We start from the raw sequence: 57,671 nt of genomic DNA, 5'->3' as shown, positions 1-57,671 counted from the left end.
GCCCTGACCATCGCCATCTCGACAGTGATTTCGGCGGTCAACTCCCTGACCCTGTCGCCAGCCTTGGCTGCCGTGTTGCTCAAAGGCCATGACGCGCCCAAGGACCGTTTCTCGAAGTTTTTGGACAAGCTCTTCGGTGGCTGGCTGTTCCGTCCGTTCAACCGTTTCTTCGAGCGTGCCAGTCACGGTTACGTGGGCACCGTCGCCCGAGTGATTCGTAGCAGCGGCATCGCCCTGGTGCTCTATGCGGGCCTGATGGTGTTGACCTTCTTCGGTTTCTCCACCACCCCGACCGGTTTCGTGCCCGGCCAGGACAAGCAATACCTGGTGGCCTTCGCCCAATTGCCGGACGCCGCGAGCCTGGACCGTACCGAAGACGTGATCAAACGCATGTCGGACCTGGCCCTCAAGCAACCGGGGGTTGAAAGCGCCGTGGCCTTCCCGGGCCTGTCGATCAACGGCTTCACCAACAGCCCGAACGCCGGCATCGTGTTCGTGACCCTCAAGCCCTTCGACGAGCGCAAGGACCCGAGCATGTCGGCCGGCGCCATCGCCGGAGCCTTGAACGGCCAGTACGCCGGGATCCAGGAAGCCTACATGGCGATCTTCCCACCGCCGCCAGTACAGGGCCTGGGCACGATCGGTGGTTTCCGCCTGCAAATCGAAGACCGAGGCAACCTGGGCTACGACGAGCTGTACAAAGAAACCATGAACATCATCACCAAGAGCCGCAGCGTGCCGGAACTGGCCGGGTTGTTCACCAGCTACACCGTGAACGTGCCCCAGGTCGATGCTGCCATCGACCGTGAAAAAGCCAAGACCCACGGCGTGGCCGTCAGCGACATCTTCGACACCCTGCAGATCTACCTGGGTTCGCTGTATGCCAACGACTTCAACCGTTTCGGCCGCACCTACCAGGTCAACGTCCAGGCCGAGCAGCAGTTCCGTCTCGAGTCGGACCAGATCGGCCAGCTCAAGGTGCGCAACAACCGTGGCGAGATGATCCCACTGGCGACCTTCATCAAGGTCAGCGACACCTCGGGGCCGGACCGCGTGATGCACTACAACGGCTTTATCACCGCTGAAATCAACGGTGCCGCCGCCCCGGGCTACAGCTCCGGCCAGGCAGAAAAAGCCATTGAGAAGCTGCTCAAGGACGAATTGCCCAACGGCATGACGTACGAATGGACCGACCTGACCTACCAGCAGATCCTCTCGGGCAACACCGCGCTGTTCGTGTTCCCGCTCTGCGTACTGCTGGCGTTCCTGGTGCTCGCGGCCCAGTACGAAAGCTGGAGCCTGCCATTGGCGGTGATCCTGATCGTACCGATGACCCTGCTGTCAGCGATTACCGGGGTGATCCTCTCCGGTGGCGACAACAACATCTTTACCCAGATCGGCTTGATCGTACTGGTGGGGCTTGCCTGCAAGAACGCGATCCTGATCGTCGAGTTCGCCAAGGACAAACAGCTCGAAGGCATGAACCCGCTGGCGGCGGTCCTCGAAGCGTGCCGCCTGCGTCTGCGGCCGATCCTGATGACCTCCTTCGCCTTCATCATGGGCGTGGTGCCCCTGGTGTTCTCCAGCGGCGCGGGTGCGGAAATGCGCCATGCCATGGGTGTGGCGGTGTTCTCCGGGATGCTCGGCGTGACCTTCTTCGGCCTGCTGCTCACCCCCGTGTTCTATGTACTGATCCGCAACTTCGTCGAGCGCAGCGAGGCCCGCAAGGCGGCCCGGGCTTTGAAACTGGAGGCGCAACAATGAGTTTGAAAGCGTTCATGCCGAGCTTGCTGGTATTGGCACTGAGTGCCTGTGCCGTGGGCCCGGACTACAAGGCCCCGCAAACGGAGGCGGCGAACATCACCACCGCCACCGACGGCGCCGCCGGCCAGAAGAATTTCGACCGCGCCCGTTTCGAAGGCATCTGGTGGCAGCAATTCGACGACCCGACGCTCAACGCGTTGGTGACTCGCTCCCTGGAAGGCAACCGCGAGTTGCGCGTAGCCTTCGCCCGCCTGCGGGCAGCCCGGGCGATTCGCGATGACGCCAGCAATGACGCCATGCCCACCATCACCAGCCGCGCCAGCAGCAACCTGGGCAAAGGCCAGGTCCCGGGGCAGACCACCGACCGGGTCAATACCGAGCGTTACGACCTGGGCCTGGACATGGCCTGGGAGCTGGACTTGTTCGGACGCATCCAGCGCAACCTGGAAGCCACCGATGCCGACCAGCAGGCCGCCGAAGCCGATCTCTATCAGTTGCAGGTGACGATGATCGCCGAGCTGGTGGACGCCTACGGTCAACTGCGCGGCGCCCAGCTGCGGGAAAAGATCGCCCTGGCGAACCTGAAGAACCAGCAGGACTCGCGCAAGATCACCGAAAGCCTGCGTGATGCCGGCGTCGGCGACCAGCTCGACGTGGTCCGCGCCGATGCCCGCCTGGCCTCGGTGGAAGCCAGCGTCCCGCAGTTGCAGGCCGAACAAGTGCGCCAACGCAATCGCATCGCCACTTTGCTGGGTGAGCGCCCGGACAAATTGAGCGTGGACCTGAGCCCGAAACAGTTGCCAGCCATCGCCAAGGCCCTGCCCATCGGCGACCCGGGTGAGCTGCTGCAACGGCGCCCGGACATTCTCAGCGCCGAACGCCAACTGGCCGCTGCCACGGCGCGCATCGGCGTGGCCAAGGCTGACCTGTTCCCACGGGTCAGCCTGAGCGGTTTCCTGGGCTTTACCGCCGGACGCGGCTCGCAGATCGGCTCCTCGGCCGCCAATGCCTGGGCGCTGGGCCCGAGCATTACCTGGGCCGCCTTCGACCTGGGCAGCGTGCGGGCTCGCTTGCGCGGTGCCAGCGCCGAGGCGGACGGTGCCCTGGCGACCTACGAACAGCAAGTGCTGCTGGCCCTGGAGGAATCGGAGAATGCCTTCAGTGACTACGGCAAGCGCCAGCAACGGCTGATCTCGCTGATCCGTCAGAGCGAATCGAGCCGTGCCGCCGCCGACCTGGCCGAGATTCGCTACCGCGAAGGCACCGTGGACTTCCTCGTGCTGCTCGACGCCCAACGTGAACGCCTGGCCGCCGAAGACACCCAGGCCCAGGCGGAAGTGGACCTGTACCGCGGCATCGTCGCGATCTACAAGGCCCTGGGTGGCGGCTGGAAACCGGAGACCGTTGCCAGCAACTGATCCGCCCTGCTCAACCGAGCTCCTTTGGTTGGCCGCAACCAACCAAATCCTTGCCCCGCGTTTCATTCGGACGCGGGGCTTTTTTTCGCCAGCGACTCCACAGATTCAGCATTCAGCACAACCCCTGTGGGAGCGAGCCTGCTCGCGATAGCGGTGGGTCAGCTTGCATAGATGTTGAAGATACCGACGCCGTCGCGAGCAGGCTCGCTCCTACATGGGTTTTGGGGAGGGTCACAGATCTGCATCCACAATCACCGGTGGAGCGAGATGCGTCACAAGGTTTGACTCAAGCCCCCACCTGACCGAAGCTTGCGACATTTCAAGCTTCTGGTAATGGATTTCCTGCATGCCCTCGCCTCGCCGCCGCTATCTGCTTCTCAGCCTCTGTATCCTGTTGGTGATCGGTCTTGTCGCAGTGTGGCTACGCAGCACCACCCCGCAAATCCCCGAAGCGATCAAGCGTGGCTACAGTGAAGCCTTGGAAAACGCCCGCAACGGGCAGCCAGGGGCGGCGCGGATGCTCTACCAGCAACTGGGGCGCCCGGACCTCTCGCCCAAGCGCCGCGTGTGGCTGCACGCCGAACTGCCCAACTACCCCAGCCCCCAGGCCTTGAAACTGGCGGACGCGGATCTGCACAGCGAATCACCGGACGTGCGCAAGGCAGCCATCGGCAGCATCGTCGGTCTGGTGCCGACGGGCCAGCGCAGCCTGTTGCTCGGCTCGCTGCTGGACGATGACGACCCGAACGTCCGGTTCGCTGCCGTGAATGCGCTGCTGGGCCTGTCACCGGATGATCTGGGCTTGTACTTCGGTGCAATGCAGATCGCCATCGATACCTGGGAACAGGTACTCGAGGACGGCCCGAAAACCGCCGAGACCCACTACCAACTCGCCCGGCTGCACCTGCACAACGCCGAGTTGAAGAAAGCCCAACTGGCCCTTGAGCAGGCCCTGCGCCTGCAACCGGACAACCTGCCGGCGCTGGTCATGCAGATCGAAGTGCTGGACAAACAGGGCCAGGGCGAAGCCGCGCGACAATTGCTTGCCCGACAGTTGCAAACCCAGCCAGCGTCGGCTTATCTGCAACATGCGCTGGGCATGTGGCTGCTGCAACACGGCCAGAGCGAGTATGCGGTGCTCGGCCTGGCGAAAGCCGTGGAGCTGGAGCCCGAGAACCGCCATTACCGCTATGACCTGGCAACTACCCTGCATGCCGAGCAGGAAGTGGAAGCCGCGCAGAAACAGCTACAGGAAATCGTCCAGCGCTACCCCGCCGACCGCAAGGCCCGGGTGTTGCTGATCAACTATTGGAAGGAAACAGGTCAATTGCAGAACGTTCAAATCCTGTTGGCGCAACTTGAACAGCTGAATCCCGATGACCCGGCGTTGCAACAGGGTCTGTAGGCCCTGGTTGCACGCTGAAAGTTGTGCAGTACACCGCGTTTTGTAGATGTAAGCGGAACCGCCATCACCGCCAAAGGTCAAGTGTTCAGGCAGTTAATTTCAGGCGCTACCCCGCCTGCTGCCCACTTCCCTAGTCATGAGAGGGCTATTTTTGTCTACATCTAACGAGTTGATCAGTGCAAAAGCCGCCACCGGCATCGAAGGACTGGACGATGTCCTTTCCGGTGGTTTGTCCCGCGGCCACGTGTTCCTGCTTGAGGGAGAACCGGGGACTGGTAAGACCACGGTCGCGCTGCATTTTCTGTTGGCCGGCGCCAAGGCTGGCGAGCGCTCGTTGTACATCACGCTATCGGAAACCGAGCGTGAACTGCGTCAGGGCGCAACCTCCCACGGGTGGACGCTGGACGACAATATTCATATTTTCGAGCTGACCCCGCCCGAAAGCCTGCTCAATGCCGAACACCAGCAGAGTCTGCTGTACTCCTCGGACCTGGAGCTGGGCGAAGCGACCCGGCAGATCTTCGAAGTGGTCGAACGGGTCAAGCCGACCCGGGTCGTGCTCGACAGCCTGTCGGAGATCCGCCTGCTGGCGCAAAGCTCCCTGCGTTACCGTCGCCAGATCCTGGCGATCAAGCACTACTTCGTGCGCTACGACGCCACGGTCCTGCTGCTCGACGACCTGACCACCGAGTCCCTCGACAAAACCGTGCACAGCGTCGCCCACGGCGTGATTCGCCTGGAAGAACTGACCCCCAACTATGGCGCCGAGCGGCGGCGGATCCGGGTGGTCAAGTATCGCGGGCAGAAGTACCGCGGCGGCTACCATGACTTCACCATCATGGGCGATGGCGTGCACGTCTTCCCGCGCCTGGTGGCTGCCGAACACCGCGGCCGGTACCTGCGCCAGCAACTCTCCAGCAGCATCGGCGAAATGGATGCGCTGCTCGGCGGCGGTATCGAGACCGGCTCCAGCACCTTGATCCTGGGCCCGGCAGGGACCGGCAAGTCGCTGATTGCGCTGATTTTTGCCGCAGCCGCCGTGCATCGCGGCGAGAAAGCGGCACTGTTCATCTTCGATGAAGAACTGGGCTTGCTGTTCGAGCGCATGAATAACATCGGCATCGATCTGCGGGCCTTGCAGGAGACCGGCAACCTGCTGATCGAACAAGTGGACGCCGCCGAGCTGTCCCCGGGCGAGTTCTCCCACCGCGTGCGCCGTTGCGTCGATGAGGGCGACATCAAAACCGTGGTCATCGACAGCATCAACGGCTACCAGGCGGCCATGCCGGAAGAGAACGCCCTGGTGCTGCACATGCATGAATTGTTGCTCTATCTCAACCGCAAGGGTGCGGCGACTTTCATGACGGTTGCCCAGCACGGGCTGGTAGGCGACATGCAAGCGCCCGTGGACATTACCTATCTGGCCGACACGGTGATTCTGTTGCGATATTTCGAAGCACTGGGCAAGGTTCGCCGCGCGATTTCCATCATCAAGAAACGCACCGGCAGCCACGAGTCCACCATCCGCGAATACCGCATCAGCGGCCAGGGCATGACCATCGGTGAACCGCTGGAAGCATTCCAGGGCGTATTGCGTGGCGTGCCGACCTACATGGGAGCGGATCACCCGCTGCTCAAGGATGATCTCCAGTGACCTTGAGCGAGCCCCTGTCGGAGCGGGCATTGATCCTCGCGCCACTGGGACGAGACAGCCAGATCGCCTTGATGATCCTCAACGAGGCCGGTTTTGCGGGCCTCATCTGCCGTCATCTGAGGCATTTGTGCCAGGAACTGGAAGACGGTGCCGGCCTGCTCGTGATTTCCTCGGAAGCCTTGGTCGGGCCCGACCTGGAAACGCTGTCCCTGCATATCGAGCAACAGCCGGCCTGGTCCGACCTGCCCATTGTCTTGCTGACCCATCATGGCGGCCCGGAACAGAACCCGGCGGCACGTATCGGTGCGCAATTGGGCAACGTCACCTTCCTCGAGCGCCCTTTCCACCCGGTGACCCTGATCAGCCTGGTGACCACCGCCCTGCGCGGCCGCCGAAGGCAGTACGAAGCCCGCGACCGCTTGATCGACCTGAGTAATAGTGAGCTGCGGCTGCAAAACACTCTCGAAACCCTCGAGCAGCAGGTGGAAGAGCGCACCGCCCAACTGCGCCACAACGAAGAAGCCCTGCGTCAGTCGCAGAAAATGGAGGCCGTCGGCCAATTGACCGGCGGTATCGCCCACGACTTCAACAACATGCTCACCGGGATCATCGGCAGCCTCGAACTGCTGCGTCGACGCCTGGCCCGGGGCCGCACCGAGGACCTGGACAGCCTGATCGACCTGGGCGTGACCTCGGCCAACCGCGCTGCCGGCCTGACCCATCGCCTGCTGGCGTTTTCCCGACGACAATCGCTGGACTCCAAAGCCGTCCAGATGAACACGCTGGTGCTGTCCATGGGCGAGCTGCTGCAACGCAGCCTCAACGAAAGCATCCACCTGGACATGCAGTTGGACGAACAACTCTGGATCGCCGAAGCCGACCCCAACCAACTGGAAAGTGCCCTGCTCAACCTGGTCCTCAACGCCCGGGATGCCATGCCCAACGGCGGGAACCTGGTGGTGCGGACCTCTAACCGACACCTGGACGCCGACTTCACTGACGCCTACACCAACCTGGAACCCGGCGACTATGTGGTGCTAAGCGTACAGGACAGTGGCTGCGGCATGCCCGAAGCCGTCATCGGCCGCGCTTTCGACCCCTTCTTCACCACCAAGCCAATCGGCCAGGGCACCGGGCTGGGCCTGTCGATGATCTATGGCTTCAGCAAGCAGTCGCGTGGCCATGTGACCATCGACAGCGAAGTCGACAAAGGCACCATCGTAAATCTTTACCTGCCGCGTTTTCGCGGCGAAGAAATACATGAACCCCAGGTCACCACCCAGCACGCACCGTATGCACAAGACGGTGAGACCGTGCTGATCGTCGAGGATGATCCAGCGGTGCGGGTGCTGGTCAGCGCGGTATTGAGCGAGCTGGGTTATGCCTTTGTGGAAGCGGCCGACGCCAACGGCGCGGTACCGATCCTCCAGTCAGGCCAACGTATCGACCTGCTAATCAGCGACGTGGGCCTGCCCGGCATGAATGGTCGGCAACTGGCGGAAATCGGCCGGCAGATCCGCCCGGACCTGCGGGTGCTGTTCATCACCGGCTATGCCGAACATGCAGCGGTACGCGGCGGTTTCCTTGACCCGGGAATGCAGATGATCACCAAGCCGTTCACGTTTGATTTGTTGACGGCCAAGGTGCGGGAGATGATCCAGGTTTGAGGCGATGGGAGGACATCGCCTGGGGGCATTTTGAGCACTGTGGCGAGGGAGCTTGCTCCCGCTGGGGTGCGAAGCGCCCCCAATCAAGCTGATCAAGACAATCTGACACACCCCCTTCGCCTGGCATTGGGGCTGCTGCGCAGCCCAGCGGGAGCAAGCTCCCTCGCCACAGGGGTTGCTGCCAGGATCTCCCCCTCTTCCTACCTACGACAACATCGACTGCATGATGCGCTGCAGCTCATCCAGGTCAAACGGCTTGTCCAGAATCGGCGCCTTGCGGGTGATGGGGCTATCGGTGTCGCGCACTTCCTGCGCGTAGCCACTGATGAAGATGACTTTCAGGTCGGGGCGCAACCGGACCGCCGGCTCAGCGATCTGCACACCGGTGATACCGCCCGGCAGGCGGAAGTCGGTAATCATCATGTCCAGGTGAGGCTTGCTCGCCAGGATCTCGAACGCCTGCTCGCCGTTTTCTGCCTGCAGCACCCGATACCCTTCGCCCGATAAATAGGCCGACAACACCATCAGGATCGACGGGTCATCCTCGACGATCAATACAACATCTTGCGCATCTTCACTCATGAGAAGCCTTTGTTCGATCAATAGCTGCTGATACGACCTTGGGGTCTCTCAGAGGTTGCGTCTGTTGGGCGGTTTTGTCCAAGACAGTTTTCTGCAAGGGCAGGCAAACACGAAACAACGCGCCTTCATTGAGCCGACTGTTGACCGTGATTGTCCCGCCATGGGCCGTGACGATCTGCTCGGAAATGAACAACCCCAGCCCAAGGCCTGCGGCGGCCGCCTTGGACGATACGCGCTCGAATTGCTGGAAGATACGCTTCTGGTTTTCCTCGCTGATACCGATGCCATGGTCCTGGACTTCGATGCAGGCATGCTCCGGCGTCTTGTAGACACGCACTTCGATCGGGCTCTTGCCGCCGTAGCGCAAGGCATTGGTCAACAGGTTCGAGACCACCTGCTCGATGCGAAACTCATCCCAAAGCCCCTCCACCGACGGTTCGGCCATGCAGGTCAACGAGCACTCGGCGATGGCGATCTGCGGCTGAAAATTGCGCAGCAGATTTTCCACCAGCGCCGTCAAGTTGAAGCGAGTCGGACGGATCGACAGCTTGCCGGTGCGAATCCGCGACACATCCAGCATGTCCTCGATCAGCCGGATCAGGCTCTTGATCTGCCGCTCGTCGCGTTCGACCATCGCCCGCACCTTGTCCAGGCTAAACGCCGCGGCGTTGTCCCGGGCCAAGTGCATCTTGCGCAACTGTGTCTCGAGAATGAGCCCATTGAGAGGCGTGCGCACCTCGTGGGCGACGATGGACATGAAGTCGTCACGCATGCGCACCGCCTGCTCCAGTTCACCGCGAGTAGCCTCCAGTTGCTGCAACAGGACCTCCTGCTCGCGGCGACTCTGCTCAAGGGCCACGACCTGCTCCTTCATGGCCTTTCGTTGGCGATACAGCTCGACGAACACATTGACCTTGCTCTTGACCGCCTGGGTGTCCAGTGGCTTGTGCAGGAAGTCCACCGCACCGTTTTCATAACCGGTAAAGGCATAGTTGCGCTCACGGCCGGCGGCACTGACGAAGATGATGGGAATGCTGCGGGTCTTCTCCGTACCGCGCATCAGCTCGGCCAGTTCGAAACCGTTCATCTCCGGCATCTGCACATCGATGATGGCCAGGGCAAAGTCGTGTTGCAGCAACAGGGACAGCGCTTCGTCCGCCGACAGGGCCTTGAAGACCTCGCGGTCGCCTCCCCTGATCAACGCTTCCAGGGCCAACAGATTCTCAGGCAGATCGTCGACGATCAGCAGTTTGGCTTGAATATCTCTTGGCATGTGGTTCATTCCAGCCCGGCCAGCAATTGGCCGATGCCCTGTAAAGTAAGGATATGGTCGGGCTTGTGCAGGGCCAGCGCCGCTTCGGGCATGGTCGAGACCTGGGCTTCGCCGGGGTCCTGGACCACCGTGATCCCGCCCAGCGCCTTGACCCTCGCCAAGCCCAGGGCTCCATCGTTGTTGGCACCGGTCAGCACCACGGCGAGCAGTTTCTGGCCGTAGGCATCGGCGGCCGACTCGAACAACACATCGATGGACGGCCGTGAATGGTGTACCGGTTCCTCCAGGCTCAACGACAGGCTACGGTCGGCCTCGACCGACAAGTGATAGCCGGGCGTGGCGACGTACAAGGTTCCCGGCACGATGTCCTGCTTGTCCCGGGCTTCCTCCACCGGCACCGCCAGACGATGACCGAACACATGGGCCAGTTGGCTGTTGCGCTCATCCGGCAAGTGCAATACCACCATGATGGGCACGCCAAAGCCTTTGCGCAGGTGTCCGAACACCCTGAGCAGCGCTTCGACACCGCCGGCCGACGCACCGACGACAATGGCCTCGATGGGCGAATTGGATCTGTCCTTCGTGTGGTTCATAACTTGCGATAGATCCGTTCCTGTTTGACCAACGGCTCGAATCGATGGCCGTAAGCCGAGAAATCCAGCGTTTCCTTACTGCCCAATACCAGGAAACCACGGTGACAAAGGGACTCATGAAACAATCCAAACGCACGATCTTGTAGCTTTTTATTGAAATATATCAATACGTTACGACAAGAAATTAACTGAGTCTCTGAGAAGACACTGTCGGTCGCCAGGCTGTGATCGGCAAAGGTCACGTTCTCGCACAGGGTTTTGTCGAACATCGCATAATCGTAGGCGGCGGTATAGTAATCGGCAAACGAGCGCCGCCCTCCGGCATTCTGGTAGTTCTGGGTATAGGTGCGCACGTTTTCCAGGGAAAAAATCCCCTGCTTGGCTTTTTCCAACGAACGCGGATTGATATCGGTGGCATAGATGAATGTGCGGTCCAGCAGGCCCTCTTCGCGCAGCAGGATCGCCATGGAGTAGACCTCCTCCCCCGTGCTGCAACCGGCGATCCAGATCTTGATCGAAGGATAGGTCCTGAGCAACGGCACGACTTCCTCGCGAATGGCCAGGAAATGCGAAGGGTCGCGAAACATCTCGCTGACGGGGATCGTCAACAGTTGCAGCAACTGCATGAACGCTCCCGGATCGTGCAGTACGCGCTCCTGCAATGCCGAAATGGTCTTGCACTCGAATTGGTTCAGCGCATGGTGGACCCGGCGCTTGACCGAGGCACCGGAATAATCGCGAAAATCGTAGCTGTACTTGAGGTAGATCGCTTCGATCAACAAACGCAGTTCAATGTCAGAGTCACGTTCCACTAAATTCTTTCCATATTCGGCAACCACACGCGAATCAGCGAAAACAGACGATCCAGATCGATCGGTTTGGCCAGGTAGTCATTGGAACCCGCCGCCAGGCAGCGTTCCTGGTCATCCTTCATGGCCTTGGCCGTCACGGCAATAATGGGCAGCTTGCGCCAGCGCGGGTCCTTGCGGATCAGCGCGGTGGCCTCGAAACCGTCCATCTCCGGCATCATTACATCCATCAGCACCAGGTCGATGTCGTCGAATTCGTTCAGGCGATCGATCGCCTCGAAGCCGTTACGGCCGATGACAACGATGGCCCCCTTCGCCTCCAGGGCGCTGGTCAGGGCAAAGATGTTGCGCACATCGTCATCCACCAGCAGCACTTTGCGGCCTTCAAACACCTTGTCGCGGCTGCGGGCAGTCTTGAGCATCCGCTGCCGTTCATGGGACAACCGGGATTCGACTTTGTGCAAAAAGAGTGTCACCTCGTCCAGCAGGCGCTCTGGCGAACGAGCGCCCTTGATGATGATCGAGCGTGAATACTTGCGCAGTTCGGCTTCTTCGTCGCGGGTCAGGTTGCGCCCGGTGTAGACGATCACCGGTGGGAAGGAACAGATGTCTTCGCTGGACATGCGCTTGAGCAGGTCATTGCCGAGCATGTCCGGCAACTTGAGGTCGATGATCATGCAGTCGTAGACGTTGCTCCGTAGCAGGTCCAGGGCTTGCTGGGCCAGGCCAACGGCAGTGATCTCTATGTCATCGTCGCCGATCAGGCGGGTAATGCTGTCGCGTTGCAGGTCATCGTCCTCCACCAGCAGCACGCGCTTGACCTTCTGGGTCAGCTTGGCTTCCAGGCGGGCGAATACATCCTTGAGCTCTTCGCGAGTGGTCGGCTTGACGGCATAGCCAATGGCGCCCATGTGCATGGCGGCTTCGACGCGGTCTTCGACGGAAATCACGTGCACCGGGATGTGCCGGGTTTCGGCCCGCTCCTTGAGCCGCTGCAACACCGTCAGCCCGGAATGGTCTGGCAGGCGCATGTCCAGCAGGATCGCGTCGGGGGCCAGTTGCAAAGCCAGGTCAAAACCTTCATCGGCGCCGTGAGCTACCAGGCATTGATAGCCGAGTTCGTGGGCCAGGTCGAACAGGATCCGGGCGAAACCGGGCTCATCTTCGATCACCAGGATGCAGCGGGTGTCGAACGGTGCCTTGTCGCGGTCGTCGGCAAATCGGGCAATCGGCGTGTCCACCTCTGCGATCAGCGGTGCCGGTGCGGCTTTTGGCGCAGCCGGTGCTGGCGCGGCAGCCGTCGGGGTGAACGTCATCGGCTCTATCGGTGTGTCCCCGGGCTCGACATAACGTTCAGGCATTACTAACGTAAACACGCTGCCCTGCCCCGGTTCGCTGGAAACGGAGATCGAGCCGCCCAGCAACGCGGCCAGGTCCCGGGAAATGGACAAGCCCAGGCCGGTGCCGCCGTAACGACGATTGGTCGTGCCATCGGCCTGGCGGAACGCTTCGAAGATGCTCTGCTGCTGATCGGCGGCGATGCCGATCCCCGAGTCGCGCACCATGAACGCGATGCCCGAGCCTGGTTGGCCGGCCACGGACAGGCAGACGGAACCTTGCTCGGTGAACTTCACGGCATTGGACAGCAGGTTCTTGATCACCTGCTCCAGGCGCTGGCGGTCGGTATAGAGCATCGTCGGCGCATCGGGTAGCAGTTGGACCTCGAACCTCAGGCCCTTATCCGCCGCCAGCGGCTCGAACATATCCCGCAACCCATCCACCAAACGCTGCACGCTGGTGTTTTCCGGGCGCACTTCCAGCTTTCCGGCCTCGACCTTGGAGATGTCGAGAATATCGTTGATCAGGTTCAGCAGGTCGTTGCCAGCGGAGTAGATCGACTCGGCAAACTTGACCTGCTCCTCGCTGAGGTTTTTCTGCGGGTTTTCCGCCAGCAGCTTGGACAGGATCAGCGAGCTGTTGAGCGGCGTGCGCAGCTCGTGGGACATGTTGGCCAGGAACTCTGACTTGTACTTGCTCGAACGCTGCAGCTCTTCGGCGCGCTCCTGCAACTGGATCTGGGCCAGGTTCAGTTCGCTGTTCTTCTGGTCCATGGCGTCGCGCTGCTCGGCCAATTGCTCGTTGGTCTGCTCCAGCTCCTGCTGCTGGGTTTCCAGGTGGGCCTGGGATTCCTTGAGGATGCGCGACTGTTCTTCCAGTTCCTCGTTGGCGGTCTTGAGTTCTTCCTGCTGGACCTGCAGCTCTTCGTTCAACTGCTGGGTTTCGGCCAGCACTTCCTGCAAGCGCTGGCGATAACGGGCCGCTTCGATCGAGGTGCCGATATTGCCGGAAATCAGCTCCAGCAGCTCGACGTCGCGCTCGGTCAATGGCCGCAGGAAGCCCAGCTCGATGACACCGTTGATCCGGTCATCGTCACTGGTAGGCACCACCAGTACGCTGTTGGGCAGGCCTCGCCCCAACCCGGAGCTGACTTTCAGATAGTCGTCCGGTACGTCATCCAGGCGGATGAGGCGTCCCTGTTGCACAGCCTGGCCAGCGATGCCTTCACCGTCGACGATCACTTGCTGCTGTTCGTCATCCTCCCGGGACAGGCCGTAGGTGGCGACGCGCTTGAGGACACCATTTTCTTCCCGCGCATAAAGCGCAGCGACCGCGACATCCAGGTACTTCGCGCAGAACTGCAGGATGTTGCGGCCCAACAGGTTCAGGGACAACTGCCCCAGGACCTGCTCGGCCAGCAGCGTCTGGCCATTGCGCAACCAGGCCTGTTTCTCCAGGTGCAAGGCGCTGCGCTGCTGGACTTTCAGGCTGGCGCTGTAGCTGTTGGACAGGCTCAGCAGATCCCGGCGACCGACGTAGGCCAGCAACCCGCTGACCGCGGCGACGAACAGCAGGTACAGGGCAATGCTCCAGACCGTGGTGGTGCGTACATCCTGGTTGCGCGCCGCACGCAGTTGCTGCTCGGTCTCGACGATGTCTTCGAAAGACTTGCGAATTTCATCGGTCAGGCGCTTGCCCCGCCCGGCCTTTACCGCGCCCCGGTAATCGCCGCTGCTGCGTTGCAGGTCGATCATGCTCTGGGCGTAATTGGCCCACTCCGTCTGAAGGGCTTGTATCTTGTGCAGGCGGTCGGTCTGGACGGGGTTGTCGGCTGTCAATTCCAACAGAGTGTCCAACGCGACAGCGATCCGCGGCTTGGCTACTTCGTAGGGGTCGAGGAAATGCTCGTCACCGCTCAGAAGGTAGCCACGCATGCCGGTTTCCAGGTCCACGCTCAGTTTGAGCGCTTCGTTGGCATTATTGATCACCCTGTCGGTATGCCCGACCCATTGGATCACCGACAGCAGGTACGTGATCAGGATGATGAAAAACACCGCGCTGAGGGCGCCCATGCCCAGCGGCAGGCTGATATTGCGGCTCAGGAGTTTACGAAAACTTTTCTCGTCGACCGAAGACGAAGGAGTCATGGAAAGGGCCTTGGTGGACAGTTGAAAACCGTGGAGTTTGCCCGAAAAACGGCGGTTGGATCCACACTTTCCGACGAGTCAAAGACGCAAGTCCCGCGACGATCTGCCTTGTAGCAAGGAAGCGACTATCCTAGTCAGCTCTTGTACTATAGATCCTTTCTTGTACAACCCAGGGAACTTGTGCCGCCTTGGCACTTACTCATGAATGAGGCCGTATTTTTTACCTTCCCTCCCGTCCCTATCTTCGAGAATGTCAACTATGTCCACCCCTCCTCCTGCCATCCCGCCCACCATCCTGGTAGTCGAAGACGACGACATTGTGCGGATGTTGATCGTCGACGTACTGGAGGAACTGGAATACCAGGTGCTGGAGGCGGACGGTTGTGAGCAAGCACTGGCATTTTTACGCGACGAGGAGCAGGCCATCGCCCTGATGATGACCGATGTCGGCCTGCCGGTGATGGACGGGCGGGAGTTGGCCAAGCAGGCTCGGTCCGTGCGCCCGGACCTGCCGGTGCTGTTTGCCAGCGGGTATGCCGAAAGCATCGACGTGCCTGAAGGCATGTCGGTGATCGGCAAGCCCTTCTCCATCGATCAGCTGCGTGACAAGGTCAAGCGCATTCTTTCTTGAGCCGGATCGCATTCTTGGTCACTATCGGCGCCCCGCGCGCCGATGGCGCCTGATCCGCTTCGAGGAATCCCCTGCCCATGCTGCCCCCCACCGCCACCAAGGTCCTGGTTATCGGCTATGTCTGGCCCGAGCCGCGTTCATCGGCTGCCAGTGGGCACGTCATGCAGATCCTCGACACTTTTCTCGGGCAAGGCTGGGACATCACGTTCAGCAGCCCGGCAAACCCCGGCGAAAACCGCGCGGACCTGATCACACTGGGCATCCGCGAAGTGCCCATCGAACTCAACAGCAGCAGCTTCGACGCGTTCATCCGTGAACTGGCGCCCGACATCGTGCTGTTCGACCAGTTCATGATGGAAGAGCAGTTCGGCTGGCGGGTCGAGAAGCACTGCCCCGACGCCCTGCGGCTGCTGGAGACCTCCGATCTGCAAAGCCTGCGCCACGCCCGGCATCAGCGCCTGAAGGACCGTTTGAAGCGCGACGAGGCCAACGAGGATTTCAGCGACCTCTTCGCCCCGGCCCTGGCCGAGGAATTCCAGCTTATGGCCGACACCGACCTGGCCAAGCGGGAAATCGCCGCCCTGTATCGTTGCGACCTCGCCCTGATGGTGTCCGAGGTGGAAATCGAACTGTTGGTGGAACATTTCAAGTTGCCCCGCAGCCTGCTGCACTGGTGCCCGTTGATGTTGGATCTGCCCGGTGAACAATCGGTGCCGTTCGAGGAACGAGCGCATTTCCTGAGCATCGGCAACTTCCGCCATGCGCCGAACTGGGACGCCGTGCTCTGGATGAAAAACGCCGTCTGGCCACTTATCCGCCAACAATTGCCCGGCGCGCAACTGCACCTGTACGGCGCCTACACGCCGCCCAAGGCTGCCGCGCTGCATAACCCGGCCCAGGGCTTTCATATCATGAACTGGGCCGAGGACGCCTTGCAGGTCATGTCGGCGGCGCGCATCTGCCTGGCGCCGTTGCGTTTCGGCGCCGGCATCAAGGGCAAGCTGATCGACGCCATGCTCTGTGGCACACCCAACGTCACCACGCCCGTGGGGGCCGAAGACATGCACGGCGACATGCCCTGGCCCGGCGCGATTGCCCAGAGTGCCGAAGGTATCGCCAACGCGGCAGTGCAGTTGTATCGCGACCAGGGGCGCTGGACCCAGGCCCAGGCTGCCGGCCTCGCCCTGCTCGCAAACCGCTACCGGCAACAGGTGCACGGCCCGGCGCTGATCGCAAGCATCAATGCTTGCCGGGCGAACCTGGTGCAACGCCGCCGGGACAATTTCACCGGCAGCATGCTGCGTCACCACCAGCACAAAAGCACCCAGTACATGTCCCAGTGGATCGAAGAAAAAAATCGCAACGCTTAGAAGTCAGAGTGGCACCCGCCTGGCGAAGGGGGCATTATCCAACGGCGATAACAATAAAAGCGCCAGGCCCATGACCCGACCAGCCAGAGTCACCGACCCTTCCTATGAATTGATGGACGACCATAACGGGCTGTCCATCATCTACCGCCAGCACGGTTTCCCCTGCCCGCTGGTGCGCTGGCATTTCCACAAGGAATACGAGCTGCACCTGATCGTGGCCAGTTCCGGCAAGGTGTTCATTGGCGATTACATCGGCAACTTCTATCCGCAGTCGCTGTTTCTGACCGGCCCCAACCTGCCCCACAACTGGATCAGTCAGGTGGCCGAGGACGAAGTGGTGCCCAAGCGCGACATGCTGGTGAATTTCACCGATGAGTTGTTCGAAAGCGGCCACCAGGTATTCGCCGAACTCAAGACCGTCGCACCGCTGCTTGAACGCGCCCAGTACGGTATCGAGTTCCGCTGCAAGCGCACCATCCGCCAGGCCATGATCCTGATGCAACGCATCGCCGATTCCCAGGGCATGAGCCGCCTGGGGCATTTTTTCATCCTGATGGAACTGCTGGCCGCCACGGACGACTATCAACTGCTTTCCGGCGCCACGGCCCCGCAAACGGCGGACGAACATAGCATCGACCGCACCAACCGCGCGGTGGACTACATCTTTGCCCACTACGCCCGGGAACTGTCCCTGGAAGAAGTGGCCGAGCATCTGGGCATGAAACCCACCTATTTCAGCCGGGTGTTCAAACAGGCCACCGGCCGCTGCTTCATTGAATTCGTCAATCGCCTGCGCATCAGCAAATCCTGCGAGTTACTGGCCGATGGCGACAAACCGGTGACCGACGTGTGCTTCGAATCCGGTTTCAACAACATCTCCAACTTCAACCGGCGTTTCCAGCAGCTCAAGGGCATGACCCCGTCCCACTACCGGCGACTGGCGGTGCAGCGGTTGACCGAGCAGAACCAGGGCTGAATCTCGGCTCATTTCTGTGGCGGGATTTATGTGGGAGCAAGGCTTGCCCGCGATGCAGACGCCTCGGTTCCCCGAAAGACCGTGTCAACTTCATCGCGGGCGAGCCTTGCTCCCACAGATAATTCCCATCGCCGCCCCATGCAGTGCAAAAAAGTATCAGCACAAGTGCGACGGATGATTTGTCATACCGTCCATTGAGGGCTGTAATCAGCGCACATTCTTCCCTTCATCCGGAAGACACAAAAACAATAACTGTCCTTCTGCAGCCTTTGGGCGCGGAAAAGGAGTGCGCGATGAAACCTTCGGTAAAAGCTCTGCTTGTCTCCACCTGCATGACCCTCAGCAGCGTCAGCTTTGGCGCACAGACCCTCACCATTGCCACCGTCAACAACAGCGACATGATCCGCATGCAAAAGCTCTCGAAAACCTTCGAGGCCGAGCACCCGGACATCAAGCTGAACTGGGTGGTGCTTGAAGAAAACGTCCTGCGCCAGCGCCTGACCACCGACATCGCCACCCAAGGCGGACAGTTCGACGTATTGACCATTGGCATGTACGAAGCTGCACTCTGGGGCGCCAAGGGCTGGCTGGAACCCATGAAAGACCTGCCCGCCTCCTATGACCTGGACGACGTCTTCCCTTCCGTGCGCGATGGCTTGTCGGTCAAGGGCTCGCTGTACGCCCTGCCGTTCTATGCCGAAAGCTCGATCACCTACTACCGCACCGACCTGTTCAAGGACGCCGGGCTGACCATGCCCGAACACCCTACCTGGACCCAGATCGGTGAGTTCGCCGAAAAACTCACCGACAAGACCAAGGAGCAATATGGCCTGTGTCTGCGCGGCAAGGCCGGTTGGGGCGAAAACATGGCGCTGATCACGACCCTGGCCAACGGTTTTGGCGCGCGCTGGTTCGATGAGAAGTGGCAGCCGCAGTTCAATGGCCCCGAGTGGAAGAATGCCTTGAACTTCTACGTCGACAACATGAAGAAATCCGGCCCGCCGGGCGCTTCCAGCAACGGTTTCAATGAAAACCTGGCGTTGTTCAACAGCGGCAAGTGCGCGGTCTGGGTCGATGCCAGCGTCGCCGGCTCGTTCGTCACCGACAAGACCCAGAGCAAGGTGGCCGATCACGTCGGATTCACCTTCGCCCCCCATGAAACGACCGACAAAGGCACCTCGTGGATGTACTCCTGGTCGCTGGCCATCCCCACCAGTTCCAAAGCCAAGGAAGCGGCCAAGGTCTTTACTTCCTGGGCGACGTCCAAGGAGTACAGCCAATTGGTCGCCAAGACCGATGGCATTGCCAACGTACCGCCAGGCACACGCACCTCGACCTACAGCGACGACTACATGAAGGCCGCGCCGTTTGCCAAGGTGACCCTGGAGTCGTTGAAAGTCGCCGACCCGAAAGCCCCCACGCTCAAGCCTGTGCCCTATATCGGCATCCAGTTGGTGACCATTCCCGAGTTCCAGGCCATCGGTACCCAGGTCGGCAAGTTCTTTTCGGGCGCGCTGACCGGCCAGCAGACCGTGGACCAGGCGTTGACCGCAGCGCAGTCCACCACCGAACGCGAGATGAAACGCGCCGGGTATCCCAAGTAAAGGCCTGTAAACATCCATTTGTGGCGAGGGAGCTTGCTCCCGCTGGCGGGCGAAGCCCGCCCTGGCGATCGAGAGGATTGCCTATCGGCATGGGCCCGCTGCGCGGTCCAGCGGGAGCAAGCTCCCTCGCCACAGGGAATGCGTCGCATAAGAGTAAGCACTCATGAATAGCTCAACGACAACTGCCAAAGCCCCAATCGAGATTGCCCCGCCGCCAGCGCGCAAGATCCGCCTGGCCAACCCCGGCTGGTTCCTGGTCAGCCCATCAGTCGCTTTATTGCTGCTGTGGATGATCGTGCCGCTGGGCATGACCGTCTATTTCTCGATGATTCGCTATAACCTGCTCTACCCCGGCGAAAACGAATTCGTGGGGCTGGAGAACTTCACTTATTTCCTCACCGACTCGGGCTTCATGCCCGGTGCGACCAATACCCTGCTGCTGGTGGGCAGCGTGTTGCTGATCAGTATCGTGCTAGGGGTGTTGATCAGTGCGCTGCTGGAAGCCAGTGAGTTTTTTGGGCGCGGCATCGTCCGGGTGCTGCTGATCTCGCCATTCTTCATCATGCCCACGGTGGGCGCGCTGATCTGGAAGAACCTGATTTTCCACCCGGTCTCGGGAATCCTTGCCTCGGTGTGGAAACTGTTCGGTGCCCAACCGGTGGACTGGCTGGCCCACTATCCGTTGCTGTCGATCATCATCATCGTGAGCTGGCAGTGGTTGCCCTTCGCGATCCTGATCCTGATGACCGCCATGCAGTCCCTCGACCAGGAACAGAAAGAAGCCGCACGCCTGGACGGTGCCGGCCCGATCGCGATTTTCTGGCACCTGACCCTGCCGCACCTGGCCCGCCCGATTGCCGTGGTGCTGATGATCGAGACGATTTTCCTGCTGTCGGTGTTCGCCGAGATCTTCACCACCACCAACGGCGGCCCCGGCTACGCCTCGACCAACCTGGCCTACCTGATCTACAACCAGGCGCTGGTGCAGTTCGACGTCGGCATGGCTTCGGCCGGTGGCCTGATTGCCGTGGTCATCGCCAACATCGCCGCCATCATCCTGGTCCGGATGATCGGCAAAAACCTCACCGACAAGCATTGAGGCCGTCGCCATGACTCTTCAACAAACCCGTCGCCTGCAAAGCCTGCTGCTGGGCACGTTGGCCTGGGCCATCGCGATCCTGATCTTTTTCCCGATCTTCTGGATGGTGCTGACCAGCTTCAAGACCGAAATCGACGCATTCGCCACGCCGCCGCAATTCATCTTCGCGCCGACGCTGGAGAACTACCTGCACATCAACGAGCGCAGCAACTACTTCAGTTTCGCCTGGAACTCGGTGGTGATTTCCTTCAGCGCCACCGCCCTCTGCCTGCTGATCGCGGTGCCGGCGGCCTACTCCATGGCGTTCTACGAAACCCAGCGCACCAAAGGCACCTTGCTGTGGATGCTCTCCACCAAGATGTTGCCGCCGGTGGGCGTGCTGATGCCGATCTACCTGCTGGCCAAGCAATTTGGTCTGCTGGATACGCGGATCGCGTTGATCATCATCTACACCTTGATCAACCTGCCCATCGTGGTCTGGATGATTTACACCTACTTCAAGGATATTCCTCGCGACATCCTCGAGGCCGCGCGTCTGGATGGCGCCACGCTGTGGCAGGAAATGGTCCGCGTGCTGCTGCCGATTGCCAAGGGCGGCTTGGCATCCACCGTGTTGCTGTCGTTGATCCTGTGCTGGAACGAGGCCTTCTGGTCACTGAACCTGACCTCGTCCAAAGCCGCGCCATTGACCGCGTTGATCGCCTCTTACTCCAGCCCGGAAGGTCTGTTCTGGGCCAAATTGTCGGCCGTCTCGACCCTGGCCTGTGCGCCGATCCTGATTTTTGGCTGGATCAGCCAGAAACAGCTGGTGCGCGGTTTGTCTTTCGGCGCGGTGAAGTAACGCGCCCTACACAATAATCAGAAGTGGAGGCCCATCATCATGGCCAACCTGAAAATCAAGAATCTGCAAAAAGGTTTCGAAGGCTTCTCCATCATCAAGGGCATCGACCTTGAGGTGAACGACCGCGAGTTCGTGGTCTTCGTCGGGCCATCGGGCTGCGGCAAGTCCACGCTGCTGCGGCTGATCGCCGGCCTGGAGGAAGTCAGCGACGGTACCATCGAGCTGGACGGCCGGGACATTACCGAAGTCAGCCCGGCCAAACGCGACCTGGCGATGGTGTTCCAGACCTACGCCCTCTACCCGCACATGAGCGTGCGCAAGAACATGTCTTTCGCCCTGGACCTGGCCGGTGTACCCAAGGCCGAGGTCGAGAAGAAGGTCAATGAAGCGGCGCGCATCCTCGAACTGGGGCCAATGCTCGAACGCAAGCCCAAGCAACTGTCTGGTGGCCAGCGCCAGCGTGTGGCAATCGGCCGGGCCATCGTGCGCAACCCGAAGATTTTCCTGTTCGACGAACCGCTGTCCAACCTCGACGCCGCCCTGCGGGTGCAGATGCGCCTGGAACTGGCCCGGCTGCACAAAGAGCTGCAGGCGACCATGATCTACGTGACCCACGACCAGGTCGAAGCCATGACCCTGGCCGACAAGGTGGTGGTGCTCAATGGCGGGCGCATCGAACAGGTCGGCTCGCCGCTGGAGCTGTATCACCAACCCGCCAATCTGTTTGTCGCCGGGTTCCTCGGCACACCGAAAATGGGCTTTCTCAAAGGCAAGGTCACGGGCCTGGACAGCCAGGGCTGCGAGGTCCTGCTGGACGCCGGAACCCGTATCAGCCTGCCATTGAGCGGTGCCAGCCTGAGCGTTGGCGGTGCGGTGACCCTGGGGATTCGTCCGGAGCACCTGAACCTGGCGCAACCGGGCGATTGCACGCTGCAGGTTACCGCCGATGTCAGCGAACGCCTGGGCAGCGACACGTTCTGCCATGTCGTGACCGCGTCGGGTGAAGCTTTGACCATGCGGGTTCGCGGCGATCTGGCGAGCCGTTTCGGCGAGCAACTGAACCTGCACCTGGACGCTGAACACTGCCATTTATTCGATGCCGAAGGCGTAGCGGTGACCCGTGCGCTGCGCGCCGCCGCCTGATTGTAGAGACTTGTGATGAAACTCAACCGACAGAACCTGCACAACCTCAACGCCGAGGTCGCCCTGCCCGCTTACAGCCTGGGCGACCGTCGCCAGGGTATCGCCCACATTGGCGTCGGTGGTTTCCACCGCGCGCACCAGGCGTATTACACCGATGCGTTGATGAATACCGGCGAAGGCCTCGACTGGGCCATTTGTGGCGTAGGTCTTCGACCCGAAGACCGTCGCGCCCGGGATGACCTGGCAGGCCAGGATTATCTGTTCACGCTTTATGAGTTGGGCGACACCGACGACACCGAAGTCCGCGTCATCGGCGCCATCGCCGACATGCTCTTGGCCGAAGATAGCGCCCAGGCGCTGATCGACAAACTGGCCGATCCGCTGATCCGCATCGTTTCGCTGACCATTACCGAAGGTGGCTATTGCATCGACGACAGCAATGGCGAGTTCATGGCCCACCTGCCGCAGATTCAGCATGACCTGACCCATCCCGAGGCACCGAAAACGGTTTTCGGCTTCCTCTGTGCCGCCCTGGCCAAGCGCCGTGCTGCGGGGACGCCGGCGTTCACGCTGATGTCCTGCGACAACCTTCCCCACAACGGAGCGGTCACTCGCAAGGCACTGCTGGCGTTTGCCGCACTGCGCGACCCGGAACTGGGCCAATGGATCGACGGGAACGTAAGTTTTCCCAATGCCATGGTCGATCGCATCACCCCGATGACCAGCGGCGCCCATCGCTTGCAGTTGCATGACGAACATGGCATCGACGACGCCTGGCCGGTGGTCTGCGAACCGTTCGTGCAATGGGTGCTGGAAGACAAGTTCGTCAACGGTCGCCCGGCCTGGGAAAAAGTCGGCGTGCAGTTCACCGATGACGTTTCGCCCTATGAAGAGATGAAAATCAAGCTGCTCAACGGCAGTCACCTGGCGTTGACCTACCTGGGCTTCCTCAAGGGTTATCGCTTTGTCCACGAGACCATGAACGATCCGCTGTTCGTGCGTTACATGCGGGCCTACATGGACCTGGACGTGACGCCGCAACTGGCCCCGGTACCGGGCATCGACCTGACCGACTACAAGAACACCCTGGTGGAACGTTTTTCCAACCAGGCGATTGCCGACCAGTTGGAGCGGGTCTGTTCGGACGGTTCTTCGAAGTTTCCGAAATTCACCGTGCCGACCATCAACCGCTTGATCGCCGACGGCGGCGAAACCCGCCGCGCGGCGCTGGTGGTGGCGGCCTGGGCGGTGTACCTGAAGGGTGTGGACGAGAACGGCGTGACGTATTCGATCCCGGACCCACGGGCGGCATTCTGCCAGGCCTTGGTGGCTGACGATGCGCTGGTAACCCAGCGGCTGCTGGAGGTAGAAGAAATCTTTGGCACCGCGATTCCCCGCTCGCCGGAGTTCGTGGCAGCATTCGAATGGTGCTGCAATAGCTTGCGCGAGCACGGTGTTACGCGGACGCTTGAGCGGGTGTTGGCTGACGCGAACTGAGGCTCGACCGTGAACCGCTTTTTGTGGCGAGGGAGCTTGCTCCCGCTGGGTTGCGAAGCGACCCCCTGGGTTTGTCAGGTTCACCGCGCTGCCTGGACTCAGGGGCTGCTGCGCAGCCCAGCGGGAGCGAGCTCCCTCGCCACAGATGTGTTTGCTGAACGAATTGCTATTACCTGTTGGTGATTTGATCTGACACAAAGGATTTTTATGGCAAACCAACAATTGTTCCTGGGCATCGACTGCGGCACCCAAGGCACGAAGGCGCTGATCCTGGATGCGTTCAGCGGCCAGGTACTCGGCCAGGGCGCCGCTGCCCACAGTATGATCAGCGAGGCCAACGGTCGCCGTGAACAAGATACCCAGCAATGGCTCGATGCATTTACCCAGGCGACCCATCAAGCCTTGGCCGCCGCCGGGGTCGATGGCCAGGCCATCCTCGGCATCGGCGTTTCCGGCCAGCAGCACGGCCTGGTCTTGCTCGATGAGCAAGGCCAGGTCCTGCGCCCGGCCAAGCTGTGGTGCGACACCGAAACCACTCCGGAAAACGAACGGCTACTGGCCCACCTGGGCGGTGAAAGCGGCTCCCTGGAACGCCTCGGCGTGGTCATCGCCCCGGGTTACACGGTGTCCAAGCTGCTGTGGACCCGCGAACAGCATCCCGAGGTTTTCGCCCGCATCGCCAGCATCCTGCTACCCCACGACTTTCTCAATCATTGGCTGACCGGCCGCCATTGCAGCGAATACGGCGATGCCTCGGGCACCGGCTATTTCAATGTACGTACCCGGCAATGGGACGTGCCGTTACTGCAACACATCGACCCCAGCGGCCGCTTGCAAGTGGCGTTGCCGGAACTGATCGACGCTCATCAGCCGGTCGGTCGGATCCTGCCGGCCATTGCCGCGCACCTGGGCATCAACCCGAATGCCGTGGTGTCCAGCGGTGGCGGCGACAACATGATGGGCGCCATCGGCACCGGTAACATCCAGCCCGGCGTGATCACCATGAGCCTCGGCTCCTCCGGCACGGTCTACGCCTATGCCGCAGAGCCAGTGGTCAGCCCGGAAGCGTCGGTGGCGACCTTCTGCTCTTCCAGCGGTGGTTGGCTGCCGCTGATCTGCACCATGAACCTGACCAACGCCACTGGTGCGATACGCGAATTGCTGGACTTGGACATCGCCGCCTTCAACGCCCTGGTGGCCCAAGCCCCGATTGGCGCCGAGGGCGTGTGCATGCTGCCGTTCCTCAACGGTGAGCGCGTTCCCGCCCTGCCCCATGCCAGCGGCAGCCTGCTGGGCCTGACCACCACCAACCTGACCCGGGCCAACCTGTGCCGGGCCGTGGTCGAAGGCACGACCTTCGGGTTGCGCTACGGCCTGGACCTGCTGCGGGCCAACGGGCTTGAGGCCCAGAGTATCCGCCTGATCGGCGGCGGTTCGAAGAGCCCGGTGTGGCGGCAGATCGTCGCCGATATCATGAATACCCCGGTCATCTGCACCGAACAGAGCGAAGCCGCAGCCCTTGGCGCGGCGATTCAGGCGGCATGGTGCCATTCAGGGACGCAAGAGAACCTGACCGAACTGTGCGAGCGCTGCGTCAAGCTCGACCTGGACAGTGAAACCCAGCCCATCGCCGGGCACGTCGCGGCCGCCCAACACGCTTATGAACATTATCGACAACACGTCGCAACCCTTTGAGAGCAGGCAACTATGTATTTGGTGTGTGGTGAAGCACTGTTTGATTTTTTCAGTGAAACCGAGGCTGGCGGCCCGGCCTCGCAAGTGAACTTCAAGGCCATTGCCGGCGGCTCGCCGTTCAACGTGGCGGTCGGGTTGCGGCGCCTGGGTGTCGAGTCCGCGCTGTTTGCCGGGCTGTCCACTGACTACCTGGGCCGACGCTTGCAGCAGGTGCTGCTCAACGAAGGCGTCAGCGCCCGATACCTGCTGGACTTCGACGCACCGACGACCCTGGCGATGGTGGCCGTCGGCGCCAATGGCTCGCCCCACTACAGTTTTCGCGGCGAAGGCTGCGCGGACCGACAATTGAGCCTGGCCCATCTGCCGACGTTGGGCCCGGAGGTGCGTGGCTTGCATTTCGGCTCGTTCTCGCTGGTGGTCCAGCCGATTGCCGACACCCTGCTGGCCCTGGTACAGCGCGAGAGCGGCAAGCGCCTGATCAGCCTCGACCCGAACGTGCGCCTCAACCCGCAGCCGGATATCGAACTGTGGCGTTCACGGATCGCAACGCTGGTGCAATATGCCGACCTGATCAAGGTCAGCGACGAAGACCTGCACCTGCTCTACCCCGAGCTTGAGCCACAAGCGGTCATTGATGGCTGGCTGCAGCACCGTTGCCAACTGGTATTCTTGACCCGCGGCGGCCAGGGCGCCACGGTATTCAGTCGCCAACACGGTTCGTGGTCAATGCCCGCCTGCTCGGTGAAGATCGCCGATACTGTGGGCGCCGGCGACACCTTCCAGGCTGCGTTGATTACCTGGCTCACCGAACAGCAATTGGATTCGGTCGAAGGCCTGAACACCCTGACCCGCGACCAGATCAGCGCCATGCTCGACTTCGCCATACGCGCCGCGGCCCTGACCTGCGCAAAGACCGGCCCAGACCTGCCTTACCGGCGACAGTTGAACTGACGCTCGCAACCCGCCGCTGCCGAACGCCACCGAGCCTTCGGCAGCGGTTGCCACCCCACACAAAAGCCAAGCGATTCGCTTTAACTCTCGTTTAATCCCGCGATCCGACACTGTCCCGGACCGCGTATCCCTCCTGAGGTCCCGCGCGGCAGGCCCGATGTTTGAACATCAGGTCGATTTTCTCTCTGCTGCGGAGTCTCGCTCATGAATATTCGTCGATTAGTCGCCGCGTCGTCTTTGGTACTGCTGACTGGCATCAGCGTGATGGCCCAGGCTGACAACGCCGGACAACCCACGCCCTACCGTTATGGCATGCCGCTGGAGATCAAAAAGGTGGTATCGCTGAAGGAGCCATCAACGCCTTATTGCAAGGTCGTGACGGCACAGATGGTGTACATCGACAAGACGGGGCAAACCCGTGATGTCTCTTACCGCAAACTATCGGATTCCTGCAGTTATCAAAATTGACTGGCGGGTGGCGGACAACAAAACGCCTGGCTCGGACAATGACCGGGCCAGGCGTCGATGTGCTTGTACAGGGCGCGTATTTTAACGCCCGGTCATCCGATGTAACTGATGAAAATGATTGCCGGCGGGATTGTGGTGTTGATTCTGGCCGTGGTTCTGGTCGAGTTCGGTGCGCAGTTCGGCAATCAAGTCGTTGATTGCACGGCAACCCGTGAGTTTTTGAGCATCGATGCCAGTTTTTACCAAGGCCACGCGGTCGGTTTCATGATCATCGTAGATCTTGATGGTCATCGACAAATCGGGTGACAAGGTGCATTGCGAGCGCTTGGGCAGCAAGCTGCTTTCAATGATATTTCGCATTTCGAGGGCAGATAAAAACATGGCAACTCTCTCCTGTTGAGGCGGCCAATTTATGTACACAACGGCGGTATTCTTTTCGTCCGTTTCTTCCATGCGGACTGGGACTACGAATGCCGTGCCGTTCTTCGTTTTTGGCGTTTCTAATCAATGAGCCCCATTAAGCGAACTCCTGAATCATCCCGCAAATAACATGCCTGAATTCACGACGCCCTGGCTTGATTCAAATCAATCACTTAGCTTTACCTGACGCCGGACCGGTCGTGCAGAATGCAAGGCAACGGTAAGAACCCCATGCAAACTGCAATCGCTTTTCTCCTGTCGAAAGCTAGAGTAGCCCCTATTACGGCTGGGTGAGAGGGCATCCGTCGCCTCGTGCAAAAAAACTGTGACTCGGGCTGCAAACCGGATTCATGGCCGCGCGCTCGGCCACATGCCGCAAGCTGTCGAAGTTGATATTGGCACCGGAATCGATCGCCACCAGGGTCTGGCCGTGCGCGCCGGTTCGGGCCACGTACTGCTTGATGCCCGCCACAGCCAAGGCGCCAGAGGGCTCGGTGATTGAGCGGGTGTCGTCATAGATGTCCTTGATCGCCGCGCACAGTTGATCGTTGCTGACGGTCATGACCTCATCGACACAGAAACGGCAGACCTCGAAGCCATGGGCGCCGATCTGTGCGACGGCCACACCATCGGCGAAGGTTCCCACACTCGGCAGCGTCACCCGTTCCCCCGCCACCAACGCCGCCTGCAGGCAGGCGGAGTGTTGCGACTCGACACCGATGATGCACACTTCCGGACGCAGGTACTTGACGTAGGCTGCGATTCCAGCGATCAGCCCACCGCCGCCGACCGGGACAAAAATCGCATCCAGCCTGCCGGGGTGCTGGCGCAGGATCTCCATGGCGACGGTGCCCTGCCCCGCGATCACGTCCGGGTCATCGAAAGGCGACACGAACTCCCGCCCGGTCTGCCGGGCCAAATCCAGGGCGTACTCCAGGGCAAACGGAAAACTCTCCCCGTGCAGCAACGCCTCAGCACCCCGGTTGCGTACGCCCAGCACCTTCAATTGCGGAGTGGTCAAGGGCATGACGATGGTGGCCGAGATACCCAACTCCCGCGCCGCCAGCGCCACGCCTTGGGCATGATTGCCCGCCGAAGCGGTGATGACCCCACGGGCCCGCTGCTCCGGGGTCAATTGAACCAGTCTGTTGTAGGCGCCGCGGATCTTGAAGGAAAAGGTCGGCTGCAGGTCTTCACGCTTGAGCAGGATCGTGTTGCCCAAGGCTTCGGACAATGCAGGGGCCGCTTGCAGTGGCGTGCGCACAGCCAGTTCGTACACCGGCGCGGCCAGGATTTTTTTGACGTAATGTTCCAGCAGGGCTTGCTCGGCGGGGGTAGCGGTCATGGCGGTCTCCTGGTTTGGACAGAACCCTGGAGACAGAAAGAAAAAACCCGCCTCTAGGGCGGGTTGGGTGCAGTCGTCAGCTAGCCCGCCAAATAAGGAATGGCGGTAATAATGCTTGGCTGGCTGCGCAGTACGGTGGAAGTCATGATTGAAAGTTAGCTGGGGGATGGGGGCCAAGTCAATCCAAAATACACAGATGGGCTTGGTTCACCCGCTTGCGGCGAGGGGATTTATCCCCGCTGGGCCGCGAAGTGGCCCCCATGAATCTGGATGCAATCAACCGGACATCCGGCGGTGACCGGTTTGAGGGCCGCTGCGCAGCCCAACGGAGCGGTGCGACATTGCGCTAAATCCCCTTGCCACTTACTGCAGGCCAACTTTATACAACGCCCCATCGCCTTCATCCGTCAGCACATACAAGAAACCATCCGGCCCCTGGCGAACGTCACGGATACGCTCGTCGAGTTCACCAAGCAAACGCTCCTCGTGCACGACCTTATCGCCCTTTAATTGCAGGCGGATCAGGTTCTTGGAGACCAGCGCACCGATGAACACGCTGTGCTGCCAGGCCTTGAAGCGATCACTGTCGTAGAACGCCATGCCGCTGAGCCCCGGGGACACCTGCCAGACATGGTGAGGACCCAGGGTGCCTTTGACCGTCGTGCCCTGCGCTTCGGGAATCGGGGCACCGGAGTAATTGATGCCGTGGGTCGCCAACGGCCAGCCGTAATTCTTGCCACGCTCGATAATGTTCAGCTCATCGCCCCCCTTGGGCCCATGCTCGTTTTCCCACAGCGTGCCGTTACGTGGGTTGAGGGCCGCTCCCTGAGGATTGCGAATACCGTAGGCCCAGATCTCGGGGCGGACGTTTTCCTGGCCGACAAACGGGTTATCGTCCGGCACCTTACCGTCGGGGTAGATGCGCACGACCTTGCCTTGCAGCTTGTCCAGGTCCTGGGCCGTGGGCCGGTCGTTGTTTTCCCCCAAGGTGATGAACAGGTAGCCGTCCCGGTCAAACACCAGGCGCGAGCCAAAGTGGTTGCCCTTCGACAGCTTGGGCTGCTGGCGAAAGATCACGTTGAAACTGTTCAGCCTCTTCAAGTCTTGTGACAACTGCCCACGGCCCACCGCAGTGCCGGCCTTGCCGTCTTCACCGACCTCGGAATAGGACAGGTAGACCGTGCGGTCCTGTTTGAAATCCGGTGACAGCACTACATCCAGCAAACCGCCCTGGCCCTTGGCCCAGACCTTGGGAACGCCCCTCAACGGCGCCGATAACTGGCCATCGGGGCCCACCAGGCGCAGGTTGCCGGGGCGCTCCGTGACCAGCATGCCTTGCTGGTCCGGCAGGAACGCCAGCGCCCAAGGGTGCTCCAGGCCCTTGACCACGGTGCTCACCTCCAAGGTGCCCTCCTCGCTTTTCGCTCGCTGGGTTTGTGCGGCAGCGGCCGGCGTGGCAAGGGTCAGAACAGCGTTGGCGCAGAGTGCGGCCAGGAGTGTTTTACGCAACATGCACACCTCCTTCTGTAGCGTGGAAAGAAACAGCCAGGATTCAGCGCCTAGCGATTGCCGTTGTTCGTGCTCCTGGGCGGCGGGGTGTAGTCGAGGTTGGGCCGTGGCGAAGCCGGCGGCTGGCCGGAACGAGGGTAGCCATTGCCGATACCGCCGTTTTCCAGGGTCGGTGGACGAGGAGCCGGTATCGTCGGGTTGTTTTGAATCATCGGCACGTTGGGCCGGGTACCTTGCATGCTATTGGGATTGGCCCGGCGAGTCGGGCTGTTATAGGGGTTGTTGTTGCCCGGTAGGTTCTGGGCCAGGACCATTGGGCCTGCACTGGGCGTGGCAGCCTGGGCGGCAGCGGTCAGTAGTAACGCCATGATGGCGAGCATCAGCCTGTTCATTCGAGCACCTCTTGGGTTCAGGCATATCGAAAGCAAGCTACGCCGCAGGTTCGCCGTTGTTAAGCGAAATGTCCCGGTGAAGATGTAACGAAGCGTCTCCGAACCATTGTGGAAGCGAGCTTGCTCGCGACGCCGGGGGGGCAGCTTGCACCCATGGCGTCTGTACCGCCGCTATCGCGAGCAAGCTCGCTCCCACAGTGAAGCAGGATGGTGGAAACTTTTGCCAAGGCGCGACGGTCACCAGAGAGACATCCATCGGCAAGGAAAACACCACCATGGCACGGGCAATCTGGAAAGGCGCAATCAGTTTCGGGCTGGTCCATATTCCTGTAGCGCTGGTGTCGGCCACCTCTTCCCAGGGGGTGGATTTTGACTGGCTGGACAAGCGCAGCATGGACCCGGTTGGCTACAAGCGGGTCAACAAGGTCACGGGCAAGGAGGTGACCAAGGAAAACATCGTCAAGGGCGTCCAGTACCAGAAAGGCCAATACGTGCTGCTCAGCGAAGAGGAAATTCGTTCCGCCCATCCCAAGTCGACCCAGACCATCGATATCTTTTCCTTTGTCGACAGCGAGAAGATTCCCTTGCAAAACATCGATACGCCCTACTTTCTCGCCCCCGACAAGCGCGGCGGCAAAGTCTATGCCCTGCTGCGCGAAACCCTGGTCAAGAGCAACAAGGTCGCCCTGGCCCACGTCGTGCTGCATACCCGCCAGCACCTGGCCGCCCTCATGCCCCTTGAATCGGCCCTGGTGCTGGTGATGCTGCGCTGGCCTGCGGAGGTGCGTGAGCTGGATATCCTGGAGCTGGGCGACGAGGTCACGAACCCGACCCTGGCCAAGGGCGAGCTGGAAATGGCCAAGCGCCTCGTGGAGGACATGAGCGCCGATTGGACACCGCAAGAATACCGGGACAGTTTCGAAGACAAGATCATGGAACTGGTGGAGAAAAAAGCCAACGAAGGCCGCCTCGAAGCGGTGGAGACCGACCCAGGCGAGGAGCAGCGCAAGAGCGCCGATGTCATCGACCTTACCGAACTGCTCAAGCGCAGCCTGGGCAGCAAGGGCAAGGCACCTGACAAATCCTCTGGGAAGGCCCCTGCAAAACCGGCGAAAACCGGCAAATCCGCTCCTGCTAAAAAAGCCACCAAGGCCTCCCGGGGGTAAACCCTGGCGTGCGCAATACAAAGGAATCTGTCATGGCCAACGCCGAGAGTGAATATGCTCGTTCGTCCGATACCGAATCGGATGCAACGACGCCCCGCAACCCTGGCCGACTGGGCAAGACAGCCCCTGGAAACCGCCTCCCCGAACGCCTGGCCCCGCAACTGGCCACGCCCGTGGAAGAACCACCCACCGGCGACTGGCGCTATGAGGTCCAATTCCACGGTTATCGCCTGCTGACGCGCATCGAACACGGTGAAGTCCGGTTATACAACCGCAATCATCAGGACTGGACCGAGCGGCTGAAGCTGCATGCCGACGCCCTGGCCGGGTTGAACCTGGAGGACAGTTGGCTCGACGGCGAACTGGTCCTGCTCGACGATACCGGCCACAGCGATTTCGCGGCCCTGCGCCAGGCGTTCGAAATCGGCCGCACCGTCGACATGGTGTATTTCCTGTTCGATGCGCCGTTCCTCAACGGTGTCGACCTGCGCCAGGTGCCGGTGGAAGAGCGCCGTGCAGCACTGAAAAAAGCCCTTGGCAACAACGCCAGCAAGCGCCTGCGCTTTTCCGAGTCGTTTTCCGCCAGCCAGCACGAGATGTTCGAAAGCGCCATCGCCCTGTCACTGGACAGCGTGGTCGGCAAGCGCCTGGGCAGCCCCTATATGTCCCGACGTAGCGCCGATTGGGTAAAACTCAAGTGTCGGTTGCGCCAGTCCTTTGTCATCGTCGGGTTCACCCGGCCCCAAGGCAAGCGCGCCGGTTTCGGCGCGCTGCTGTTGGCAGTCAACGGGCCGGAGGGGCTGGTGTATGCCGGTCGGGTGGGCACCGGGTTCAGCCAGGCACAAATCAAACAGTTACACGCACAACTGAGCGCACAACAGCGCGAGACTTCACCATTGGCCTTGCCACTCGCCGGTGCGCAAGGACGCGGCGTGCAATGGGTCGAACCTGGCCTGACCTGCGAGGTCGAGTTCGTTGAATGGACTGCCGACAGCCAGGTGCGGCAGGCGATTTTCCTGGATTTGTCGAACAATACGCCGGCCAACAAGATCGTTCGCGAGCAACCCCTGCCGATAAAACCTGCGACAAAACCCCAGCGTCGCAGCAAAGCCCGCGCGGCCAAAGTCGACGGCGTGATGATCACCCACCCCGACCGGGTCATCGACAGTGTCAGCGGTGTCCAAAAGGCTGAGCTGGCGCAGTATTACCTGGACATCGCCCCTTGGATCCTGCCGCACCTCAAGCAGCGGCCGGTCGCGCTACTGCGGGCACCGGATGGTATCGGCGAAGAACAGTTCTTTCAAAAACACGCCGATCGCCTGGAGATTCCCCATATCAAGCAGTTGGATCCTGGACTGGACCCAGGCCACGCACCGCTGATGGAAATCGATGATATCCACGCGCTGGTCAGCGCGGCGCAGATGGGCACGGTGGAACTGCACACCTGGGCCGCGACCCACGACCGGATCGAGACGCCCGACCTGTTTGTCCTGGACTTGGACCCGGACCCGTCACTGCCTTGGAGCGCCATGATCGAGGCGACCCTCATGACCTTGGCGGTACTCGACGAGTTGGGCTTGCAGGCCTTCCTCAAGACCAGCGGTGGCAAAGGCATGCACGTGATCGTGCCATTGGCGAGAAATGAAGGCTGGGACACCACCAAGGCATTCGCCAAGGCCATCTCACAGTTCCTGGCCCGGCAGATGCCAGAGCGCATGACCGCCACCATGGGGCCGAAGAACCGCGTCGGGAAAATATTCGTCGACTACCTGCGCAACGCCCGTGGGGCCAGTACAGTGGCCGCCTACTCGGTGCGCGCCAGGCCAGGCCTACCGGTTTCGGTGCCAATTGCCCGGGCCGAGCTGCAGACCCTGCGCAATGCCCAGCAATGGGACATTTATACCGCGCTGGAACGGGCTAAAGGCCTGCGGACCGATCCTTGGGAAGGCTACAACCACCGCCAGCGGATCACCACCAGGATGTGGGCGCAGCTGGATGCGCAAAAACCCGAGGCATGAGGACGAGCACGGCGTTCAAATCCAGACGAAGATCGCCAGCAAACCGCCAAAAAAAGCCCATTTCTGCAGGTAATAAAGCGTGCGGTTGCGTTTCTTCAGGGCCTTGCCCTGCAAGCGGATCTTGTACAGCCTGGAGAACGCCCGGTTCAGGCCGCCCGTCCTGTCGCCCGCGTCGTTGGGCGCACCGGCCGCCGCCATCACGGTGCGGCTGAACCAGCGGTTGAACGCGGTGGCCCAGCGAAACTTCATGGGCCGCTCCACATCGCAGAACAGGATGATGCGGTTATGGTTGGTGGTGTTCTCGGCGTAATGAATGAAGGTTTCGTCGAAAATCACCGCCTCGCCATCGCGCCAATGATAAGGCTCGCCATCGACATTGATGTAGCAGCCGGCATCGTTGGGCGTTTCCAGGCCCAGGTGATACCGATAGGACCCGGCATACGGGTCACGGTGCCGGACCAGCTTCGAGCCCGGAGGCAACTCGGCGAACATCGCCGCCTTGATCGAACCGATGCTCTGCACCAGCTCGGTGGTGCGTGGGCACAGCTTCATGGCCGAGGGATGGCTATCGCCGTACCACTTCAGGTAGAAACGCTTCCAACCGGTCTTGAAGAACGAGTTGAAGCCCACGTCGTCATATTGATTGGATCGCTTGATCTCTCCCGCATGCAGCAGGCTCTGGCCTTCGGCCCGGATCTCTTCCCAGTGAGCCTGCAACGGGCTCAGGTCCGGAAACTGCGCCGGGCTCAGGAACGGCTTGTTGGGCAGTTTCGAGCACAGGTAAAGCAGACAATTGATCGGGGCGAGAAAAGACGAGTGATCGCTCAACTGGCGCCCGAACTTATGCCGCACGCGCCCGCGCAGGTGGACGTAGCCAATGGAGAGGATGTAGATCGCGGCAATGATGAGCTTCACGGAATCCGTCACAATGCAGGAGTGAACAGGCTGCTTCTCCAGGCCAGCCAAGCGGCAAGGGAGATCGCATCGGGTGAGATGGCATTTTAGCCACAGTTTGTAAGCAAAAGTTATCCTGCAAATGTGAAAAACTGTCTTGTCCGGGCAATACCCTATCGTTTATGCGGCCAGATCAGTACAATCGCCGCCAACTATCACGCGCCCCCTTTTGGCCGAAACCGTTAACCCGGCTTCGGCGCACGTCTACCGGGCCAGGCGCTCCGTATGCTGCTGTCCTCTTATGCCGGATGGACCCTTGCGCTTGCGACCGCGACGCCTTTGCGCGGTCGGGACGTGCGCAAACAGGTACTGAACAGGTACTGCCGCACCCTTAGCTACTCTGAATGTTCCGCAGGATAAACCTTTGATCTCTACAGCTAACATCACGATGCAGTTCGGCGCCAAGCCACTGTTCGAAAACGTCTCAGTCAAATTCGGCGCGGGTAACCGCTACGGTCTGATCGGCGCCAACGGTTGCGGCAAGTCGACCTTCATGAAAATCCTCGGCGGCGACCTCGAGCCGTCCGGCGGCCAGGTCATGCTCGAGCCGAACGTGCGCTTGGGTAAACTGCGCCAGGACCAGTTCGCCTACGAAGAATTCACCGTGATCGATACGGTGATCATGGGTCACGAAGAGCTGTGGAAGGTCAAGGCCGAGCGCGACCGCATCTATTCGCTGCCGGAAATGACCGAAGAAGACGGCATGGCCGTGGCCGAGCTGGAAACCGAATTTGCCGAGATGGACGGCTACACCGCCGAATCCCGCGCCGGTGAACTGCTGTTGGGCCTGGGGATTGGCATCGAGCAGCATTTCGGCCCGATGAGCGAAGTGTCGCCAGGCTGGAAACTGCGTGTGCTGCTGGCCCAGGCGCTGTTCTCCGACCCGGAAGTGCTGCTGCTGGACGAGCCGACCAACCACCTGGATATCAACACCATCCGCTGGCTGGAAAACGTGCTGACCCAGCGCTCGAGCCTGATGATCATCATCTCCCACGACCGTCACTTCCTGAACAGTGTCTGCACCCACATGGCAGACCTGGACTACGGTGAGCTGCGCCTGTTCCCGGGCAACTATGACGAATACATGACCGTGGCGACCCAGTCCCGCGAGCAGTTGCTGTCGGACAACGCCAAGAAGAAAGCGCAGATTTCCGAACTGCAGTCGTTCGTCAGCCGTTTCTCGGCCAACGCCTCGAAAGCCAAGCAAGCCACCTCCCGCGCCAAGCAGATCGACAAGATCCAACTGGCCGAGGTCAAGCCATCGAGCCGCGTCAGCCCGTTCATTCGCTTCGAACAGACCAAGAAACTGCACCGCCAGGCGGTCATTGTCGAGCGCATGGCCAAAGGCTTTGATGGCAAGCCGCTGTTCAAGGACTTCAGCTTCACCGTCGAAGCCGGCGAGCGCGTGGCGATCATTGGCCCGAACGGTATCGGCAAGACCACCTTGCTGCGCACCCTGGTCAATGAACTGGAACCGGATGCCGGTACCGTGAAATGGACCGACGCCGCGGAACTGGGCTACTACGCCCAGGACCATGCCCACGACTTCGAAGACGACGTCAACCTGTTCGACTGGATGGGCCAATGGACCCAGGGCGGCGAACAACTGGTGCGTGGCACCTTGGGCCGCATGCTGTTTTCCAACGACGAGATCCTCAAGTCGGTCAAGGTCATTTCCGGTGGTGAACAGGGCCGCATGCTGTTCGGCAAACTGATCCTGCAAAAGCCGAACGTGCTGGTCATGGACGAACCGACCAACCACTTGGACATGGAATCCATCGAAGCGCTGAACCTGGCGCTGGAAAACTACCCGGGCACGCTGATCTTCGTCAGCCACGACCGTGAGTTCGTCTCGTCCCTGGCCACTCGCATCATCGAACTGAGTGCCGACGGCGTGGTGGACTTCAGCGGCACCTATGATGACTACCTGCGTAGCCAGGGTGTGGTGTTCTAAGCACAGCCCTCAGCTGTAAGCTGCAAGTGAAAGCCCTGTCCGTAGCGACAGGGCTTTTTGTATTCCAAGATCACAACTGGGCCTGTGGGATTTGTGGTGGCTTCCCAGATTGAAATCCGCTTGCGCCAACACATTTAGTTAGCCTGCTTTCTTTTATCCCCACCTCGCGCCATGATGAGGCTCTCTTACCGCCGCCCGCGAACGAGCCCCATGCCCACGCCCTCACCTGCCCCCAGTTCCCTGTCGATCACCCTGCAGATCGTCTCCATCGTTTTCTACACCTTCATCGCCTTTCTCTGCATCGGCCTGCCCATTGCCGTACTGCCGGGGTATGTCCACGAACAGTTGGGCTTCAGCGCAGTGGTCGCCGGGCTGACCATCGGCTCACAATATCTGGCTACCCTGCTCAGCCGTCCCATGGCCGGTCGGTTGTCGGACAGCGTCGGCACCAAGCGGGCAATCGTCTACGGGCTGTCGGGGATTGTGCTCAGCGGCGTGCTGACGCTGCTCTCGACCTTGCTGCAAGGGTTTCCCCTGCCCAGCCTGCTGATTCTGATTGCCGGCCGCTTGCTGCTCGGCGCGGCCCAAGGGCTGATCGGCGTGGGCACCATCAGTTGGTGCATGGGCCAGGTGGGTGTGGAACACACGGCTCGCTCGATTTCCTGGAACGGCATCGCCTCGTACGGGGCCATTGCCATTGGCGCCCCGCTGGGTGTGGTGATGGTTGGTGAACTGGGTTTCGCCAGTCTGGGCATTGCGTTGTCGTTGCTGGCGGGCGCTGCGCTGTTGATGATTCGCAACAAGCCGTCGGTGCCGGTCATTCGTGGCGAACGCTTGCCTTTCTGGGCGGTATTTGGACGCATTGCGCCGTACGGAGCAGGCCTGAGCCTGGCATCAATCGGCTACGGTACGCTCACGACGTTCATCACACTGTTTTATATCAGTCGTGGCTGGACCGGTGCGGCCTGGTGCCTGACGGTTTTCGGGGTCTGCTTCATCCTGGCGCGGTTATTGTTCATTTCCAGTATCGCTCGCTTCGGTGGCTTCAACTCGGCCATTGCCTGCATGAGCATCGAAACCCTCGGGCTGGTATTGCTGTGGCTGGCCCCATCCACTCCGTTCGCCCTGGTCGGCGCCGGGCTGGCCGGCTTCGGGCTGTCGCTGGTGTACCCGGCGCTCGGGGTGGAGGCCATCAAGCAGGTGCCGAACACCAGTCGTGGCGCGGGCTTGAGTGCCTACGCGGTGTTCTTTGACCTGGCGCTGGCGATTGCCGGTCCGCTGATGGGCGCGGTGGCATTGAACCTGGGTTATTCGTCGATCTTCTTCTGTGCCGCGTTGCTGTCCGTCAGCGGCCTGGGGCTGACCTTGCTGCTACGTCGCCGAGCGACAAACGCCCATTATTGATCGGCCGTCCTCATCCCCGCCCGGGTCGGCTTGCCCAAGGCCTCGCCGAAGAAGCGGCTGGCCTCGGAAATCATGGTGCGGTGGATGTCCTTGCGGTCGACACCGTCAGCGTCGGTGCACAACGCAGGCATCGCAGCGATCTGTTCGTCGGTACACGGGGCCAGGAAGACAAAATGCCCCGCTCCGGCCAAGGTCTTGAAATCCGGTGCGGTGGGCAGCTTGCGGGCCAAGGCGGCGGCGTTTTTATCGAAAGCCACCAGCTTGTCGCCGTCGCCGCTGTACAACAGCACCGGCACATGGACGTCGGCCAGGGTGTGACGGCCAAACTTCAGGCTCAACGGCGCCATGAGCAACAATGCCCGGACCCTGGGGTCGGCCACCGGGTACAGGTCGTCGCGATCGGCAATCAACTCGCCCTGGGTGTTACAGGCGTCACGGTCATCCGGTCGCTCCTGGCAGTAGCGACGCAGGCGGTTGAGATCCGGCGTCGCGCCGGACAGGATCAGCGCCGTCTCGCCACCGGCCGAATAGCCGATCACCCCGACCTGCCCGGCGTTGACGAACGGCGAGAGCATCGGGTCGTTCAACGTTGCGGTAATGGCTTCGGAAATCTGGATCGGCCGGCCATACAGGTTGCTCAGGGTCCCGAGCCGGCTGTGGTCCTGGGCGTTGTCGCCGGGATGAATCACCGCCACCACGACAAATCCCTTGCGCGCCAGCGAGGTGGCCAGGTCGTGCAGGGCCAGCGGTGTACCGGTATTGCCATGGGACAGCATCAGCAGCGGGAAGCGGCCGATGGCGATCTGGGCGTCTGGCGCGGCATCGATCTGGTAGCCACCCAGCAGGCTGGACTGTTCCCGGTCGGTGGACGGATAAAAGGCGAAAGCGTGCATCGGCTGCTGATCCAGCGGATCGAGAAAGCTCAGCTCATGGAAGCCGGCGCTCCAATGCGGATGCGGCCCCGGTGCGGCCTGCACTGAACCGAGACTGGCAAACAAGCAAAGCAGCAGCGCTGCACCAAAACGTGTCATCGAATCTTCCACCTTCACCAGCGCACGGGAAGGCCCCGTCGCTCGCACTCTTGGCCGTGCATAACCTGCGCCATAACGCCCAGCGCCGAATGCAGGAAAACCCTGCATCCCGACCATCCAATGACGACGAGAATACAGGGTTTTACGAAGGTTGCCCGAAGAGCTTGGTGCCTTTACGCAGGTTTTACGCAGCGGCGAATTGCTGGCCGATCTGCAACGTGGCTTCGCTCATGGCTTTGGTGCGCATATCGTCACCGTAGGACAGGCCTTCGGCGCGGACAAATTCGATATCGGTGATGCCGAGGAAACCGAACATCTGCTTGAGATATTCCTCGTGACCCACGCCGCTCGGTTGGCCCGCGTGCAAACCGCCCGCGGTGGAGACGATCACCAGCTTCTTGCCGCCACACAGGCCTTCGGGACCGGCTTCGGTGTAGCGGAACGTCTGGCCGGCCACGGCAATGCGGTCGATCCAGGCCTTGAGTTGGGTCGGAATGCTGAAGTTATACATCGGAGCTGCGATGACCACCGCATCAGCCGCCAGGAACTCGGCCATCGCCGAGGCACTGAGATCGGCTTCGTGCTTCAGGGCCGCGTCGCGCAATTCGGCGCTGGTACCGGCGGCAACCAGCGTCTGGGCGGAAAAATGGCTGATGGCGTCAGCGGCCAGATCGCGGTAGGTCACCGTGATGCCTGGCTCGGCAGCTTTCCAGGCTTCAACCACTTCACGGCTCAATTGGCGGGAAGCAGAGTTGTCGCCCAGGATGCTCGAATCGATGTGCAGCAATTTCATGTGAGTGCTCTCCAAGTGAGGACCGCAACCAGGCGATCAATTGGGGACAATCCTATAGATCAAGCCAATGCTCGATAAGTCAGCATAAATGCGATAGTTTGTCCTACTGACAGGACAATCGAGCTAGACATGCAAGACCTCAATGACTTGTATTACTTCGCCAAAGTCGTCGAAGCCGGCGGTTTCGCGGCGGCCGGGCGATTGCTGGGCATTCCCAAGTCGCGATTGTCGCGGCGTATCGCTGAGCTGGAAGAGCGCCTCGGCGCGCGGTTGCTGCAACGCACCACCCGCCAGTTGAAATTGACCGCGGTCGGCGAACGTTATCTGCGCCATTGCCAGGCCATGATGCTGGAGGCCGAGATGGCCGACGAAGCGGTGGCGAGCATGTCCAGCGAACCCCGTGGCCGATTGCGAGTATCGAGCCCGGTAGGGTTGGCCCACCAGTTCCTGCCGGTGGTGATCGAAACCTTCCTGGCGAAATACCCTTTGGTGCAACTGGATATGACCCTGCTCAACCGGCGGGTGGACCTAGTCAGCGAAGGCATCGACGTGGCATTGCGCGTGCGTGACCTGGGGGACGAAGACCCGCTGCTGATGACCCGGCGTCTGCGCCAGGCGCGGCTGATGATGGTGGCCAGCCCGGCCTTTGTCGAAGGGCGGCGGATCGAAACCCCGGATGATCTCAAGCAGTTGCCGGTACTGGGGGCATTGGAAGCCGATCGCCAGGTGCACCTGCGCCTGGTCAGCGCCGATGGGCAGCGTGTGGAACTGAGCCTGGAGGCGCGCCTGGGCATTGACGACTTCATTGTGCGTCGCGCCTGCACCCTCGCCGGCCTTGGCTTCACGTTATTGCCGAGCATGTATTGCGAGCAGGAATTGCTTGACGGCACACTGGTGGAATTGCTGCCTGGATGGTCGTTGCCCGATGGCTGGCTCCAGGCGGTCTACCCGCATCGACGCGGCATGCTGCCAGCGGTGCGTGCATGGATCGACCATTTGGTGGAAGCCTTCGAGGGCTGTGGAGATAGAACGCTATGAGTTTGAGCGAAGAGGATGTCGCGCGGTTTTGCCTGGGCCTGCCCGGCGCCCGGGAGGACTACAAATGGGGCGGCGTGCGGGTGTTTTCCATTGCCGGGAACAAGATGTTCGCCCTCCAGGGCCTGAGGAGCGACTCGTTGGCGTTCAAGGTCGACAAGGATCTGTTCCTGGGTCATTGCGACCGGCCGGGCATTCACCCCGCGCCTTACCTGGCGCGGGCCCAGTGGGTCATCATGCAGGTGCCCTACCCGCTGGGTGCCGAAGAGCTGCGTGGCTTGCTGCAACGCTCACATCAATTGGTGGTGAGCAAATTGCCCAAGCGCACGCAGGTGGGTTTGTTGCTCTAGCCATTCAGAACAGATAGCTGCCCAGGAACAACTGGTCGATCCAGAACACTTGGTGCAACAGCACGATGAACCAGAACACCACCTGGAACGACACCTTGCGGGTCTTGTGGCGAAACAGCTGCTGGGCCAGCAAGGCGCCAGGCCAACCGCCGGCCAGTTCCACTGCATGCAACACATTCTCTGGCGTGCGCCAGGCGTCGGCGCGCGCCTTGCGCTTGTCGCTCCAGTACAGCAGGAACGCCACCACGCTGACCACACCATAAGCCACCAGCGGCACCCATGACACCGCCCGCAGCCCGAACAGCAGTGAACCGAACAGCGGCAAGGCACAGAGCAGCGCAAACACCATCAGTTTGAGCCGCAGGTGCTGCACGGCGCCGTCGGCACTGCGCCCGGTACGTTTGCGGCTACCTGAATCGTTCATGGCTTGGCAGCGCTCCAGTCCACCCAGCCGAACTGCCAAGTGGCCAGGATCAACAGGCCGAAGGCGATTCGATACCAGGCGAACACGGCGTAACTGTGACTGGCGATGAACCGCAGCAGGCCCTTGACCGCAATCATGGCGAAAATGAACGCTGTGACGAAGCCAATGGCGAACACCGGAAAATCTGCCGGGACGAACAGCTCGCGGTATTTGTAGCCCGAGTAGACCGCCGCGCCGACCATGGTCGGCATCGCCAGGAAAAACGAAAACTCGGTAGCGGTTTTACGCGACAGGCCGAATAGCAGGCCACCGATGATGGTCGCTCCGGAACGCGAGGTGCCCGGGATCATCGCAATGCACTGGGCCAGGCCAACCTTCAGTGCGTCCTTCCAGGAGATCTCGTCCACCGTTTCGGCGTGCACCTGGTGCTGGCGCTTCTCGGCCCAGAGCATCACCAGGCCGCCCACCACCAGCGCGGCGGCGACGGTGATCGGGTTGAACAGGTAGTGGTGGATCCAGTCGGCGAACAGCACACCCAAGACCACGGCCGGCAGGAAGGCGATCAGCAGGTTGGCGGTGAACCGGCGGGCGCTGGGTTGCGTCGGCAGGCCCAGCACCACGTCGAAGATCTTGCGCCGGAACTCCCAGACCACCGCCAGGATCGCGCCGAGCTGGATGATAATGTTGAACGCCATCGAACGTTCGCCACCGAACTCAAGCAAGTCGGCGACAATGATCTGGTGTCCCGTGCTGGAAATCGGCAGAAATTCCGTCAAGCCTTCCACTACGCCAAGAATCAGTGCCGAAAAGGCGGTCCACAAATCCATTCATCCCCCAAAAAAGACGCTGTTCATGCAGGTCTTATCAATATTCAAGTGTCAAGCAGGTGCTCGCAGCGGGTGCACGATAACTGTGATCTTTCAAAAAAAACCAATGAAAAATCAGAACAGGCTCAGGTTTTGCGCTGCGGGGCCGAAATCCTATCAGACAAGCCCTGATAACGCTGCCGCGTTATGACCCAGGTCAATTACGTATAGCTGCCGGGCGCTAAAGTGCCGGCCGTCGTTAATGACAAGAATAAGAAACCGGAGTGACAGCGTATGAATAGCTTGCGCAGTGTGTCGATCAGCCGACGCTTGTGGCTCATCCTGGTGGTGGCCATCGTGATGTTGTTCACGCTTGGCGCCTTGATGCTTAAACAGATCCATACCGACCTTTACCAAGCCAAAGTGCAGAAAACCCAGCACGTGGTACAGACCGCCAGTGGCGTGCTGAGCTACTACCATGGCCTGGAAACCGCTGGCACCCTGACTCGCGATGCCGCGCAAAAGCAGGCCCTCAGCGCCGTGCGTGGCCTGCGCTATAACCAGAGTGACTACTTCTGGATCAACGACCTGACGCCCGTCATGGTCATGCATCCGACCAACCCGAAGCTTGAAGGCCAGAACCTCTCGGCCATCCGCGATCCGAACGGTTATGCGCTGTTCAACGAGATGGTTGCCATCGCCAAGTCCAAGGGCGCCGGCATGATCAATTACCTCTGGCCGAAGCCGGGCGCCGAGGCCCCAGTGGGCAAGACTTCCTATGTCCAATTGTTCGAGCCCTGGGGTTGGGTCATCGGTTCGGGCGTGTACATCGATGACGTCCAGGCCGAGTTCCAGTCCCAGTTGATCAAGGCTTCCGTGGTCGGCTTGATCATCACCCTGCTCATGGGCCTGCTGTTGACCCTGATCGTGCGCAGCATCGTCGGCCCGCTGCAGGAAACCGTCAACGCCATGGCCAACATCGCCAGTGGCGAGAGCGACCTGACCCGCACCCTCGACACTCATGGCCAGGACGAAGTTACTCAACTGGCGCGGCATTTCAACGCCTTTACCGCCAAGTTGCGGCAAGTGGTGACCCAACTGCAAGCCTCGGCCAGTGCGCTGGGGCAATCCTCCAGCGAATTGGGCAACGATGCCGCCCAGGCCCAGGAGCGCAGCCAGCAGCAGTCGCAGCAAATGGAGCTGGTGGCGACCGCGATCAATGAAGTGACCTATGGCGTGCAGGACGTCGCCAAGAACGCCGAGCACGCGGCTAGTGAAATGCGCGACGCCGAGTCCCAGGCCCAACAAGGCCAGGTCAACATCGACGGCAGCTTGCAGCAGATCGACCGCCTGTCTCAGACCATCGATCAGGCGGTGGAAGTGATCCGTACCCTGGCGAGCGAAAGCACCCAGATCGGCAGCGTGCTGGAGGTGATCCGCTCCATTGCCGAGCAAACCAACCTGTTGGCCCTCAACGCCGCCATCGAAGCTGCCCGCGCCGGCGAACAAGGCCGGGGCTTTGCGGTGGTCGCCGATGAAGTGCGGCTGCTGGCCCAACGTACACAGAAGTCCACCGCAGAGATCCAGGCGATGATCGAGCGCCTGCAAACCCATTCCGAGGCCGCAGTGAAAGTCATCAGCGACAGCAGCCGTGCCTCGCAACTGACCATCGAACAGGCGGGCCTGGCCGGTGCCAGCCTCAACGCCATCGGCCAGGCCCTGCGCAATCTCAACAGCCTGAACGCCTCCATCGCCAGTGCGACGTTGCAACAGGCCCATGTGGTGGAAGACATCAACCAGAACGTCACCCAGGCTGCCGGACTGTCCCACAGCACCGCCATGGCCGCCGAACAATCCAGCCAGGCCAGCAGCCGTCTCAAGGCGCTGAGTGAACAGTTGAACGGGTTGCTCAAGCAATTCCGAGTGTGAGGGTTGTGCAGGGCCTCTCTGCTGGGGGCGATGCTCAGTTAAAGCTGTTGTGATTTATTGTGGCGAGGGAGCTTGCTCCCGCTGGGCTGCGTAGCGGCCCCCTTTTTTGTGAGCGCTTCGCGCTCAAGCGGGAGCAAGCTCCCTCGCCACGGACTCGACTTGCTCTCCAGCTACGCAACATCTCTCTGCGGGAGCGAGCCTGCTCGCGATGGCGGCGGCACATCCCGCACTGATATTGGAGCTGCCCACGCCATAACGTTTACAATCCCCGCCCTCTCCTCTTTTCCCCAAGGAACCGCCATGTCCGGGCTTGAACTGTTTGCCGCAGCCCTCGGCGTGATCGCTGTCTGGTTGACCGTCAAGCAGAACCCCTGGTGCTGGCCGATCGGCCTGGTCATGGTGTTGCTGTACAGCTGGATTTTTTTCGAGGTGAAGTTGTACTCGGACATGCTGTTGCAGGTTGTCTACGCGGTGTTGCAACTCTACGGCTGGTGGCAATGGACTCGTGCCGGACACAATCATGATGGACGCCAGGTCACCCGCCTCGGTGGGCCGTCGGTGTTGCTCGGCTTGGCTATCGGCGCGGCAGGCAGCCTGTTGTTGGGCGCCGCCATGGCTCACTGGACCGACGCCGCCCAACCCTGGCTCGATGCCGCACTCACCGGCTTCAGCCTCGTGGCTCAATGGTGGATGGCGCAAAAACGCGTGCAATGCTGGCCGCTGTGGATCGCCCTGGATGTGATTTTCGTCGGCCTGTTCATCTATAAGGGCTTGCACCTGACCGCCGCACTCTACGCCCTGTTCACCCTGCTGGCCGTGCAAGGCTGGCGGGAATGGCGCGCCGACCCGGCCCTGCGCGCATGAAGGTAATAGTGCTGACCGGCCCGGAATCCAGCGGCAAGAGCTGGCTGGCGACGCAATTGCAGGAACACTTTGGTGGCGTGCGGGTGGATGAATACGTGCGCCACTTCATGGAACAGACCCAGCGTGATACTTGCCTGGCTGACATCACCGACATCGCCGCCGGCCAACTGGCCTGGGAAGATGAAGCACGTGCCCGCCGGCCGGCGCTGTTGATCCTCGATACTCACCTGTTGAGCAACATCCTCTGGAGCCAGACCCTGTTCGGCGACTGTCCGGACTGGCTTGAGCCGGCCCTGCTGGCCCGCCATTACGACTTGCACCTGCTGCTGCGCCCCGAGCAGGTCGAATGGACCGACGACGGTTTGCGTTGCCAGCCCGAACTGGAAGAGCGGCAGGCGTTTTTTGAAGCGATCGAGGCCTGGCTGAGCCGACATCGGCAACCTTTGCAGGTCATTCACGGCAATTGGGCGCAACGCCAACAGCAAGTGTTCGCAGCCGTTGCCCACCTGCTTGAAGCCTGATCACAAGGGTGATCTGTTCCATTCCTGAAACAACGGCGTCGCACCAAACCCGGATCCAAAGCCGCTTCGCGCGATTGTCATCAAGACTGTCAAGCTTTTGAAACACCCGCCTAAAAGCCTGGATCCAGAGCCCTGGGACAGTAAATGACCGATTAGTCACCATGTACCTTGTCTCAGCGCTGAAACAGGTTTCTTCCCAGGCATCTCGGCCATTAATACAAGTCATTGAATTAAAAGGTATTAAAAAAACCGGCACAACACCTGCTCTTCCCACTTCGCAACGCTGGACCAGGGCCAGCCCACCGAAGAAGGAACCGATGCCGTGGGGACTTTCGAAAGAAGTTTGACCTGTCTGTTGTTGATCGGCTGCGCCGCCAGCGCAACGCTCAGCCTGCCAGCGCGGGCCGAGGGCAACGGCGTCATTGTGCTCACCCGTGACGTGCAGCCCATTGCAATCGGTCGCAACGGTGGTAAAGACCCCTACCCGATCACCGTCAATGCCAACCCCTCCGAGCGAATCAACCAGGCCACCGCCAGCACCGAACTGAGCGATGGCGAGTTCGCCAGCGTGGCCAGCGGTTCGTCGATCCGCAACATCGTCACCCCGAACACCGGTGTGCAAGGCCTGAACGTCGTGACCAACCCCAACGGCATGCCGGGCATGAGTGCCGGCCACGGTGGTGGTAGCGGCGGCGCGATCTCCGGCACCATCAACCGCTCGCTCAGTTCCGGCCTGGCTCCGTTGGGTCGGTTGGCGGGAGGCCAGTGACATGAAGCCCGCCCTGTTTCTCCTCGCCCTGCTCATGCTTTCCCTGCTCAGCTCTTTCAACGTATTTGCCGATTCGGGTGTTGCGGTGATCAGTAGCGCCAACCTGCAGGATTCCGGCAGCCATTACACCGGCAACTTCAACGTCAACCAGGCGGCCGGCGACCAGACCCAGCAGACCAACACCCGAGCCATCGCCATCGGCAGCCACGCCCAGGCCAGCACCCATGTGCAACAACGCGTCGACACGCCGGCCAACCCGTCCATGAACGCCACCGCCCGCATCGGCGGTCAATCCTTTACCAACGGCAACGGTGTGCTGGGCGTCAACCAGTCCGCCGGGGCCAACAACCAGATGGCCAATGTCATGCGAGTGGGCATCAGTGCCCATCCGCAGAGCATTGACGACAGCGCCCTGTCTCAACAGAACGTGGCGTTGCTACCGAACTCAGGAGCAACTGGCGCCCCAACCGGCAGTCGCCAGGTCGTTACCAGCGACCAGGCCTTCACCGGCAGCCGAGGGGTCATCCAGGTGAACCAGAGCGCAGGGGTGGGAAACCGTATGGCGAACACCCTGAGCATCCGAGTCGCTGATTGACCCGGAGGCTACATAAGAAAGTACCGACACTTAACCAACGACACGCAAGGAGAAACACCATGAAACCTACAATGGCACTAAAACCATTGGTTTTCGCTCTCGCCGCTGTCATGGCAATGGCCGCACAGGCTGGAGGAAACGATAACGGGCACGGCAATGGTCATGGCCACCATGGTCCCAAAGGCCCAACGTGGGAAGAACAGCTTTCCATCAACGCCAGCGCGATGGCTACCGTGATGGATGAGCAGAACAGCGACGGCAACGAGGTGCTCAACCAGGGTACTAAAAACACCGCCGAAGCCACCGACTCCCTCAATGGCAGCAACGGCAACATGGGGGCCAACATCGCCGCCGGCGACGGTAACCAACAAGACAACGCCGCAGCGCTGGCGACCGCTGACGAAAGCTTCATCTTCGGCTCGGCTGTCGCCGCCTCAAGTGCCACGCAAACCAATACCAACAACTATGTAAAAAACAACTCGACCCACAACAACGCCTCGCTCACCAATGCGGGCAACAACGGCTCCGGCAACATCGGCATCAACGTGACCGCCGGTAACTTCAACCAACAGAAAAACAACCTGGCCATCGCCGTATCGGGTGGCCGTGTCGCACAGGCCTCTGCCGAGGCCAATCAGTCCTCCACAGGCCTGGTGGTCGACAACAAAGGCGTGCGGACCTACAAAACCGACACCCTTACCAGCACCTCCAGCGCTTCCGGCACCTTCAAGGCCAAAGGCACCGGCACCGTCGAGGATGACGGCCATGGCGGATGGGGCAACAAAGGTGGCTACGGTGGCGGTCACGATGACGACAAGTTCAAGTTCTCCGCCGTGGGTACTTTCGAACTGTCCGGCACCAACACCCAGCAAGTGCTGACCCGCGACGGCTGGAAAAACCCTGTGCTCAACAACGCCACCATGACCAACTCCATGAACGGCTTCTCCGGTAACGGCGGCGCCAACGTGTCGGCGGGCGTGGGCAACCAGCAGAGCAACTCGCTCTCCATCGCTGCCGGCTGCAGGGCTTGCATGTAAAAAGTACCACTGCGGGGGTAGTTGCCCTGTGGGAGCAAACTTTGCTCCCACAGGCTCGCTCCCACAGGGGCTTTTTCCAGGGTTCCCACCAGGCGTATCGATCATGCGTGTCACTGCTGTTTCACTGCTGCTCTGCATGGCCTGCGTGGCCGAAGCGGCGCAGATACCAGTCGCCGCCCTGCCTGGCGGCATGCTGGTCTACAAACCGGTGCAAAGCGTACGCGAGCGCAAGTTCAGCGACATTGTCGAGCAGAAAACCGATTTCAGTTGCGGCGCCGCCGCGCTGGCCACGGTGCTGCGCCAGGCCTATTGGCTGGATGTCGATGAAGAACACGTCATCAAAGGCATGCTGGTCAATGCCGACCAGGATCTGGTTCGTACCCAAGGGTTTTCCATGCTGGACATGAAGCGCTACGTGGAGGCCATCGGCATGCGTGCCCGAGGCTACCGGATACCGCCAGAGAAACTCGAAGCGGTAACGATCCCGGTGGTGGTCCTGATGGAAATCCGCGGCTACAAGCACTTCGTGGTGTTGCAGCGGGCCGACAAGCAATGGGTCTACATCGGCGACCCGGTGCTGGGCCACAAGCGCTACGCCCACGATGATTTCGTCAAAGGCTGGAACGGCATCGTCTTTGCGATCGTCGGCCCCGGCTATGACAAGACCAATGCGCTGCGCAACCCTCCGCAACCACTGACGGCACGTAACAAACTGGACGGGTTCAACCCGGTCAGGGATGCAGAACTGATGGATTTCGGCTTCATACAGAGCGACTTCTTTTAATCGCCGACCAACTGCCAACATAAGTACAAAAAGGAGCAGGACGCTCCGGGAGCAGCACATGAAAACTTCACACTGGCTGTCGCTGGCCTGCCTGGCCGCGGCTGCCTCGGGCTATGCCCATGCCGGCTTCAAACCCATCGAAGTCAAGGACCAGGAGCTTGCCGAGCTGCGCGGTCGTTATATCATGCCCGGCCGAGTCATCAGCTTCGGCATCGTCATGAGCAGTACCTGGCGCAACGCCAGCGGCGACCTGATCGGCGCCACCAGCACCATGCAAATCCAGTCCGCCACCGTCAAACCCCAGTTTTATGTCTCCACCATCAAGCAGACCGGCAACGGCAGCGTCCCGGAACAGGGTAGCGGCAATATTACCGGTGGCGCCGGCCTTGGCACGAGCCAGGGCGTGACCCAAAGCGTACGTGCCGCCGGCGACGGCAATACCGCCTACAACAACGTCAACATCAATGTGAGAGAGAGCAACCAGGCGCCCGCGCTCGTGCCTTCCCAAGGTCAACTGCTGACCAAGGGCCAGACCATCAGCGGCAGCAACGCCGCCGGCAGTGTCGCGGTCACCGCCACCGGCAGTGGTGTGCAAATGGCGATCCAGGCCAGCCATAACCAAGGCAGTACCCTGCAACAAGTGGCCCAAGGTGGTTTGCTGCAAAACACTCGCCTGCTGGGCAACAGCAACCTGGTCAACAACATGACGCAACTCAACGTGGTGCTGAACAATAACGGCGCCAGCGCCGGCGCACTGGACTGCAACCTGACCCAACTGCGCGGCCTGCGTAACCTCGGTTATTGAACTACGCTGGTTTCCGATCATTGGGCAATTAGGGACGGCATATTTCATGTATCGATCCGTATCGTTGCGCGCTGTGATGTGTTTAAGCACGTTGTTCCCGGCGACCGTGTTGCACGCGGCCCCGGATGCCGAAATAGAGGCCCTGAAACAGGAGCTTCTTGAGCTCAAGCAACGCTACGAGGTCCAACAGAAGGCCCTGGCGGTGCTCGAACAGCGGGTTCGCCAAGTGGAGGATCAACCCGCCGCTCCACCGCCCAAGCGCCTGGCCAAGTCCCCTGCCGACATGAAAGGCAACCAGACCGTGGCCGGCGGTGGCGCGGCAACGACCGGCGGCAGCGGCTATGGACAATCCCTGGCCGATGATTCCCAGCCGGCCCAGAGCGTCTCCAACCTCTATGACGAGGCCAGCGGTTTCTTCGGCGGCGGCAAATTCAGTTTCGAGACCGGCGTGACCTATTCGCGCTACGACACGCGGCAACTGATCCTCAATGGTTTCCTGGCCCTGGACTCGATTTTCCTGGGCAACATCAACCTCGACCGGATCAAGGCCGACACCTGGACGCTGGACCTCACCGGTCGCTACAACTTTGACAACCGCTGGCAGTTCGACCTCAACGTCCCGGTGGTCTACCGCGAATCCACGTACCAGTCAGGCGGCGCGAACAACGGCGCAGCCGGCGTCACCAGCGAAGAAACCGTGACCCGCGACCCGACCATCGGTGACGTCAACTTCGGCATCGCCTACAAGTTCATGGATGAGTCGATCAACTACCCGGACGCGGTGGTCACCCTGCGGGTCAAGGCTCCAACCGGCAAGGACCCGTTCGGCATCAAGCTGCGTCAATCCCAGGCCAACACCAACCTGTTCGTGCCTGACGACCTGCCCACCGGCAATGGCGTGTGGTCGATCACCCCTGGGCTTTCGCTGGTCAAGACCTTCGACCCGGCCGTGTTATTCGGTACCCTTTCCTACACCCATAACTTCGAAGAATCGTTCGACGACATCAGTTCCACGGTCAACCAGAAAGTACCGGGCAAGGTGCGGATCGGCGACAGCTTCCAGCTCGGCGCGGGCATTGCCTTTGCCTTGAACGAGAAGATGAGCATGTCGTTCTCGGTCTCTGACCTGATCCAGAAGAAAAGCAAGCTCAAACAGGACGGCGGCGACTGGGAATCGGTGGTCTCCAGCGACGCCAACGCCGGCTACTTCAACATCGGCATGACCGTCGCTGCCTCGGACAACCTGACCATCGTGCCCAACCTGTCCATCGGGCTGACTGACGATGCGCCGGATTTCAGCTTCAGCCTGAAATTCCCGTATTACTTCTAGCGCAGGATGACGGTCTTGACACCGTACCCTGTGGGAGCGAGCCTGCTCGCGATAGCGGTAGATCAGTCATTTTAACTGTGACTGACACACCGCTATCGCGAGCAGGCTCGCTCCCACAAGGAATCGTGCAGGGCTTGAGTCAGCGGATCTGATGCTTGTGCAGCAACCGATAGAACGTCGGCCGGGACACGCCCAGCACCCTCGCGGCCACGCTCAGGTTGTCGCTATGACGATTGAGCACATCGCTCAGGGCTTGGCGCTCGGCGCGGGTCTTGTAGTCCTCCAGCGTACCCATCGGGGCCGCCACGCCTTGGTGACTGGCCAGGCCGAGGTCCCGGGCCTCGATTTGTCGCCCCTCGGCCAGCACCAAGCCGCGACGGACGCGGTTGGCCAGTTCCCGCACATTGCCGGGCCAGTCATGCATGCCCATCGCCACCAATGCATCGTCGCTGAAGCTGCGGGGGCGGCGGCCGGTTTCCCGGCTGTAGAAATGGGAAAAGTGGCTGGCGAGCATCGCCAGGTCGCCATGGCGTTCGCGCAGCGGCGCCATCACCACTTGCAACACATTCAGGCGGTAATACAGATCCTCGCGAAATCGCTTGTTCTCGATGGCCGCCTCAAGGTCCACATGGGTAGCCGCCAAGACTCGCACATCGACCGCAATCGGCTGGCTACCGCCGACCCGCTCAATGTGTTTTTCCTGTAGAAAGCGCAGCAGGTTGGCCTGTAACTCCAACGGCAGGTCGCCAATTTCATCGAGAAACAACGTGCCGCCGTGGGCCGCCTCGATCCGTCCGATCTTGCGTTGGTGAGCGCCAGTGAACGCGCCCTTCTCATGCCCGAACAACTCGGACTGGATCAGGTGCTCCGGGATGGCTCCGCAGTTGATGGCAATGAACGGCCGGTTACGCCGGTGAGACTGACAATGCAGGGTGCGCGCCACCAGCTCCTTGCCGGTACCGCTTTCGCCCCGGATCAACACCGGCGACTCGGCAGGCGCCAGCTTGCTCAACAATTTACGCAGCTCGCGAATCGGCTTGCTGTCGCCCAGCAGCTCATGTTCGGGCTGATCAATGTGGATCGAGCCCTGCCCCCGCAGGCGCGCCATGCCAAACGCCCGGCCCAGTGTCACCTGGACCCTGGACACGTCGAACGGCAAGGTATGGAAGTCGAAAAACCATTCGCAGACAAAATCACCGACGTTCTGCAGGCGCAACACTTCCTGGTTGAGCACGGCGATCCATTCGGTACCGCTGCGACTGATCAACTCCTTGACTGCTTCCGGGCGTTCCAGATGGAAGGGCTGCAACCGCAAAAGACCGACGTCACAGGTCCGATCGCCGGCGTGTTCGAGGGAGCAACTGTCCACATCCCAGCCAATGGTGCGCAAACCTGGCAACAAACGATGACAATCGTCGCAGGGATCAACCACGAGCAGACGACGTGACGTACTGGCTTCGATCATGACTGATCCTTGGCGCCAAAATAAGGAAATATGATTAGAAACAGTCGTTTGGCAAACCTGCATGTAACAGTAGCAAGAAGTTGACGCCTCCTTGTATCAATTGATTATCGAGATCGCGTCAAAGTGGTTATAAGCGAGCGTTTCGTTAGTTGTCGCGCACCTGTTTCTTTCATGGCGCTTTCAAACAAAAGCCCAAAAGCCTGGTCTGAAAGAAAATCGAAATTTATTTAAATAATGTGTGACCCGCGTGCGGGTTCGGAACATCAGTACAAGTAACCAGCCGCACGGTACGCCCAACCGACGGCACATCATTTGTTTGGGCACACTTAAGAGAAAACGCCATGAACGCCCCGCTCCGTATCAACGAAGCTCTTTTGATTGCCGACCGCGCATTCCGTCCTTTCCAATGCGTGGCCTGGGCTCCACAAGACGGCAACGGTGAACTCAGCCTGACCGTCATCGACCGTACCAATACTCATATTGGCCGCACCCAGATTCCGAGCAGCGCCTATACCGACCCGGTCCAACTGGCCGACCTGTTGAAACAGGCCCGTGCCGAACTGAGCCAGGAAGGCTACAAACTGCAATCCTGGTCGATGCCTGAATAACGACCTGTAAAGCCTGTTATCGATTGCAGGCTTGGCTCTGGGTTGTAAAGCCATTGTTATGGCACGAATCGCCGCTGTATCTGTAGAACATGACAGTTGTGCGTTGCCACATTCAGGGATTGAATGATGCCCTCATGCAGTCGTCGCCCTTTCGGGCCGGTCGATACGCAAGGAGAGGCAGGCATGCTCGATCAGTTCGCGTTTGTGCTCCCCGGGGCCATGGCCCACGCCGGGCAACTTGACTCAGGCTTTGCCGCCAACGGCAAAGCCTGGATTCATTTCGAAGACAGCACCTCGAGCCTGACCACCGGGCTGACCCTCGACCACGCCGGACGAATTCTTGTGGCAGCCAGGATCGAGACAGCCCGCGGCAGTCGGTTCGGGTTGGCGCGACTCAATCATGACGGCTTGCCTGACCCGGGCTTCGGTACCGACGGTTGCGTGATTGGCTCATTTGAAAACGGCTTCGAAGCAACCGCAGGCCAAGTGATCGAGTTGCCCGACGGGCAGATCCTGCTGTCCGGCCTGCACTACGAAAACAACGACCACACCCTTCCTGCCCTGGCGCTGTTCGACCAGCAAGGTCGCGCCGTTCAAAGCTTCGGCAACGGCGGCCGGCACATCATCCGGCTTTGCGGCAATCTCTCCCAAGGCCTGCGCGATCCGTGGCTGCCGCCCGGCGTGCCGGGGCTTGAAGCCTGCGACATGCAAGTGCAGGCCGATGGCCGGATCCTTGTGCTCGCCAACCACCACTACCAATTGTCCGATCATGTCGGCGTACTGATCCGCCTCTTGCCGGACGGAACATTGGATACCTCGTTCAACGGTCGCGGTTTCGTGATGGTCCGACGCTTATTGAAAAATACCTGGCTCGGCTGCCTGGTGCTCCAGGCTGACGGTCATATTGTCGTCGGCGGTGCCATCGACTTGCCCCAGCATGGTTTGATTGCCCGCTATGACAGCAGTGGCAAACTCGATGACAGCTTCGGCGAGAACGGCTTCATGACAATCCTGGCGCAAGGTCACAGCGTAATGGTCAGCCAGATCGTTCAGGATGCGAACGGTGATCTGCAAGTATTCGGCAGCAGCCGTGACCCGATGCATAGCCTGGCCCTGAAAGTGCGCCCGGACGGCAAGCCGGACCGTCACTGCAACCAGGGCCAGTGCCGGCTCATGGCGATCGGACGCAACGCCAGTCAGTGGACCGCCGCTCAACTTCAGCCGGACGGAAAACTGGTGACCGCCGGTGCCACCATCGGCGGTATCGAGGCCGATTTCATACTTGCCCGGCACTTGCCGGATGCCAGCCTCGATCCGGATTTTGGCCAGGGCAAAGGCTGGGTTCGTACGCGACTCGGCTACAGCCTGGACACCGCCACCGCCCTGGCGGTGCAGGCTGACGGCAGAATCCTGGTGGGCGGCTATTCGCTCCACGGTCGTTATCGAGCGGTGGTTGCGCGATATTGGGCCTGAACCGAATTATCCCGGGGGAACAGTATTTATTCCTACGCTTGATATTCCCCATCTCTTACGGCAAGTTGCGCGCTTCTAATTAAAAGGAGCAGCCGATGTCCGGTCCAATGGCTCAGGCTTTCGCGCACAACTTTCTGGGGCACTCCCCACGCTGGTATAAGGCGTGCATCATCACTTTCCTGATCCTCAATGCCGTGGTGCTGTGGACCCTGGGTCCGGTCATTGCCGGTTGGATGCTAGTGGTGGAGTTCATCTTCACCCTCGCCATGGCCCTTAAATGCTACCCGCTGATGCCTGGCGGCCTGTTGCTGGTCGAAGCCCTGGTGCTGGGCATGACCACCCCCAAAGCGCTGTACGACGAGCTGCTGCATAACTTCCCGGTCATCCTGCTGCTGATGTTCATGGTCGCCGGCATCTACTTCATGAAGGATCTGCTGCTGTTCCTGTTTTCACGCCTGCTCCTGGGCGTGCGTTCCAAGGCGCTGCTGGCCTTGATGTTCTGCTTTCTCTCGGCGTTCCTGTCGGCCTTCCTCGATGCCTTGACCGTCACGGCGGTGATCATCAGTGCGGCCGTGGGCTTCTATGCGGTGTATCACCGTGTGGCCTCGGGCAATGATCCACGCCTGGACAGCAACGTCGATGAAGACCACGAGCTGCCGTCGCACCATCATGAAGATCTCAACCAGTTTCGGGCGTTTCTACGCAGCCTGCTGATGCATGGCGCCGTAGGCACCGCGCTGGGCGGCGTATGTACCCTGGTGGGCGAACCGCAGAACCTGCTGATCGGCCATGAGATGGGCTGGCATTTTGCAGATTTCTTCCTCAAAGTCGCGCCAGTGTCGTTGCCCGTGCTGGTGGCAGGGTTGGTAACCTGTGTGGCACTGGAAAAGCTGCGCTGGTTCGGTTACGGCACGCTACTGCCGGACAACGTACGTACCGTACTGGCCGACTACGCCGAGCAGGACAATCGCGAACGCACAGCACGCCAACGCGCCGCCCTGATCGTGCAGGGCATCGCTGCGTTGATCCTGATCGTCGGCCTGGCCCTGCACATCGCCGAAGTCGGCCTGATCGGCCTGATGGTCATCGTGTTGATTACCGCCTTCACGGGGATCACCGACGAGCACCGGCTCGGCAACGCGTTCAAGGACGCCATGCCCTTTACCGCACTGCTGGTGGTGTTCTTTGCGGTGGTAGCGGTCATTCATGACCAGCAACTGTTCACCCCGCTGATTCAATGGGTGCTCGCCCTGCCCGCCGATCAACAGCCAGGCATGCTCTTCATTGCCAACGGCCTGCTGTCAGCCATCAGCGACAACGTATTCGTGGCGACCATCTACATTACCGAAGTGAAGCAGGCCTTCGTCTCCGGCCACATGAGCCGTGAGCAGTTCGAGACCCTGGCGGTGGCCATCAACACCGGCACCAACCTGCCCAGCGTCGCCACGCCTAACGGCCAGGCCGCCTTCCTGTTCCTGCTGACCTCAGCGATTGCCCCACTGATTCGCCTGTCCTATGGCCGGATGGTCTGGATGGCCCTGCCCTATACCGTGGTGATGGGTGGCCTGGGCTGGTATGCGGTGACGTACTGGTTGTAGAAAATATTGCTGAACAGAAGAAAAACCTGTGGCGAGGGGATCCTTCTGTGGGAGCAAGGCTTGCCCGCGATGAAGGCGATGCGGTCTCTCAGGAACCGAGGTGCCTGTTTCGCGAGCAAGCTTTGCTCCCACAGTGGGAATAAATTCCCGTTCCACCAAAGGCCTGGGCGGTCTACCGCGGCAGGATGTACCGCTCGATCGCCAGGGCCGCACCGTCTTCGGTCACGGCGGCGGTCACGACATCCGCCTGACGCTTGATCGCCTCCTCCGCCTGCCCCATGGCAATCGACAAACCAGCACGATGAAACATCGCCGGGTCGTTGCCGCCATCCCCCATGGCCGCCGTCTGCTCCAGTGGCACTTCCAGGAACGCTGCCAGGGTCGCCAGTGCTTCGCCCTTGTTGGCCTGCATCGCTGTCACATCCAGGTAGATCGGTTGTGAACGTGACACCTGGGCCTGGCCTTTGAGCAGCGGATGCAGCCGAGCCTCCAGTTCCACCAGCAGGTCCGTGTTGGCGCTGGTGGCGACAATCTTGTCGATACGTTCCAGATAGGGTTCGAAGCTGTCGACCTGCACCGGCGGATAACCCAGCCCGCGGGTTTCAACCGGCACCATCGGCCCGTTGGCGTCACGCACCAGCCAGTCGCCGTCGGCAAATACCCAGACCTCGATGCCAGGCTGATCGGCGTACAGCGCCAAGGTGGCTAGCGCCGCCTCGGCAGGCAAGTAATGCACGGCGAGGAAACTGCCGTCGGGATGAACCAGCGTGCCGCCGTTGAACGCCGCGGTGGGCAGATCGACGCCCAAGGCCTCGATCTGCTGCAACATCGCCCGGGGCGGCCGCCCGGTGGCGAGGCTGAACAGCACGCCGGCCTCACGCAATGAACGAACGGCTTCGATGGTGCGTTGGTTGAGACTGTGGTCAGGCAGCAGCAGCGTACCGTCCATGTCACTGAGCAAAAAGCGGATGGGGTGTTTCAGTTGATCACTCATCCGAGGCCGTGCCAGACGCGACCGTCGCGGATCAGCAGATCATCGGCGGCCGACGGGCCATCTTCACCGGCCTTGTAAGGCTGGACCGCTGCGTCCTGTTGCCAGGCATCAAGGAATGGCTGCACGGCGCGCCAGCCGTTTTCGATGTTGTCGGCGCGCTGGAACAAGGTCTGGTCACCAGTCAGGCAATCGTAGATCAAGGTTTCGTAACCCGTGGACGGCTGCATTTCGAAGAAGTCCTTGTAGGCGAAGCCCAATTCGATATTGGCCATGTCGAGCGCCGGCCCCGGCCGTTTGGCCAGCAGGTCGAACCACATGCCTTCATTGGGCTGAATCTGGATTCTCAAGTATGTAGGTTGCAGTTCGTCGACTT

General features: G+C 60.8%; 51 protein-coding genes (2 of these 51 only partly in view). 34 read left to right on the top strand and 17 right to left on the bottom strand.

Annotated features, from left to right (window positions below; translation table 11 throughout):
- The 5 genes from PSH86_RS15130 to PSH86_RS15110 all read left to right on the top strand — a co-directional run.
- A protein-coding gene (locus tag PSH86_RS15130) for an efflux RND transporter permease subunit (RefSeq protein WP_003202298.1) crosses the window boundary here: on the top strand, positions 1 to 1,764 show its 3' portion. It extends 1,416 nt beyond the left edge of the window; 1,764 of the gene's 3,180 nt are visible here — the last part of the coding sequence; the start codon falls outside the window, past its left edge; it ends in the stop codon at positions 1,762 to 1,764.
- Positions 1,761 to 3,182: an efflux transporter outer membrane subunit gene (locus PSH86_RS15125; RefSeq protein WP_109755398.1), complete on the top strand. Its 1,422-nt coding sequence runs from the start codon at positions 1,761 to 1,763 to the stop codon at positions 3,180 to 3,182. The genes PSH86_RS15130 and PSH86_RS15125 overlap by 4 nt, the downstream gene beginning before the upstream one ends.
- A gap of 346 nt (positions 3,183 to 3,528) precedes the next feature.
- A complete protein-coding gene (locus tag PSH86_RS15120) occupies positions 3,529 to 4,587 on the top strand; it encodes a lipopolysaccharide assembly protein LapB (protein ID WP_163858820.1) in 1,059 nt (352 codons plus the stop codon).
- A gap of 151 nt (positions 4,588 to 4,738) precedes the next feature.
- Entirely contained in the window at positions 4,739 to 6,241 is a 1,503-nt protein-coding gene (locus tag PSH86_RS15115) for an ATPase domain-containing protein (RefSeq protein WP_109755396.1), read from the top strand.
- A complete protein-coding gene (locus PSH86_RS15110) occupies positions 6,238 to 7,908 on the top strand; it encodes a response regulator (protein ID WP_305490334.1) in 1,671 nt (556 codons plus the stop codon). Before PSH86_RS15115 ends, PSH86_RS15110 begins: the two co-directional genes overlap by 4 nt.
- A gap of 204 nt (positions 7,909 to 8,112) precedes the next feature.
- Here the strand turns inward: PSH86_RS15110 and PSH86_RS15105 are convergent, their stop codons facing one another.
- The 5 genes from PSH86_RS15105 to PSH86_RS15085 are packed head-to-tail and all read right to left on the bottom strand — an operon-like array spanning position 8,113 to position 14,650.
- Complete coding sequence (locus PSH86_RS15105) at positions 8,113 to 8,490, bottom strand: response regulator (protein ID WP_109755394.1); 378 nt, start codon at positions 8,488 to 8,490, stop codon at positions 8,113 to 8,115.
- On the bottom strand, positions 8,483 to 9,763 hold the full coding sequence (locus PSH86_RS15100; protein WP_109755393.1) for a hybrid sensor histidine kinase/response regulator: 1,281 nt from the start codon (positions 9,761 to 9,763) through the stop codon (positions 8,483 to 8,485). The genes PSH86_RS15105 and PSH86_RS15100 overlap by 8 nt, the downstream gene beginning before the upstream one ends.
- A gap of 5 nt (positions 9,764 to 9,768) precedes the next feature.
- Positions 9,769 to 10,356, bottom strand: coding sequence for a chemotaxis protein CheB (locus PSH86_RS15095; RefSeq protein WP_116832370.1), 588 nt, complete (start codon positions 10,354 to 10,356; stop codon positions 9,769 to 9,771).
- Positions 10,353 to 11,168 (bottom strand): protein-glutamate O-methyltransferase CheR, encoded by an 816-nt coding sequence (locus tag PSH86_RS15090; protein ID WP_109755391.1) that lies wholly within the window; start codon positions 11,166 to 11,168, stop codon positions 10,353 to 10,355. The genes PSH86_RS15095 and PSH86_RS15090 overlap by 4 nt, the downstream gene beginning before the upstream one ends.
- On the bottom strand, positions 11,168 to 14,650 hold the full coding sequence (locus PSH86_RS15085; protein ID WP_116832369.1) for a response regulator: 3,483 nt from the start codon (positions 14,648 to 14,650) through the stop codon (positions 11,168 to 11,170). The genes PSH86_RS15090 and PSH86_RS15085 overlap by 1 nt, the downstream gene beginning before the upstream one ends.
- Positions 14,651 to 14,909: 259 nt before the next feature.
- On the opposite strand from PSH86_RS15085, the gene PSH86_RS15080 reads away from it, so the two are divergent.
- The 11 genes from PSH86_RS15080 (at position 14,910) to PSH86_RS15030 (ending at position 26,925) form a co-directional block, all read left to right on the top strand.
- Positions 14,910 to 15,281 (top strand): response regulator, encoded by a 372-nt coding sequence (locus PSH86_RS15080; protein WP_109755389.1) that lies wholly within the window; start codon positions 14,910 to 14,912, stop codon positions 15,279 to 15,281.
- A 77-nt stretch (positions 15,282 to 15,358) separates the two neighbouring features.
- Positions 15,359 to 16,651: a glycosyltransferase gene (locus tag PSH86_RS15075; RefSeq protein WP_305490333.1), complete on the top strand. Its 1,293-nt coding sequence runs from the start codon at positions 15,359 to 15,361 to the stop codon at positions 16,649 to 16,651.
- Between the two features lie 70 nt (positions 16,652 to 16,721).
- Positions 16,722 to 17,627, top strand: coding sequence for an AraC family transcriptional regulator (locus PSH86_RS15070; RefSeq protein WP_109755387.1), 906 nt, complete (start codon positions 16,722 to 16,724; stop codon positions 17,625 to 17,627).
- A 293-nt stretch (positions 17,628 to 17,920) separates the two neighbouring features.
- Entirely contained in the window at positions 17,921 to 19,231 is a 1,311-nt protein-coding gene (locus PSH86_RS15065; RefSeq protein ID WP_109755386.1) for a sugar ABC transporter substrate-binding protein, read from the top strand.
- Between the two features lie 163 nt (positions 19,232 to 19,394).
- Positions 19,395 to 20,330 carry a carbohydrate ABC transporter permease gene (locus PSH86_RS15060; protein ID WP_053184628.1) on the top strand — a complete coding sequence of 312 codons (936 nt, stop codon included), beginning with the start codon at positions 19,395 to 19,397 and terminating at the stop codon, positions 20,328 to 20,330.
- Between the two features lie 10 nt (positions 20,331 to 20,340).
- Positions 20,341 to 21,171, top strand: coding sequence for a carbohydrate ABC transporter permease (locus tag PSH86_RS15055; RefSeq protein ID WP_109755385.1), 831 nt, complete (start codon positions 20,341 to 20,343; stop codon positions 21,169 to 21,171).
- A 39-nt stretch (positions 21,172 to 21,210) separates the two neighbouring features.
- Entirely contained in the window at positions 21,211 to 22,314 is a 1,104-nt protein-coding gene (locus tag PSH86_RS15050; protein WP_116832367.1) for an ABC transporter ATP-binding protein, read from the top strand.
- A gap of 15 nt (positions 22,315 to 22,329) precedes the next feature.
- Positions 22,330 to 23,811 (top strand): mannitol dehydrogenase family protein, encoded by a 1,482-nt coding sequence (locus PSH86_RS15045; protein WP_163858828.1) that lies wholly within the window; start codon positions 22,330 to 22,332, stop codon positions 23,809 to 23,811.
- A 207-nt stretch (positions 23,812 to 24,018) separates the two neighbouring features.
- A complete protein-coding gene (xylB, locus tag PSH86_RS15040) occupies positions 24,019 to 25,506 on the top strand; it encodes a xylulokinase (protein WP_163858830.1) in 1,488 nt (495 codons plus the stop codon).
- Between the two features lie 12 nt (positions 25,507 to 25,518).
- Positions 25,519 to 26,457: a carbohydrate kinase gene (locus tag PSH86_RS15035; protein ID WP_109755381.1), complete on the top strand. Its 939-nt coding sequence runs from the start codon at positions 25,519 to 25,521 to the stop codon at positions 26,455 to 26,457.
- A gap of 204 nt (positions 26,458 to 26,661) precedes the next feature.
- Entirely contained in the window at positions 26,662 to 26,925 is a 264-nt protein-coding gene (locus PSH86_RS15030) for a DUF2790 domain-containing protein (protein WP_109755380.1), read from the top strand.
- An 81-nt stretch (positions 26,926 to 27,006) separates the two neighbouring features.
- On the opposite strand, the gene PSH86_RS15025 is transcribed toward PSH86_RS15030, so the two are convergent.
- From PSH86_RS15025 to PSH86_RS15010, 4 genes are all read right to left on the bottom strand, one after another.
- Positions 27,007 to 27,306 (bottom strand): DUF1652 domain-containing protein, encoded by a 300-nt coding sequence (locus PSH86_RS15025; RefSeq protein ID WP_109755379.1) that lies wholly within the window; start codon positions 27,304 to 27,306, stop codon positions 27,007 to 27,009.
- A gap of 319 nt (positions 27,307 to 27,625) precedes the next feature.
- Complete coding sequence (gene ilvA / locus PSH86_RS15020) at positions 27,626 to 28,690, bottom strand: threonine ammonia-lyase, biosynthetic (RefSeq protein ID WP_116832363.1); 1,065 nt, start codon at positions 28,688 to 28,690, stop codon at positions 27,626 to 27,628.
- A 363-nt stretch (positions 28,691 to 29,053) separates the two neighbouring features.
- A complete protein-coding gene (locus PSH86_RS15015) occupies positions 29,054 to 30,202 on the bottom strand; it encodes a PQQ-dependent sugar dehydrogenase (protein ID WP_305490332.1) in 1,149 nt (382 codons plus the stop codon).
- 47 nt (positions 30,203 to 30,249) lie between these two features.
- Positions 30,250 to 30,591 (bottom strand): hypothetical protein, encoded by a 342-nt coding sequence (locus PSH86_RS15010; RefSeq protein WP_109755376.1) that lies wholly within the window; start codon positions 30,589 to 30,591, stop codon positions 30,250 to 30,252.
- A 275-nt stretch (positions 30,592 to 30,866) separates the two neighbouring features.
- Between PSH86_RS15010 and PSH86_RS15005 the strand changes: the two genes are divergently transcribed.
- Together PSH86_RS15005 and ligD are read left to right on the top strand one after the other, a co-directional pair.
- Positions 30,867 to 31,757 carry a Ku protein gene (locus tag PSH86_RS15005; RefSeq protein ID WP_305490331.1) on the top strand — a complete coding sequence of 297 codons (891 nt, stop codon included), beginning with the start codon at positions 30,867 to 30,869 and terminating at the stop codon, positions 31,755 to 31,757.
- Positions 31,758 to 31,789: 32 nt separating this feature from the next.
- A complete protein-coding gene (ligD, locus tag PSH86_RS15000) occupies positions 31,790 to 33,775 on the top strand; it encodes a DNA ligase D (protein ID WP_305490330.1) in 1,986 nt (661 codons plus the stop codon).
- Between the two features lie 15 nt (positions 33,776 to 33,790).
- On the opposite strand, the gene lpxO is transcribed toward ligD, so the two are convergent.
- Positions 33,791 to 34,690, bottom strand: a complete 900-nt coding sequence (gene lpxO, locus PSH86_RS14995; protein WP_163858837.1) for a lipid A hydroxylase LpxO — start codon at positions 34,688 to 34,690, stop codon at positions 33,791 to 33,793.
- 403 nt (positions 34,691 to 35,093) lie between these two features.
- On the opposite strand from lpxO, the gene PSH86_RS14990 reads away from it, so the two are divergent.
- Both PSH86_RS14990 and PSH86_RS14985 read left to right on the top strand, forming a co-directional pair.
- Positions 35,094 to 36,683: an ABC-F family ATPase gene (locus PSH86_RS14990; RefSeq protein ID WP_003181279.1), complete on the top strand. Its 1,590-nt coding sequence runs from the start codon at positions 35,094 to 35,096 to the stop codon at positions 36,681 to 36,683.
- Between the two features lie 210 nt (positions 36,684 to 36,893).
- Positions 36,894 to 38,087 carry an MFS transporter gene (locus PSH86_RS14985; RefSeq protein WP_305490329.1) on the top strand — a complete coding sequence of 398 codons (1,194 nt, stop codon included), beginning with the start codon at positions 36,894 to 36,896 and terminating at the stop codon, positions 38,085 to 38,087.
- Here PSH86_RS14985 and PSH86_RS14980 read toward each other — a convergent pair.
- Together PSH86_RS14980 and PSH86_RS14975 are read right to left on the bottom strand one after the other, a co-directional pair.
- Positions 38,081 to 39,118: a dienelactone hydrolase gene (locus tag PSH86_RS14980; protein ID WP_305490328.1), complete on the bottom strand. Its 1,038-nt coding sequence runs from the start codon at positions 39,116 to 39,118 to the stop codon at positions 38,081 to 38,083. The two genes, PSH86_RS14985 and PSH86_RS14980, sit on opposite strands and share 7 nt — an antisense overlap.
- A 184-nt stretch (positions 39,119 to 39,302) precedes the next feature.
- Entirely contained in the window at positions 39,303 to 39,911 is a 609-nt protein-coding gene (locus tag PSH86_RS14975) for an FMN-dependent NADH-azoreductase (protein WP_305490327.1), read from the bottom strand.
- 129 nt (positions 39,912 to 40,040) lie between these two features.
- Here PSH86_RS14975 and PSH86_RS14970 point away from each other — a divergent pair, with 129 nt between their 5' ends.
- Positions 40,041 to 40,949, top strand: a complete 909-nt coding sequence (locus PSH86_RS14970) for a LysR substrate-binding domain-containing protein (RefSeq protein WP_305490326.1) — start codon at positions 40,041 to 40,043, stop codon at positions 40,947 to 40,949.
- The gene (locus PSH86_RS14965; protein ID WP_109755369.1) at positions 40,946 to 41,296 is read left to right on the top strand and encodes an MmcQ/YjbR family DNA-binding protein; all 351 of its coding nucleotides are present in this window, start codon (positions 40,946 to 40,948) and stop codon (positions 41,294 to 41,296) included. The genes PSH86_RS14970 and PSH86_RS14965 overlap by 4 nt, the downstream gene beginning before the upstream one ends.
- A gap of 4 nt (positions 41,297 to 41,300) precedes the next feature.
- Here the strand turns inward: PSH86_RS14965 and PSH86_RS14960 are convergent, their stop codons facing one another.
- Together PSH86_RS14960 and PSH86_RS14955 are read right to left on the bottom strand one after the other, a co-directional pair.
- On the bottom strand, positions 41,301 to 41,720 hold the full coding sequence (locus PSH86_RS14960; protein WP_305490325.1) for a DUF1294 domain-containing protein: 420 nt from the start codon (positions 41,718 to 41,720) through the stop codon (positions 41,301 to 41,303).
- A complete protein-coding gene (locus PSH86_RS14955) occupies positions 41,717 to 42,547 on the bottom strand; it encodes an undecaprenyl-diphosphate phosphatase (protein ID WP_109755367.1) in 831 nt (276 codons plus the stop codon). Before PSH86_RS14955 ends, PSH86_RS14960 begins: the two co-directional genes overlap by 4 nt.
- A gap of 273 nt (positions 42,548 to 42,820) precedes the next feature.
- Here PSH86_RS14955 and PSH86_RS14950 point away from each other — a divergent pair, with 273 nt between their 5' ends.
- From PSH86_RS14950 to PSH86_RS14910, 9 genes are all read left to right on the top strand, one after another.
- Positions 42,821 to 44,455 carry a methyl-accepting chemotaxis protein gene (locus PSH86_RS14950; RefSeq protein ID WP_109755366.1) on the top strand — a complete coding sequence of 545 codons (1,635 nt, stop codon included), beginning with the start codon at positions 42,821 to 42,823 and terminating at the stop codon, positions 44,453 to 44,455.
- Positions 44,456 to 44,755: 300 nt separating this feature from the next.
- Positions 44,756 to 45,319 carry a nicotinamide riboside transporter PnuC gene (pnuC, locus tag PSH86_RS14945; protein ID WP_109755365.1) on the top strand — a complete coding sequence of 188 codons (564 nt, stop codon included), beginning with the start codon at positions 44,756 to 44,758 and terminating at the stop codon, positions 45,317 to 45,319.
- Positions 45,316 to 45,840, top strand: coding sequence for an AAA family ATPase (locus PSH86_RS14940; protein WP_249014910.1), 525 nt, complete (start codon positions 45,316 to 45,318; stop codon positions 45,838 to 45,840). The genes pnuC and PSH86_RS14940 overlap by 4 nt, the downstream gene beginning before the upstream one ends.
- A gap of 322 nt (positions 45,841 to 46,162) precedes the next feature.
- Positions 46,163 to 46,609: a hypothetical protein gene (locus PSH86_RS14935; protein ID WP_163853753.1), complete on the top strand. Its 447-nt coding sequence runs from the start codon at positions 46,163 to 46,165 to the stop codon at positions 46,607 to 46,609.
- 1 nt (position 46,610) lies between these two features.
- Positions 46,611 to 47,204 carry an adhesin gene (locus PSH86_RS14930; protein WP_109755363.1) on the top strand — a complete coding sequence of 198 codons (594 nt, stop codon included), beginning with the start codon at positions 46,611 to 46,613 and terminating at the stop codon, positions 47,202 to 47,204.
- A 59-nt stretch (positions 47,205 to 47,263) separates the two neighbouring features.
- A complete protein-coding gene (locus tag PSH86_RS14925) occupies positions 47,264 to 48,241 on the top strand; it encodes a heme utilization protein (protein WP_109755362.1) in 978 nt (325 codons plus the stop codon).
- Between the two features lie 103 nt (positions 48,242 to 48,344).
- Positions 48,345 to 49,025 (top strand): C39 family peptidase, encoded by a 681-nt coding sequence (locus PSH86_RS14920; RefSeq protein ID WP_305490324.1) that lies wholly within the window; start codon positions 48,345 to 48,347, stop codon positions 49,023 to 49,025.
- A 58-nt stretch (positions 49,026 to 49,083) separates the two neighbouring features.
- Positions 49,084 to 49,830 (top strand): hypothetical protein, encoded by a 747-nt coding sequence (locus PSH86_RS14915; RefSeq protein WP_305490323.1) that lies wholly within the window; start codon positions 49,084 to 49,086, stop codon positions 49,828 to 49,830.
- A gap of 46 nt (positions 49,831 to 49,876) precedes the next feature.
- Positions 49,877 to 51,160 (top strand): transporter, encoded by a 1,284-nt coding sequence (locus PSH86_RS14910; protein WP_109755359.1) that lies wholly within the window; start codon positions 49,877 to 49,879, stop codon positions 51,158 to 51,160.
- Between the two features lie 139 nt (positions 51,161 to 51,299).
- Here PSH86_RS14910 and PSH86_RS14905 read toward each other — a convergent pair whose 3' ends face one another.
- Positions 51,300 to 52,625, bottom strand: a complete 1,326-nt coding sequence (locus PSH86_RS14905) for a sigma-54 dependent transcriptional regulator (RefSeq protein WP_109755358.1) — start codon at positions 52,623 to 52,625, stop codon at positions 51,300 to 51,302.
- Between the two features lie 341 nt (positions 52,626 to 52,966).
- Here PSH86_RS14905 and PSH86_RS14900 point away from each other — a divergent pair, with 341 nt between their 5' ends.
- The 3 genes from PSH86_RS14900 to nhaB all read left to right on the top strand — a co-directional run bounded on the left by PSH86_RS14900 (position 52,967) and on the right by nhaB (position 56,304).
- Positions 52,967 to 53,233, top strand: coding sequence for a hypothetical protein (locus tag PSH86_RS14900; protein WP_109755357.1), 267 nt, complete (start codon positions 52,967 to 52,969; stop codon positions 53,231 to 53,233).
- Positions 53,234 to 53,416: 183 nt separating this feature from the next.
- Entirely contained in the window at positions 53,417 to 54,706 is a 1,290-nt protein-coding gene (locus PSH86_RS14895; RefSeq protein ID WP_116832351.1) for a hypothetical protein, read from the top strand.
- A 95-nt stretch (positions 54,707 to 54,801) separates the two neighbouring features.
- Positions 54,802 to 56,304, top strand: coding sequence for a sodium/proton antiporter NhaB (nhaB, locus tag PSH86_RS14890; protein WP_116832350.1), 1,503 nt, complete (start codon positions 54,802 to 54,804; stop codon positions 56,302 to 56,304).
- 172 nt (positions 56,305 to 56,476) lie between these two features.
- Here nhaB and PSH86_RS14885 read toward each other — a convergent pair whose 3' ends face one another.
- Both PSH86_RS14885 and zwf read right to left on the bottom strand, forming a co-directional pair.
- Positions 56,477 to 57,298 carry an HAD family hydrolase gene (locus PSH86_RS14885; RefSeq protein ID WP_109755354.1) on the bottom strand — a complete coding sequence of 274 codons (822 nt, stop codon included), beginning with the start codon at positions 57,296 to 57,298 and terminating at the stop codon, positions 56,477 to 56,479.
- Positions 57,295 to 57,671, bottom strand: partial view of a glucose-6-phosphate dehydrogenase gene (gene zwf, locus PSH86_RS14880; RefSeq protein ID WP_109755353.1) — the final stretch only. The gene runs 1,144 nt beyond the window's last position; the window shows 377 of its 1,521 coding nt (coding positions 1,145-1,521); the start codon falls outside the window, past its right edge; its stop codon occupies positions 57,295 to 57,297. The genes PSH86_RS14885 and zwf overlap by 4 nt, the downstream gene beginning before the upstream one ends.

Source organism: Pseudomonas sp. FP2300 (assembly GCF_030687595.1).
Taxonomy (GTDB): Bacteria; Pseudomonadota; Gammaproteobacteria; order Pseudomonadales; family Pseudomonadaceae; genus Aquipseudomonas; species Aquipseudomonas bijieensis.
Note: the sequence above shows the minus strand (reverse complement) of the source record. Positions and strands in the feature narration are given on the sequence as shown.

Bases quoted from the DNA above. Each gene is read 5' to 3' on its own strand.
- PSH86_RS15125 (WP_109755398.1), top strand. From the start codon at position 1,761: ATGAGTTTGAAAGCGTTCATGCCGAGCTTGCTGGTATTGGCACTGAGT.
- PSH86_RS15120 (WP_163858820.1), top strand. From the start codon at position 3,529: ATGCCCTCGCCTCGCCGCCGCTATCTGCTTCTCAGCCTCTGTATCCTG.
- PSH86_RS15105 (WP_109755394.1), bottom strand. From the start codon at position 8,490: ATGAGTGAAGATGCGCAAGATGTTGTATTGATCGTCGAGGATGACCCG.
- PSH86_RS15100 (WP_109755393.1), bottom strand. From the start codon at position 9,763: ATGCCAAGAGATATTCAAGCCAAACTGCTGATCGTCGACGATCTGCCT.
- PSH86_RS15095 (WP_116832370.1), bottom strand. From the start codon at position 10,356: ATGAACCACACGAAGGACAGATCCAATTCGCCCATCGAGGCCATTGTC.
- PSH86_RS15085 (WP_116832369.1), bottom strand. From the start codon at position 14,650: ATGACTCCTTCGTCTTCGGTCGACGAGAAAAGTTTTCGTAAACTCCTG.
- PSH86_RS15080 (WP_109755389.1), top strand. From the start codon at position 14,910: ATGTCCACCCCTCCTCCTGCCATCCCGCCCACCATCCTGGTAGTCGAA.
- PSH86_RS15075 (WP_305490333.1), top strand. From the start codon at position 15,359: ATGCTGCCCCCCACCGCCACCAAGGTCCTGGTTATCGGCTATGTCTGG.
- PSH86_RS15070 (WP_109755387.1), top strand. From the start codon at position 16,722: ATGACCCGACCAGCCAGAGTCACCGACCCTTCCTATGAATTGATGGAC.
- PSH86_RS15065 (WP_109755386.1), top strand. From the start codon at position 17,921: ATGAAACCTTCGGTAAAAGCTCTGCTTGTCTCCACCTGCATGACCCTC.
- PSH86_RS15060 (WP_053184628.1), top strand. From the start codon at position 19,395: ATGAATAGCTCAACGACAACTGCCAAAGCCCCAATCGAGATTGCCCCG.
- PSH86_RS15055 (WP_109755385.1), top strand. From the start codon at position 20,341: ATGACTCTTCAACAAACCCGTCGCCTGCAAAGCCTGCTGCTGGGCACG.
- PSH86_RS15050 (WP_116832367.1), top strand. From the start codon at position 21,211: ATGGCCAACCTGAAAATCAAGAATCTGCAAAAAGGTTTCGAAGGCTTC.
- PSH86_RS15045 (WP_163858828.1), top strand. From the start codon at position 22,330: ATGAAACTCAACCGACAGAACCTGCACAACCTCAACGCCGAGGTCGCC.
- xylB (WP_163858830.1), top strand. From the start codon at position 24,019: ATGGCAAACCAACAATTGTTCCTGGGCATCGACTGCGGCACCCAAGGC.
- PSH86_RS15035 (WP_109755381.1), top strand. From the start codon at position 25,519: ATGTATTTGGTGTGTGGTGAAGCACTGTTTGATTTTTTCAGTGAAACC.
- PSH86_RS15030 (WP_109755380.1), top strand. From the start codon at position 26,662: ATGAATATTCGTCGATTAGTCGCCGCGTCGTCTTTGGTACTGCTGACT.
- PSH86_RS15025 (WP_109755379.1), bottom strand. From the start codon at position 27,306: ATGTTTTTATCTGCCCTCGAAATGCGAAATATCATTGAAAGCAGCTTG.
- ilvA (WP_116832363.1), bottom strand. From the start codon at position 28,690: ATGACCGCTACCCCCGCCGAGCAAGCCCTGCTGGAACATTACGTCAAA.
- PSH86_RS15015 (WP_305490332.1), bottom strand. From the start codon at position 30,202: ATGTTGCGTAAAACACTCCTGGCCGCACTCTGCGCCAACGCTGTTCTG.
- PSH86_RS15010 (WP_109755376.1), bottom strand. From the start codon at position 30,591: ATGAACAGGCTGATGCTCGCCATCATGGCGTTACTACTGACCGCTGCC.
- PSH86_RS15005 (WP_305490331.1), top strand. From the start codon at position 30,867: ATGGCACGGGCAATCTGGAAAGGCGCAATCAGTTTCGGGCTGGTCCAT.
- ligD (WP_305490330.1), top strand. From the start codon at position 31,790: ATGGCCAACGCCGAGAGTGAATATGCTCGTTCGTCCGATACCGAATCG.
- PSH86_RS14985 (WP_305490329.1), top strand. From the start codon at position 36,894: ATGCCCACGCCCTCACCTGCCCCCAGTTCCCTGTCGATCACCCTGCAG.
- PSH86_RS14980 (WP_305490328.1), bottom strand. From the start codon at position 39,118: ATGACACGTTTTGGTGCAGCGCTGCTGCTTTGCTTGTTTGCCAGTCTC.
- PSH86_RS14975 (WP_305490327.1), bottom strand. From the start codon at position 39,911: ATGAAATTGCTGCACATCGATTCGAGCATCCTGGGCGACAACTCTGCT.
- PSH86_RS14970 (WP_305490326.1), top strand. From the start codon at position 40,041: ATGCAAGACCTCAATGACTTGTATTACTTCGCCAAAGTCGTCGAAGCC.
- PSH86_RS14965 (WP_109755369.1), top strand. From the start codon at position 40,946: ATGAGTTTGAGCGAAGAGGATGTCGCGCGGTTTTGCCTGGGCCTGCCC.
- PSH86_RS14960 (WP_305490325.1), bottom strand. From the start codon at position 41,720: ATGAACGATTCAGGTAGCCGCAAACGTACCGGGCGCAGTGCCGACGGC.
- PSH86_RS14955 (WP_109755367.1), bottom strand. From the start codon at position 42,547: ATGGATTTGTGGACCGCCTTTTCGGCACTGATTCTTGGCGTAGTGGAA.
- PSH86_RS14950 (WP_109755366.1), top strand. From the start codon at position 42,821: ATGAATAGCTTGCGCAGTGTGTCGATCAGCCGACGCTTGTGGCTCATC.
- pnuC (WP_109755365.1), top strand. From the start codon at position 44,756: ATGTCCGGGCTTGAACTGTTTGCCGCAGCCCTCGGCGTGATCGCTGTC.
- PSH86_RS14940 (WP_249014910.1), top strand. From the start codon at position 45,316: ATGAAGGTAATAGTGCTGACCGGCCCGGAATCCAGCGGCAAGAGCTGG.
- PSH86_RS14930 (WP_109755363.1), top strand. From the start codon at position 46,611: ATGAAGCCCGCCCTGTTTCTCCTCGCCCTGCTCATGCTTTCCCTGCTC.
- PSH86_RS14925 (WP_109755362.1), top strand. From the start codon at position 47,264: ATGAAACCTACAATGGCACTAAAACCATTGGTTTTCGCTCTCGCCGCT.
- PSH86_RS14920 (WP_305490324.1), top strand. From the start codon at position 48,345: ATGCGTGTCACTGCTGTTTCACTGCTGCTCTGCATGGCCTGCGTGGCC.
- PSH86_RS14915 (WP_305490323.1), top strand. From the start codon at position 49,084: ATGAAAACTTCACACTGGCTGTCGCTGGCCTGCCTGGCCGCGGCTGCC.
- PSH86_RS14910 (WP_109755359.1), top strand. From the start codon at position 49,877: ATGTATCGATCCGTATCGTTGCGCGCTGTGATGTGTTTAAGCACGTTG.
- PSH86_RS14905 (WP_109755358.1), bottom strand. From the start codon at position 52,625: ATGATCGAAGCCAGTACGTCACGTCGTCTGCTCGTGGTTGATCCCTGC.
- PSH86_RS14900 (WP_109755357.1), top strand. From the start codon at position 52,967: ATGAACGCCCCGCTCCGTATCAACGAAGCTCTTTTGATTGCCGACCGC.
- PSH86_RS14895 (WP_116832351.1), top strand. From the start codon at position 53,417: ATGCTCGATCAGTTCGCGTTTGTGCTCCCCGGGGCCATGGCCCACGCC.
- nhaB (WP_116832350.1), top strand. From the start codon at position 54,802: ATGTCCGGTCCAATGGCTCAGGCTTTCGCGCACAACTTTCTGGGGCAC.
- PSH86_RS14885 (WP_109755354.1), bottom strand. From the start codon at position 57,298: ATGAGTGATCAACTGAAACACCCCATCCGCTTTTTGCTCAGTGACATG.